The 57,671-nt window shown below is 68.2% G+C and carries 47 protein-coding genes, 1 tRNA gene and 1 pseudogene (2 of these 49 cut by a window edge); 27 read left to right on the top strand and 22 right to left on the bottom strand.

The genetic code is table 11. The features are described from left to right. From AB0M14_RS00515 to AB0M14_RS00505, 3 genes are all read right to left on the bottom strand, one after another. On the bottom strand, positions 1–1,101 hold the 5' portion of the coding sequence (locus AB0M14_RS00515) for a hypothetical protein (RefSeq protein WP_364986498.1). Its footprint begins 738 nt before the window's first position; the window shows 1,101 of its 1,839 coding nt (coding positions 1–1,101); it begins with the start codon at positions 1,099–1,101; the stop codon falls past the left edge of the window. A gap of 214 nt (positions 1,102–1,315) precedes the next feature. Next, positions 1,316–1,389: transfer RNA gene (locus tag AB0M14_RS00510), tRNA-Met, on the bottom strand. 65 nt (positions 1,390–1,454) lie between these two features. Continuing rightward, positions 1,455–2,984 (bottom strand): aldehyde dehydrogenase family protein, encoded by a 1,530-nt coding sequence (locus AB0M14_RS00505; protein ID WP_364986494.1) that lies wholly within the window; start codon positions 2,982–2,984, stop codon positions 1,455–1,457. Between the two features lie 79 nt (positions 2,985–3,063). Between AB0M14_RS00505 and AB0M14_RS00500 the strand changes: the two genes are divergently transcribed. From AB0M14_RS00500 to AB0M14_RS00490, 3 genes are all read left to right on the top strand, one after another. Then, on the top strand, positions 3,064–3,516 hold the full coding sequence (locus AB0M14_RS00500; RefSeq protein ID WP_194817557.1) for an Lrp/AsnC family transcriptional regulator: 453 nt from the start codon (positions 3,064–3,066) through the stop codon (positions 3,514–3,516). Between the two features lie 64 nt (positions 3,517–3,580). Continuing rightward, on the top strand, positions 3,581–4,912 hold the full coding sequence (gene lat / locus AB0M14_RS00495) for an L-lysine 6-transaminase (RefSeq protein WP_364986489.1): 1,332 nt from the start codon (positions 3,581–3,583) through the stop codon (positions 4,910–4,912). A gap of 147 nt (positions 4,913–5,059) precedes the next feature. Beyond that, complete coding sequence (locus tag AB0M14_RS00490) at positions 5,060–6,211, top strand: YncE family protein (protein WP_364986486.1); 1,152 nt, start codon at positions 5,060–5,062, stop codon at positions 6,209–6,211. 1 nt (position 6,212) lies between these two features. Here the strand turns inward: AB0M14_RS00490 and AB0M14_RS00485 are convergent, their stop codons facing one another. Continuing rightward, positions 6,213–6,551, bottom strand: coding sequence for a hypothetical protein (locus AB0M14_RS00485; protein ID WP_364986482.1), 339 nt, complete (start codon positions 6,549–6,551; stop codon positions 6,213–6,215). Positions 6,552–6,719: 168 nt separating this feature from the next. On the opposite strand from AB0M14_RS00485, the gene AB0M14_RS00480 reads away from it, so the two are divergent. Continuing rightward, a complete protein-coding gene (locus AB0M14_RS00480; protein WP_364986479.1) occupies positions 6,720–8,216 on the top strand; it encodes a protein kinase in 1,497 nt (498 codons plus the stop codon). A gap of 116 nt (positions 8,217–8,332) precedes the next feature. Next, the gene (locus tag AB0M14_RS00475; RefSeq protein ID WP_364986474.1) at positions 8,333–10,297 is read left to right on the top strand and encodes a serine/threonine-protein kinase; all 1,965 of its coding nucleotides are present in this window, start codon (positions 8,333–8,335) and stop codon (positions 10,295–10,297) included. A 180-nt stretch (positions 10,298–10,477) separates the two neighbouring features. Here AB0M14_RS00475 and AB0M14_RS00470 read toward each other — a convergent pair whose 3' ends face one another. The 3 genes from AB0M14_RS00470 to AB0M14_RS00460 form a co-directional block, all read right to left on the bottom strand. After that, a complete protein-coding gene (locus tag AB0M14_RS00470; RefSeq protein WP_364986471.1) occupies positions 10,478–11,404 on the bottom strand; it encodes a patatin family protein in 927 nt (308 codons plus the stop codon). Between the two features lie 251 nt (positions 11,405–11,655). Further along, positions 11,656–13,452 (bottom strand): acetyl/propionyl/methylcrotonyl-CoA carboxylase subunit alpha, encoded by a 1,797-nt coding sequence (locus tag AB0M14_RS00465; RefSeq protein ID WP_364986468.1) that lies wholly within the window; start codon positions 13,450–13,452, stop codon positions 11,656–11,658. Between the two features lie 124 nt (positions 13,453–13,576). Next, positions 13,577–14,491 carry a sulfurtransferase gene (locus AB0M14_RS00460; RefSeq protein WP_364986464.1) on the bottom strand — a complete coding sequence of 305 codons (915 nt, stop codon included), beginning with the start codon at positions 14,489–14,491 and terminating at the stop codon, positions 13,577–13,579. Positions 14,492–14,657: 166 nt separating this feature from the next. Between AB0M14_RS00460 and AB0M14_RS00455 the strand changes: the two genes are divergently transcribed. Then, positions 14,658–15,434, top strand: coding sequence for a transcriptional regulator (locus AB0M14_RS00455; RefSeq protein ID WP_364986461.1), 777 nt, complete (start codon positions 14,658–14,660; stop codon positions 15,432–15,434). Here the strand turns inward: AB0M14_RS00455 and AB0M14_RS00450 are convergent. The 3 genes from AB0M14_RS00450 to AB0M14_RS00440 form a co-directional block, all read right to left on the bottom strand. After that, complete coding sequence (locus AB0M14_RS00450) at positions 15,360–16,016, bottom strand: nucleoside triphosphate pyrophosphatase (RefSeq protein ID WP_364986458.1); 657 nt, start codon at positions 16,014–16,016, stop codon at positions 15,360–15,362. The two genes, AB0M14_RS00455 and AB0M14_RS00450, sit on opposite strands and share 75 nt — an antisense overlap. Continuing rightward, entirely contained in the window at positions 16,013–16,327 is a 315-nt protein-coding gene (locus tag AB0M14_RS00445) for an acyl-CoA carboxylase subunit epsilon (protein ID WP_364986455.1), read from the bottom strand. Before AB0M14_RS00445 ends, AB0M14_RS00450 begins: the two co-directional genes overlap by 4 nt. 79 nt (positions 16,328–16,406) lie before the next feature. Further along, on the bottom strand, positions 16,407–18,047 hold the full coding sequence (locus AB0M14_RS00440; protein ID WP_364986452.1) for an acyl-CoA carboxylase subunit beta: 1,641 nt from the start codon (positions 18,045–18,047) through the stop codon (positions 16,407–16,409). A 176-nt stretch (positions 18,048–18,223) separates the two neighbouring features. Here AB0M14_RS00440 and AB0M14_RS00435 point away from each other — a divergent pair, with 176 nt between their 5' ends. Next, entirely contained in the window at positions 18,224–19,039 is an 816-nt protein-coding gene (locus AB0M14_RS00435) for a biotin--[acetyl-CoA-carboxylase] ligase (protein WP_364986449.1), read from the top strand. Here AB0M14_RS00435 and AB0M14_RS00430 read toward each other — a convergent pair. Next, on the bottom strand, positions 19,036–19,989 hold the full coding sequence (locus AB0M14_RS00430) for an acyl-ACP desaturase (protein WP_364986446.1): 954 nt from the start codon (positions 19,987–19,989) through the stop codon (positions 19,036–19,038). The two genes, AB0M14_RS00435 and AB0M14_RS00430, sit on opposite strands and share 4 nt — an antisense overlap. A gap of 167 nt (positions 19,990–20,156) precedes the next feature. Between AB0M14_RS00430 and AB0M14_RS00425 the strand changes: the two genes are divergently transcribed. From AB0M14_RS00425 to AB0M14_RS00415, 3 genes are read left to right on the top strand one after another with little or no spacing between them, the layout of a single operon-like run. Further along, positions 20,157–20,681 (top strand): PH domain-containing protein, encoded by a 525-nt coding sequence (locus AB0M14_RS00425; RefSeq protein ID WP_364986443.1) that lies wholly within the window; start codon positions 20,157–20,159, stop codon positions 20,679–20,681. A gap of 9 nt (positions 20,682–20,690) precedes the next feature. Then, positions 20,691–21,368 (top strand): response regulator transcription factor, encoded by a 678-nt coding sequence (locus AB0M14_RS00420; protein WP_209883599.1) that lies wholly within the window; start codon positions 20,691–20,693, stop codon positions 21,366–21,368. A 58-nt stretch (positions 21,369–21,426) separates the two neighbouring features. Next, positions 21,427–22,776, top strand: a complete 1,350-nt coding sequence (locus AB0M14_RS00415; protein WP_364986439.1) for a HAMP domain-containing sensor histidine kinase — start codon at positions 21,427–21,429, stop codon at positions 22,774–22,776. Here the strand turns inward: AB0M14_RS00415 and AB0M14_RS00410 are convergent. After that, positions 22,773–23,321 (bottom strand): GtrA family protein, encoded by a 549-nt coding sequence (locus AB0M14_RS00410; RefSeq protein ID WP_364986436.1) that lies wholly within the window; start codon positions 23,319–23,321, stop codon positions 22,773–22,775. The two genes, AB0M14_RS00415 and AB0M14_RS00410, sit on opposite strands and share 4 nt — an antisense overlap. A gap of 90 nt (positions 23,322–23,411) precedes the next feature. Here AB0M14_RS00410 and AB0M14_RS00405 point away from each other — a divergent pair, with 90 nt between their 5' ends. Next, positions 23,412–24,584: a 5-(carboxyamino)imidazole ribonucleotide synthase gene (locus tag AB0M14_RS00405; protein ID WP_364991164.1), complete on the top strand. Its 1,173-nt coding sequence runs from the start codon at positions 23,412–23,414 to the stop codon at positions 24,582–24,584. Further along, positions 24,581–25,087 carry a 5-(carboxyamino)imidazole ribonucleotide mutase gene (purE, locus tag AB0M14_RS00400; RefSeq protein ID WP_364986434.1) on the top strand — a complete coding sequence of 169 codons (507 nt, stop codon included), beginning with the start codon at positions 24,581–24,583 and terminating at the stop codon, positions 25,085–25,087. Before AB0M14_RS00405 ends, purE begins: the two co-directional genes overlap by 4 nt. A gap of 70 nt (positions 25,088–25,157) precedes the next feature. Here the strand turns inward: purE and AB0M14_RS00395 are convergent. Then, a pseudogene (locus AB0M14_RS00395) lies at positions 25,158–25,292 on the bottom strand (excisionase family DNA-binding protein); the annotation flags it as partial. A 38-nt stretch (positions 25,293–25,330) separates the two neighbouring features. Between AB0M14_RS00395 and AB0M14_RS00390 the strand changes: the two are divergent. The 4 genes from AB0M14_RS00390 (at position 25,331) to AB0M14_RS00375 (ending at position 40,856) form a co-directional block, all read left to right on the top strand. Continuing rightward, positions 25,331–26,023, top strand: coding sequence for a TetR family transcriptional regulator (locus AB0M14_RS00390; protein WP_364986431.1), 693 nt, complete (start codon positions 25,331–25,333; stop codon positions 26,021–26,023). A gap of 127 nt (positions 26,024–26,150) precedes the next feature. Then, complete coding sequence (locus AB0M14_RS00385) at positions 26,151–27,311, top strand: acyl-CoA dehydrogenase family protein (RefSeq protein WP_364986427.1); 1,161 nt, start codon at positions 26,151–26,153, stop codon at positions 27,309–27,311. A gap of 406 nt (positions 27,312–27,717) precedes the next feature. Beyond that, the gene (locus AB0M14_RS00380) at positions 27,718–28,467 is read left to right on the top strand and encodes a DUF6875 domain-containing protein (RefSeq protein WP_364986424.1); all 750 of its coding nucleotides are present in this window, start codon (positions 27,718–27,720) and stop codon (positions 28,465–28,467) included. 17 nt (positions 28,468–28,484) lie between these two features. After that, positions 28,485–40,856 carry an amino acid adenylation domain-containing protein gene (locus tag AB0M14_RS00375; RefSeq protein WP_364986421.1) on the top strand — a complete coding sequence of 4,124 codons (12,372 nt, stop codon included), beginning with the start codon at positions 28,485–28,487 and terminating at the stop codon, positions 40,854–40,856. Here AB0M14_RS00375 and AB0M14_RS00370 read toward each other — a convergent pair. Together AB0M14_RS00370 and AB0M14_RS00365 are read right to left on the bottom strand one after the other, a co-directional pair. Next, entirely contained in the window at positions 40,853–41,137 is a 285-nt protein-coding gene (locus AB0M14_RS00370; protein WP_364986418.1) for a GNAT family N-acetyltransferase, read from the bottom strand. The two genes, AB0M14_RS00375 and AB0M14_RS00370, sit on opposite strands and share 4 nt — an antisense overlap. A 46-nt stretch (positions 41,138–41,183) precedes the next feature. After that, complete coding sequence (locus tag AB0M14_RS00365) at positions 41,184–42,542, bottom strand: FAD-linked oxidase C-terminal domain-containing protein (protein ID WP_364986414.1); 1,359 nt, start codon at positions 42,540–42,542, stop codon at positions 41,184–41,186. Between the two features lie 207 nt (positions 42,543–42,749). Here AB0M14_RS00365 and AB0M14_RS00360 point away from each other — a divergent pair, with 207 nt between their 5' ends. Next, entirely contained in the window at positions 42,750–43,055 is a 306-nt protein-coding gene (locus AB0M14_RS00360; RefSeq protein WP_364986411.1) for a hypothetical protein, read from the top strand. 56 nt (positions 43,056–43,111) lie between these two features. Then, positions 43,112–43,579 (top strand): GtrA family protein, encoded by a 468-nt coding sequence (locus AB0M14_RS00355; protein ID WP_364986408.1) that lies wholly within the window; start codon positions 43,112–43,114, stop codon positions 43,577–43,579. Here AB0M14_RS00355 and AB0M14_RS00350 read toward each other — a convergent pair. The 3 genes from AB0M14_RS00350 to AB0M14_RS00340 are packed head-to-tail and all read right to left on the bottom strand — an operon-like array spanning position 43,576 to position 45,505. Further along, positions 43,576–44,214: a Type 1 glutamine amidotransferase-like domain-containing protein gene (locus AB0M14_RS00350; RefSeq protein ID WP_364986404.1), complete on the bottom strand. Its 639-nt coding sequence runs from the start codon at positions 44,212–44,214 to the stop codon at positions 43,576–43,578. The two genes, AB0M14_RS00355 and AB0M14_RS00350, sit on opposite strands and share 4 nt — an antisense overlap. After that, entirely contained in the window at positions 44,214–45,044 is an 831-nt protein-coding gene (locus AB0M14_RS00345; RefSeq protein WP_364986401.1) for a maleylpyruvate isomerase family mycothiol-dependent enzyme, read from the bottom strand. The genes AB0M14_RS00350 and AB0M14_RS00345 overlap by 1 nt, the downstream gene beginning before the upstream one ends. Next, on the bottom strand, positions 45,041–45,505 hold the full coding sequence (locus AB0M14_RS00340; RefSeq protein ID WP_364986397.1) for an HIT family protein: 465 nt from the start codon (positions 45,503–45,505) through the stop codon (positions 45,041–45,043). The genes AB0M14_RS00345 and AB0M14_RS00340 overlap by 4 nt, the downstream gene beginning before the upstream one ends. 406 nt (positions 45,506–45,911) lie before the next feature. Here AB0M14_RS00340 and AB0M14_RS00335 point away from each other — a divergent pair, with 406 nt between their 5' ends. The 4 genes from AB0M14_RS00335 (at position 45,912) to AB0M14_RS00320 (ending at position 49,432) form a co-directional block, all read left to right on the top strand. After that, a complete protein-coding gene (locus AB0M14_RS00335) occupies positions 45,912–47,030 on the top strand; it encodes a Re/Si-specific NAD(P)(+) transhydrogenase subunit alpha (RefSeq protein WP_364986394.1) in 1,119 nt (372 codons plus the stop codon). Next, positions 47,030–47,347 (top strand): NAD(P) transhydrogenase subunit alpha, encoded by a 318-nt coding sequence (locus AB0M14_RS00330; RefSeq protein ID WP_194817588.1) that lies wholly within the window; start codon positions 47,030–47,032, stop codon positions 47,345–47,347. Before AB0M14_RS00335 ends, AB0M14_RS00330 begins: the two co-directional genes overlap by 1 nt. Positions 47,348–47,349: 2 nt before the next feature. Continuing rightward, on the top strand, positions 47,350–48,768 hold the full coding sequence (locus AB0M14_RS00325) for an NAD(P)(+) transhydrogenase (Re/Si-specific) subunit beta (protein WP_364986390.1): 1,419 nt from the start codon (positions 47,350–47,352) through the stop codon (positions 48,766–48,768). Between the two features lie 64 nt (positions 48,769–48,832). Further along, positions 48,833–49,432, top strand: coding sequence for a hypothetical protein (locus tag AB0M14_RS00320; RefSeq protein ID WP_364986387.1), 600 nt, complete (start codon positions 48,833–48,835; stop codon positions 49,430–49,432). An 8-nt stretch (positions 49,433–49,440) separates the two neighbouring features. Here the strand turns inward: AB0M14_RS00320 and AB0M14_RS00315 are convergent, their stop codons facing one another. After that, positions 49,441–50,658, bottom strand: coding sequence for an MFS transporter (locus AB0M14_RS00315; protein ID WP_364986384.1), 1,218 nt, complete (start codon positions 50,656–50,658; stop codon positions 49,441–49,443). Between the two features lie 243 nt (positions 50,659–50,901). Continuing rightward, positions 50,902–51,759 (bottom strand): NAD(P)H-binding protein, encoded by an 858-nt coding sequence (locus tag AB0M14_RS00310; RefSeq protein ID WP_364986381.1) that lies wholly within the window; start codon positions 51,757–51,759, stop codon positions 50,902–50,904. Between the two features lie 81 nt (positions 51,760–51,840). Between AB0M14_RS00310 and AB0M14_RS00305 the strand changes: the two genes are divergently transcribed. Both AB0M14_RS00305 and AB0M14_RS00300 read left to right on the top strand, forming a co-directional pair. Further along, the gene (locus tag AB0M14_RS00305; protein ID WP_364986378.1) at positions 51,841–52,836 is read left to right on the top strand and encodes an AraC family transcriptional regulator; all 996 of its coding nucleotides are present in this window, start codon (positions 51,841–51,843) and stop codon (positions 52,834–52,836) included. Positions 52,837–52,862: 26 nt separating this feature from the next. After that, positions 52,863–53,261, top strand: a complete 399-nt coding sequence (locus AB0M14_RS00300) for a thioesterase family protein (protein ID WP_364991160.1) — start codon at positions 52,863–52,865, stop codon at positions 53,259–53,261. Here the strand turns inward: AB0M14_RS00300 and AB0M14_RS00295 are convergent. Further along, entirely contained in the window at positions 53,258–54,061 is an 804-nt protein-coding gene (locus AB0M14_RS00295) for an SDR family oxidoreductase (protein ID WP_364986373.1), read from the bottom strand. The genes AB0M14_RS00300 and AB0M14_RS00295 overlap by 4 nt on opposite strands. A 27-nt stretch (positions 54,062–54,088) precedes the next feature. Next, the gene (locus AB0M14_RS00290) at positions 54,089–54,595 is read right to left on the bottom strand and encodes an Lrp/AsnC family transcriptional regulator (RefSeq protein ID WP_364986370.1); all 507 of its coding nucleotides are present in this window, start codon (positions 54,593–54,595) and stop codon (positions 54,089–54,091) included. A gap of 144 nt (positions 54,596–54,739) precedes the next feature. Here AB0M14_RS00290 and pdhA point away from each other — a divergent pair, with 144 nt between their 5' ends. The 3 genes in view from pdhA to AB0M14_RS00275 are tightly spaced (at most 12 nt apart) and all read left to right on the top strand, a layout consistent with a single transcriptional unit that may run on beyond the window. Continuing rightward, entirely contained in the window at positions 54,740–55,849 is a 1,110-nt protein-coding gene (gene pdhA, locus AB0M14_RS00285) for a pyruvate dehydrogenase (acetyl-transferring) E1 component subunit alpha (RefSeq protein WP_364986367.1), read from the top strand. Continuing rightward, positions 55,846–56,820 (top strand): alpha-ketoacid dehydrogenase subunit beta, encoded by a 975-nt coding sequence (locus tag AB0M14_RS00280; protein ID WP_364986363.1) that lies wholly within the window; start codon positions 55,846–55,848, stop codon positions 56,818–56,820. The genes pdhA and AB0M14_RS00280 overlap by 4 nt, the downstream gene beginning before the upstream one ends. Before the next feature lie 12 nt (positions 56,821–56,832). Then, positions 56,833–57,671, top strand: the 5' portion of a protein-coding gene (locus AB0M14_RS00275; RefSeq protein ID WP_364986360.1) for a dihydrolipoamide acetyltransferase family protein. It continues 475 nt past the right edge of the window; 839 of the gene's 1,314 nt are visible here — the first part of the coding sequence; its start codon is at positions 56,833–56,835; its stop codon lies beyond the right edge, outside the window.

Below are 57,671 nucleotides of genomic sequence, written 5' to 3'. Positions count from 1 at the left end.
CCCGGTGAACAGATCCAGATAGTCCTTGCCGTAGAACAGGCGCATCCACGGTTCGGTCCGTAGATCGGCCGGGACGAGGGTCTTCAGATCACTTTCCGCGTCGGGCCGCTGATCCGCGGCCATGGCCGCCAGCTGGTAGGCGTTCATGATCTCGCTGGCCGCCACCACGGGCAGCTGGGCCACGCTCAGGCCGTTCTTGAGCAGCAGATCGACGCCGTCGCGGACCGCGCCGCCGACCGCCGACATGAACATGTCCAGCGCCGGAACCCCGGCGAAACCCGCGGGATCGGTCATGGCGAAACCGTCCAGCGGCACGCTGCCGCCGCCGCACAGGCTGTAGCCGGCATCGTCGAGGGTGGCCGGATCGCGGTCGAAGTCCCAAGCCATCATGGGCCCGACCAGGAACGCGCCCAGCGAATGCCCGCCGCAGAAGCTCTTGTGCCGGTCACCGGCATCGGGCAGCAGGTATTCGATCGCCACCCGCCAGTCGTCCATGGCCAGGGCCAGACCGTATTCGCCGAGGTAGTCCAGATCCTGGGGGGTTTGATAGCGGTAGGACTTGCCATCGATCGGCTTGTTGCCGAAGTAGTAATCGGCCGCGACCCGGTAGTCGTCCGCCTGGTCCGCGGCGTCCCAGCCGGTACGGTCCTCGGCGCAGTTCGCGCGCCGGTCCAGCGCGATGTACTCCACGAACTTGCCGTTCGCCGCGGCCTTGCGAACCACCTGCGGCGCTTGCGGATTCAGGTTCGCCGCACCGGAGAAGGTGCCGGGCTGCATGGACAGCACGGCATCGGCGTCCGAGGACTTCTCCGGACCCTGCTTGGCGCGATACCGCACGAACGAAATCCAGTCGCACGCTTCGGGATGCGCCATCGTGGAATAGGGACTCGGGTAGTGCAGGCGCACGTAGGTCGCCTCGACGTCGTCGCCCAGGCCCGGATCACCGGTGATCGGGGCGACCGTCGACCGGTCCGGGAGTCCGGGCACCGCCGGTGCGGCCACCGATTCCGGCACCGTCAATCCGGTAACGACCAGTATCGCGCTGACCGCCAGGGGAATTCCCAGGGACAGGCCCAACCTGATACGACTGCTCAGCGTCATCATGCTCCGTTCGCCTCGATGAGATGACGAAAGGGGCGATTGCGCTGACCTCAACGTCGGCGATAGCACACCACTCAGGTAGCTGTGGTCACCATTGGCAGATGGTAGAAAGCGCGCGTCTGAGACAGTGCATATGCCTGATAGTCCAGGTCAACGACACCCGCGCAACACCAAAACGGCCCGGAACAAGAATGTTCCAGGCCGTTTCGGGTAGTAGCGGGGACAGGATTTGAACCTGCGACCTCTGGGTTATGAGCCCAGCGAGCTACCGAGCTGCTCCACCCCGCGTTGGGTATTCACAACCTTACACACGGGGTGGGGTGAGTGCCTAATCGGCTGGTCGGGAGGGGTTTTCAGCCGAACTGGATGCCTTGGGCGAGGGGCAGGTCGGCGGAGTAGTTGATGGTGTTGGTGGCTCGGCGCATGTAGGCCTTCCAGGAGTCCGAGCCGGATTCGCGGCCGCCGCCGGTTTGTTTCTCGCCGCCGAAAGCGCCGCCGATCTCCGCGCCGGAGGTGCCGATATTGACGTTGGCGATGCCGCAGTCGGAGCCGTCGGCGGCCAGGAAGCGTTCCGCCTCGCGCTGGTCACTGGTGAAGATGGCGGACGAAAGCCCTTGCGGGACACCGTTGTGCAGGTCGATGGCGTGGGCGAGGTCCTGGTAGGTGAGGACGTAGAGGATGGGGGCGAAGGTTTCCTCGCGCACCACCGCGGTCTGGGCGGGCATCCGGACGACGGCCGGGCGGACATAGAACGCGTCGGCGCCGAATTCGTCGACGCGGTCACCGCCGCAGATCAATTCGCCGCCGTCGGCCAGGGCGCGGTCGAGCGCGGCGCGCATCCCGTCGTAGGACCGCTGGTTGATCAGCGGGCCGACGAGCACACCGTCGTCCAGCGGATTGCCCACGCGTAGTTGGTCGTACGCCTTCGCGATGCGATCCAGCAGCGGGCCCGCCACGTCGGCGTGCACGATCAGCCGGCGCAGCGTGGTGCAGCGCTGTCCGGCCGTGCCCGCGGCGGAGAACACGATGCCGCGCGCCGCGAGCTCCAGATCGGCCGTCGGGGTGACGATCGCCGCATTGTTGCCACCGAGCTCGAGCAGGCACCGGCCGAAGCGCGCGGCCACCCGCGGCGCGACGATCTGGCCCATCCGCACCGAGCCGGTCGCGCTCACCAGCGCCACCCGCTCGTCGTCGACCAGCCGGGACCCCACCTCGGCGCCGCCCTGAATCAGCTGGTGCACTTCGGGATCCGCGCCGACGTCGGCGGCGGCCCGGCGCAGCAGGCTGTGACAGGCGAGCGCGGTGAGCGGAGTGGTCTCCGAGGGCTTCCACACCACGGTGTCGCCACAGACCAGGGCCAGCGCGGTGTTCCAGGCCCAGACCGCGACCGGGAAGTTGAACGCCGAGATCACGCCGACCACCCCGAGCGGATGCCAAGTTTCCAGCAGCCGGTGGCCCGGCCGCTCCGAGGGCATCGTGTAGCCGTAGAGCTGACGCGACAAACCGATGGCGAACTCGCAGATGTCGATCATTTCCTGCACTTCGCCGACGGCTTCGGGCCCGATCTTGCCCGCCTCCAGCGTGACCAGCTCGCCGAGCTCGGTCTTGTGCTCACCGAGCAGCTCGGCGAGCCGGCGCACCAGCGCCGCCCGCACCGGCGCGGGGACCGTGCGCCAGGACTGAAAAGCGTTGGCGGCGCGGCTGATCGCGGCGTCGACGGCGGGCAGGGTATCGGCCGGCAGCGTCAGCAGCGTGCCGCCGGTGATCGGCGTGCGCGCGGACAACTCTCCGGGTGCGGGGATGTCGGCGCCGAATCCGCGCAGCAGCGTCGCCGCGCGCTCGGTCAATTCCTTGGTGAGCTGATCACCAATGGTGTTTGTCATCGTTTGCTCCGCTGTAGCCTTCTGTCGCGCAGTCGTCTTTTCGTGCCCCGAGTCGCGTCCGCCGGGTTAGCCTTCCCTGATGGCGGATACACCGGCAAGACCCGTACTCGATGACACTGATCGACTGCTGATTCGTGAACTGATGGCCGATGGCCGGGCCACCCTGTCGAACCTGGCCGAGAAGGCCAGTCTGTCGGTGTCCGCGGTGCAGTCGCGGGTGCGACGGCTGGAGGCGCGCGGAGTGATTCGCGGTTACAGCGCGCATGTGGATCCGGAAGCATTGGGCCAGCTGCTCTCGGCATTTGTCGCGATCACTCCTCTCGACCCGTCGCAGCCCGATGACGCGCCTGCCGTCCTGCAACATATCCCGGGGATCGAGGCATGCCACTCCGTCGCGGGCGACGAGAGTTACGTGTTGCTGGTGCGGGTGGCCTCACCGCGGCACTTGGAGCAACTGCTGCAGGAGATCAGAGCGACCGCCAACGTCAGAACCCGAAGCACCATCATTCTGCAGACATTCTACGACAGATAGCCGTTTACGGTAATTAATCCGAAATGTTGTAGATCCTGATGGATTTTTTACGTACGCTACCGGTGTGACCCTCGAACTGGAGCGAACCCGAGGTGCGGTCACCCCCGCCACCCGGGTACATGAGATCTTGTCGGCGCACATCCTCGCCGACGGCTTCGACCTGGTGCTCGACCTGGCGAATTCGCGCGGCTGCCGCCTCGTCGACGAACGCGACGGCACCACCTACCTGGACATGTTCGGCTTCTTCGCCTCGAACGCGCTCGGCATGAACCATCCGGCCCTGGCCGGCGATGCCGAGTTCCGCGCCGAACTGACCACCGCCGCGCTCAACAAGCCGAGCAACTCCGACATCTACACCGTCGAAATGGCCCGCTTCGTGGACACTTTCGCGCGCGTGCTGGGTGATCCGCGGCTACCGCATCTGTTCTTCATCGACGGCGGCGGCCTGGCGGTGGAGAACGCGCTCAAGATCGCCTTCGACTGGAAGAGCCGGCACAACGAAAGTCACGGCCGCTCAGCCGAACTGGGCACCAAGGTGCTGCACCTGACCGGCGCCTTCCATGGGCGCACCGGCTACACCATGTCGCTGACCAACACCGACCCGGTGAAGACGGCGCGCTTCCCGAAATTCGACTGGCCGCGCATCGACACCCCGTACCTGACTGACGGTCGCGAGGTGGAACTGGCCGAGTCGCACGCCTTGGAGCAGGCGCGGCGCGCGTTCACCGAGCACCCGCACGACATCGCGTGTTTCATCGCGGAACCGATCCAGGGCGAGGGCGGCGACCGGCACATGCGGCCGGAGTTCCTGCGGGCGATCCAGGAGCTCTGCCACGCCAACGACGCGCTGTTCATTCTCGACGAGGTGCAGACCGGAGTCGGGATGACCGGATCCACCTGGGCCTACCAGCAATTGGGGCTGGAACCCGATGTCGTCGCGTTCGGCAAGAAGACCCAGGTGTGCGGTGTGATGGCCGGTGGGCGCGTCGACGAGGTGGCCGACAACGTGTTCGCGGTCAGCTCGCGGCTCAACTCGACCTGGGGCGGCAACCTCACCGATATGGTGCGGGTGCGGCGGATTCTCGAAGTGCTGGAGCAGGATCGGCTGATCGAGCGGTCCCGGGAGCTCGGCGCGCATCTGCTGGCGCGGCTGGAAGAGCTGGCGGCGGCGCACCCGCGGGTCACCGAGCCGCGTGGGCGCGGGCTGATGTGCGCGATCACGCTGGCGTCGGCGGAGTTGCGCGACGAGATGCTGACCGTGCTGCGCGAACGGGAACACCTGCTGATCCTCGGGACCGGTGAGCGCGGTGTCCGGTTCCGGCCGCCGCTGACGGTGAGCGTGGCCGAGCTGGATGCCGCGGTGGACGCGCTCGATCGGGTGCTGACCGCTCTCTAGTAGGCAATTGCCTGAGATTTGCCCGGAATGGCGGAGTCCGAAACTCGGACTCCGCCATTACGCTTCGCATCCATGTCGTCTCGTCCTCACTGCGCCCCGGTCCGGGCGCCGCGCGTGAACCGACGTAGTGCAACTTCGATCCTCTGCGTGCTGGCAGCGCTGGCCGCCGCTACTGGCTGCGGCGGCGCCTCCGGCTCCACCTCCGAGGCCACGCGCTCGGCGGTAGCTACCAGCACCGCGGCGCCCGCGCACATCGCCAATCTGCTGCCGGGCATGCCGCCGCCGCTCTCACCCACCGACGTGTACGCCGCCAACCGGGAACTGCATCCGTCGGTGGCCGGCCACCGGACGCTGGTCTACGTGCCCAATAGCGAATCGCACACCGTGTCGGTCATCGACCCGGCGACCTTCCAGGTCATCGACACCTTCGCCGCGGGCGGCACCGAACCACAGCACGTGGTGCCCGCCTACGACATGCAAACGCTGTACGTCACCAACGATCTGCCGCTCGGCAGCGGCAGCCTGCTGCCGATCGACCCGCGCACCGGCACACCGGGCGAGGCGTTCCCGGTCCGCGACCCCTACAACATGTACTACACACCCGACGGCCAGTACGCGCTCGTCGTCGCCGAGGCCGACAAGTCGCTGGACTTCTACGACCCGCGGACCTGGGAGAAGAAGCACGCCGTCGCCGTCCCGGACTGCGCCGGCGTCGACCACATGGACTTCACCGCCGACGGCCGCTTCGCCCTGGCCAGCTGCGAATTCATCGGCCGCATGCTGGTTCTCGACGTCGCCAACCGCACGGTGGTCAAGACCATCGACCTGCCGAGCCGTTCCGACAAACCGCAAGATGTGAAGCTCTCGCCGGACGGTCTGACCTTTTTCGTCGCCGATATGGTTGCCAACGGCCTCTACACCTTCGACGCCCTCACCTTCGAGAGCAAGGGCTTCATCCCCACCGGCCACGGCGCCCACGGCCTCTACGTCACCCGCGACTCCAAGCAGATGCTGATCACCAACCGCCACGAAGGCAGCATCTCCGTCTGGGATTTCGCCCGCAACGAACTCGTGCACAAATGGTTCATCCCTGGCGGCGGCAGCCCGGACATGGGCAATATCTCCGCCGACGGCAAGGTCTTCTGGGTCGCCGGCCGCCACCACGGCGAGGTCTACGCCATCGACATCGCCAACTGGAACCTGCTGGCCCGCATCCCCGTCGGCGCGGGCCCGCACGGCCTCACCATCTGGCCCCAGCCCGGCCGCTACTCCACCGGGCACACCGGCGTCATGCGCTAGCTCACGCGATCCGCAGGCTGAGCGCGCCCTCGGCGAATCGCCGGACGGTGGTGAGCCCGGCTTCGAGCGCGTCCTGGTAACCCTCGCGGGCCCACCCGGTGAGTTCGGCTTCGCCGTCGGCGGTGGGGGTGACGCCTATCTCAGCGACCATTTCGGCGGTGGTGGGTTCGCAGACGGCCCAGGAGTAGTGGATCTCCTTGTCCCACTGCGCGGTCCGGCGGCTGACGTAGTCGGGGTCGGTGATGCCGCCGGCGGCGAGGGCGGGGCGGTCGTCGATGCGTTCGTCGGCGCGCAGGGCGCGCAGATACCAGCTGCCGGCGTTGATCTCGATGGGTTCCATCAGTTGTCGTCCTCGCTCATAGGAAAAGGCTAACGCCCCGCCGCCGCGTCCAGGTCCGCGAAACCGCCGATACGCGCGAATCGGGGATGGGAAGATTACTGACGGGAAGCGTGGAATGTGAGCGAGCGGGTAGCTCCGCCCTGAGAGGTCTGCGCGAGGAGTTCTGCCATGGGGGACATGTCCTTCGGCCCGTACCTGTTGCGGCGACCGCTCGGCCGGGGCGGGACCGGGCAGGTGTGGCTCGCGCACGACACCGGGACCGAGCGGTTGGTCGCGCTGAAAATCCTTGCGCCGGAACTGAGCTGGGACGAGATGTACCGGCAGCGCTTCGAGCGGGAGGCGCACGCGGCCGCGGCGCTCCGCAACCCGCACGTGGTGCCGATCCACCGATTCGGCGAAATCGACGATCGGCTCTACATCGATATGCAGCTGATCGAGGGCGCGGACGTGGCGGCGCTGCTGGCCTGCGATGGGCCGATGACGCCCGGCATGGCCGTCGAGTTGATCACCCAGACCGCGGCGGCGCTGGACGCCGCGCACCGCACCGGACTGGTGCATCGCGACGTCAAACCCTCCAACATCGTCGTCGACCGGGACGGATTCACCTACCTCATCGACTTCGGCACCGCGCACCGGTCCGGGCAGACCGCCATCACCGGCACCGGCCGGGTCATCGGCACCCTGGCCTATCTCGCGCCGGAGCGCTTCACCGGCAGCGCCGACGCTCGCTGCGATGTTTATGCGCTGGCCTGTGTCCTCTACGAATGTCTCACCGCGCGAAGACCTTTCGGAGACACCGATCCGGCTCAGCAACTGCACGCGCATCTGTCGGCAGCGCCACCGCGGGCCTCGGATCGGAATCCCGCCACCCCCGAGGCGCTGGATGCGGTCATCGCCTGTGGCATGGCGAAGGAGCCGGACGAAAGATACGACAGCGCAGGGGAACTGGCGCGGGCCGCGCAAGCGGCGGTGGGCGCGACCTCGAGGCAGACGACCGCGCAACTGGCGGCGGCCGTCGCGCCGTTTCTGACGGCGCGGGCCGCCGACGCGCAGCTGTGCTGGCCCGATCCGATCACACCGGCGACCGATGTGCACGTGCCCGCCGAGCTGTCCTCGACGCCGCAGCATCCGACCGAGCCCACCGAGCGGCCGGAACCGCCTCGCCCCCTCACCGGACGTGAGCGGTTGCTGGCCGGCGTGGCGGTTGTGCTGCTCGCGGTCGTGTGCGCCGTGGTCTGGGCCTCCGATCGATCCAGTGGCGGCGCCGAAACTATCGCGGCGACAACGACATCCGAGACACAGGCGACGCGAGTGCCGGCGCCGGTCGGTTCCGCGCCCGCCGTCGCTCCGCCCGCCACTCGCACCGCGGCGCGGCCGCCGCCCGCCGTCGCGCTGCCGACGACGGTGGCCCCGCAGCCGCGGTCGACCGCGCCGGTGGTGCCGGTCGTCGGTCAGCCGTGCGACCCCGCCTTCGACAACAAGGGCGCCTCCGCCGAGGGAATCACCCTGTCCTGCACCGAGATCGGCGGCCAGATCGCGATCTGGTCGCCGGTGCTGACGCCGGTCGAGCAGACGAAACCGGACAACAGCGGTCACGGCAACGGAAATGGCAACGGCAACAGCGGCCACGGGAACGGGAACGGCAAACCCAAACCGAACAGATGAGCGTCGGGCAGGTCACAGGTATTCGTGCTATTCGTTGTGACCTCCCGGGGTTAGGCTCCGAAGAAGGCCGGGCGGGCCGTCGGACCGGCTGCATCGAGCACGGGGAGGTGTGGCGCATGGGCGCTGTTCGATTCGGCCCGTATCGGCTGGAACGGCTGCTCGGCAAGGGCGGTATGGGGGAGGTCTGGCTCGCCGCCACCAGCACCGGTACCAAGGTCGCACTCAAACTCCTTGCCGCCGAGCACGCCCGGGACGCCACCTATCGCCTGCGTTTCGAGCGCGAGGCCGAACTGGCGACGGCGCTGCGTGATCCGCACATCGTGCCGATCCACGCCCACGGTGCGATCGACGGCCGCCTGTTCATCGAGATGGCCTACGTCGACGGCGCCGACCTGGCCGGTCGGCTGGCCGGTGGTGCGCTCCCGGTGCACACCGCGGTCGACATCGTCGGCCAGATCGCCGGTGCGCTGGACACCGCGCACGGTCAGGGGCTGGTGCACCGCGACATCAAGCCGTCCAACATCCTGGTGCGCCCGGATGGCTTCGGCTACCTCATCGACTTCGGCTTGGCGCGCAGCCTGGGCGCGACCGGCGTCACCGCCAGCGGCATGGCCATCGGCACCCTGGCCTACATGGCGCCCGAGCGCTTCACGAGCACTTCCTGCGATTCCCGCGCCGACGTGTACTCCCTGGCCTGCGTCCTCTACGAATGCCTCACCGGCACCCGTCCGTTCGGCGACACCGACCCCGCCCAGCAGATGCACGCCCACCTGATGGCCGAGCCACCCCGCGCCGCCCTCCGCAACCCGGCGATCCCGTCAGCTCTGGATACGGTCATCGCCACGGGCATGGCCAAGAACCCCGCCGATCGATACGCCAGCGCAGGCGAATTCGCCGCCGCCGCCACCGCGGCGCTCACCCCGAACCCCGGCCCGGGCCCGCACCCGACGAAAGTCCTCCCAGCCCCCGGCCTTCCCCCAACCAAACTGGAACCCATACACCGTTCCCCGATCCAACCCCCCGCCACACCGACCCCGAGCGCCCCGTCGTCCACAAAGGCACTCGCGGCTTCCAGCCCCACGCCGCCGACCGGTGCCGAACCAGCCCAACTGGCAGCGCTCGAGTCCGGCCACGGTCGACGGTGGTACCTGCGACGCCGAGCTGCCGCGCCGCAGCCCGCGCAGCCGAACGGTTCCGTGCAGCCAGTGGGCGATTCCGCACAATCGGTCCGATCCGCAGGGTGGGGTCGTTCCCGGCAGCCTGTCCAATCTGCTGCGCCGGCTCGTTCTCGGCCGATGATCCAGTCCGCGGCATCGGCCAGGCCCGCACGGTCTGCGGCGTCCGCTCGCGCGCCACACCTGCTTCAGCCCGTGCCGTTGGTTCGGCTGGCGCCGGGGAGCCGGGCCTCGCAGCCGGTCCGTCCGGCAGGACGCAGGCGCGGGCAAGTGTGGCCGTCGCGCGGGCCGGGCTATTCGGCGCCGGCTCGGCGTCCCGCTCGTCGTCGCAAGGGCGGTGTGGTCCGCAAGACGATTGGTGCGCTTGTCGTCATCTTCCTTGCGCCGTTCGCTTTCGCCGCGGGCTGTTTCGCGTTGATCGCCAGTTCCAACGGCTCGGGCGGCGGTGCGACCGTGGCCAACCCGCCGTCGATTTCCGAACCGACCCCCGAACCGGACCCGGACCCCCAGCCTGAGATCGCTCCCGCCGGTTCGGCAGTGCGGGACGGCAAGTTCGAATTCGCCGTCACCAACATCGAATCCGGGGTTCCGAAGATCGGCTCGCAGAAAGCCACCGGATCGTTCCAGGTCGTCACCATGACGGTCCGCAACATCTCCGACGAAGGGAAATGGTTCACCCCCGCAGGCCAAAAGCTGGCCGACGACAACGGAAACCAGGTCTACCCGCACCTACTCGCGACCGTGCTGCATGGCGCCAACAACCTGCACCGCAATACAGTCAAACTCGCCCCAGGGGAGTCTGCGACCATCCGCTTGGTATTCGATGTCCCGAACACCATGACCCCAAGCCGCTTGAGACTGCAGGATTCCCCCTTCTCCGGCGGCGTCTCGGTCGCCATCGCCTAGGCACCGTGTCGAATTGACCGCGGGCAGCTCGTTCGTGGTCGCACAGCCGGGTTGTCACCACACAGCGGTGATCGCGCGGGTGCAGTCACCCTCAGGGCTGTGACCAGCTCCGCCGCAGCGCTGGCCGCGCTGGCAGACCGGAGTCGTTGTCCAGTACAGGCGGCATAGGCATGGGGGCGGTCAGGCTGCGCGGACGGTCTCGCTGAGGGCGTCGAGGACGGCGTGGCGGCCGATTTCCAGGGCCGCGGTGAGGAGGTCGGTGTCGCGGGAGGCGCTGGCGACTGTGGGGGAGCCGAGGGGTGGGTGGATTTGCAGGGCCGCGGGGCCGAGATCGGCGAGGAATTCGTCTTCGAGGGTCTGCTGATCGGGTCTGGTCATCCAGGCGCGGTAGGCGCCTGGCGCGCGTAGTCGAAGGTAGTTGCCGCCGACGAATTGGTGCAGGAACGGCTCGGGCGGGCGGAATTCGTCGACGCGGCGTGTGCGCAGGACCAGGGCGTGGGTCGCGCCGTCGCGCACCGCGATCCGGATCGGGACGGACTCGGCGATGCCGCCGTCGAGGTAGTGCGCCTCGCCCAGCGGGACCGGGGGACCGGCCAGGATCGGGAGTCCGGCGGAGGCGCGCAGGGCGGTCTGCAGCGAGACCTTGTCGTCGATGAAGGGGTGCAGGTCCACCGCGAGACCGCTGTGGATATCGGTGGCGATGGGATGGAAGGTGGTGGGGTTGGCCAGGACCGCCGGGAAATCCATCGGCTCGATCCCGTCGTAGACCTGCTCGACCAGCCAGTTCAGGTCGAACGCGGGCCGCCCGCGCAGCATCCGGGCCGAATCGACGGTGCGCCGCAGGATCGCGGGATCGGTCCAGGTCCGCATGCCCGGCACCACACGACCGGACAGGAACCACGCGCCGTTCAGCGCACCCGCGGAGGTGCCGTACACGGCGTCGAAGATGCCACCGAGCCCGAGCTCTTCCAGCGCGACAACCATGCCCCCGGCATAGACCCCGCGACTACCGCCGCCCTCGATGACGAGCACCAGCCGGTTCCCGTCGGCACGACTACCCGAGGCACTGCGTCCGCGGATCACCTCGGCAACATTGGAGCTGGTCACCGGACCACCATACGACAGGGGCCGTGCCCGCTCCTGGGCCTGGGCCACCTGCGGCACCCAGAGTTGGGGATACCTTCATGTCCCACGCCACGCCACAACCCGCACGTTTACCTCGGGGTTTTCGCGCGCAGTGAGACGAACAGACATCCTCTCGAGCGACCCGACCCGACAGCACGGAACGCGACGCGACGGGACGGAAACGCGAAGCGGGCGTGGACTCTCGTCCACGCCCGCCCTCGTAATGCTGTGTGCTACTTGATCTCCGCCAGCACGGTGCCCTGGGTGATGGCGGCGCCCGCCTCGACCGACAGGCCGGTGACCACGCCCGCCTTGTGCGCGTTGACCGGGTTCTCCATCTTCATGGCCTCGAGCACCACGATGAGGTCGCCGGCCTCGACGGACTGGCCCTCTTCGACGGCGACCTTGACCACGGTGCCCTGCATGGGCGCGGTGACCGCGTCGCCGGAGGCCGCACCGCCGCCGGCGCCGCCACGGGTGCGCGGCTTGGGCTTCTTGCGGGTCACGCCGGCGCCGTTGCCGCCGGCGCCGCCACCGACGGTGAAGTTACCGGGCAGCGACACCTCGACGCGACGCCCGCCGACCTCGACGACGACCTTCTGCCGGGGCAGATCCTCGTCCTCGTCCGCGGCGACCGCACCCGGGGTGAACGGCTCGACGTTGTTGACCCACTCGGTTTCGATCCACTTGGTGTAGACGTCGAACTTCTCGCCGTCGCCCACGAACGCGGGATCCTCGACGATGGCCCGGTGGAACGGGATGACCGTGGCGAGGCCGTCGACCTCGAACTCGGCCAGGGCGCGGCGGGCGCGCTGCAGCGCCTGGTCGCGGTTCTCGCCGGTGACGATCAGCTTGGCCAGCATGGAGTCGAACTGGCCGCCGATGACGCTGCCCTGCACCACGCCGGAGTCCACGCGCACGCCGGGGCCGGTCGGCTCGCGGTACACCGCGACCGGGCCGGGGGCGGGCAGGAAGCCGCGGCCGGCGTCCTCACCGTTGATGCGGAACTCGAAGGAGTGGCCGCGCGGGGCCGGATCTTCCTTGATGGAGAGCTCGTGGCCTTCGGCGATGCGGAACTGCTGGCGCACCAGGTCGATGCCGGCGGTCTCCTCGGTGACCGGGTGCTCGACCTGCAGGCGGGTGTTCACCTCGAGGAAGGACACGGTCTCGCCCTGCACCAGGTACTCGACCGTGCCGGCGCCGTAGTAGCCGGCTTCCTTGCAGATGGCCTTGGCGGAGGCGTGGATCTTGGCGCGCACCTCGTCGGAGAGGAACGGCGCGGGAGCTTCCTCGACGAGCTTCTGGAAGCGGCGCTGCAGCGAGCAGTCGCGGGTGCCCGCGACCACGACGTTGCCGTGCTTGTCGGCGATGACCTGCGCCTCGACGTGGCGGGCCTTGTCCAAGTACTGCTCGACGAAGCACTCGCCACGGCCGAAGGCGGCGATCGCCTCGCGGGTGGCGGACTCGAACAGCTCGGGGATCTCCTCGATGGTGTGCGCGACCTTCATGCCGCGGCCACCGCCACCGAAGGCGGCCTTGATCGCGACCGGCACGCCGTACTGCTCGGCGAACTCGACCACTTCCTGAGCGTTCTTGACCGGGTCCTTGGTGCCCGCGGCCATCGGCGCGCTGGCGCGCTCGGCGATGTGGCGGGCGGTGACCTTGTCACCGAGATCGCGGATGGACTGCGGGGAGGGCCCGATCCAGATCAGCCCGGCGTCGAGGACAGCCTGGGCGAACTCGGCGTTCTCGGACAGGAATCCGTAGCCGGGGTGGATGGCGTCGGCGCCGGACTTGGCGGCGGCCTCGAGGATCTTGTCGAAAACGAGGTACGACTCGGCCGAGGTCTGGCCGCCCAGGGCGAAGGCTTCATCGGCGAGCTTCACGAAGGGGGCATCGGCGTCCGGTTCCGCGTAGACCGCGACGCTGCCGATTCCGGCGTCCTTGGCCGCCCGGATCACGCGCACGGCGATCTCGCCTCGGTTAGCTACGAGGACCTTCGTGATCCGCGCGCTGGCATGGCTGGGCACTGAAGCCTCCTGGTTTGCAATCTGTACGTCTCGGGCGAGTGTAGGCAGTCTGCCAATAGATGCTGCACTCGGATAGCCCTACTCGACAGTAGGTCGCACATCACACCTGGCCACCCTATGTGAGCTAGCGCCGCTTGGCGGTTGCTTTGGTCCCCGCCGGAACTTCGCCGGGTTCAGTGCCTTTGGCAATCGGCATCCGCACCGAATTTCCCCATTCGGCCCAGGACCCGTCGTAGTTGCGCACGGCGCCGAAACCCAGCAGATAGGTCAGCACGAACCAGCTCAGGCTGGAGCGTTCGCCGATGCGGCTGTAGACAATGAGGTCGTCGGAATCGGTGAGCTCGGCGTAGATCTCGTCGAGTTCGGCGCGGGACCGGAAGCGGCCGCCGGCCCCGATGGCCCGGGTCCATTCGACATTGCGCGCGGTGGGGATATGGCCGCCGCGCAAGGCCGACGCCTCCGGGCTGTCCGGCTTCGGCGCGACCTCGCCCGCGTATTCCTCGGGGGCGCGCACGTCGACCAGCGGCTTGCCCAAATGTGCCAGCACGTCGTCGCGGAAGGCGCGCGCGGTGCTGTCGTCACGGCGCACCTCGGGGTAGTCGCTGCGCACCGGGTAGGTCACATCGAAGGTGGTGTCGCGTTCCTCGGACAGCCAGGCCGCGCGGCCGCCGTCGAGCAAGCGCACGTCCTCGTGGCCGAACAGTGTGAACAGCCAGAGCGTGTGCGCCGCCTGCGCGTTGTCCCGATCGCCGTAGAGCACCACGGTATCGTCGCGCTGGATTCCCTTGGCGCGCATGAGCTCGGTGAAGCGGTCGCCGTCGATGTAGTCGCGGGTGACCGGATCGCTCAGATCGCCGCGCCAGTCGATCTTGATGGCGCCGGGAACGTGACCGATGTCATAGAGCAGGACGTCTTCGTTCGACTCGATGATCTTGAGCCCCGGCGCGCCGATGTTTGCCGACAGCCACTCTGTGGTTACTAGTCGGTGAGGATGTGCGTACGTTGCGAAGGCGGGCGCTGGATCCGGGACGACGGGCACGATGAGGGTCCTTCATGCGAGGTAGACGGTGGTTTCTGCGTTTCGTGCTGCATAACGATGGTAAGTGTGCTGACTAGGTGAATCTCGTTCCAGATCACAAATCGGCTGAATGGGCGAATAAATCGCACCCACATCCGATAAAGTCTCCCGGGAGGAGGGGTGAGCTATGTCCGATTCGTGGCCGCGACGGCGACTGCTCGCGATCCTACGTGGCGCCAGCGAGCCTCTCGATGCCCAGGAACTGGCCAGAATCACCGGACAGCACGTCACGACGGTCCGTTTCCACCTCGATGTGCTCACCAAGGAATCCCTGGTGCGCCAGTTCCAGCAACCGCCACGCGGCCGCGGCCGCCCGCGCATCGGCTACAGCGCCGTGCAGCGGTCGGTGGGGTATCAGGAGCTGGCCCAGGTGCTCGCCGACCAGCTGGGCAACGATCCGCGCCGCCGCTCCGAGGCGGCGATCACCGCGGGCCGCGCCTGGGGCGCCAAACTCGACGCGGGCGATCATCCGGTGGAAAACCTCGAGGACGCCAAAGACGTCACCATGACGCTGCTCTCGGAACTCGGCTTCGCCCCGGAACGCGACGCGGCCACCGAAACCGAGGAGCAGGTGCAGATCCGTATGACGGCCTGCCCGCTGCGCGAGCTGGCACGCACCCACTCCGAGGTGGTCTGCGGCGTGCATCTGGGGTTGATCGAGGAAGTGCTGGACCGCAACGGCGGCCGGGGCGCGATCACCGCCCGGCTGCATCCGTTCGTGGAACCGGAACTGTGTGTGGCCCGGTTGGAGATGCAGGCCCGCCGGGATGCCACTCCGGTCGCGGTCGGAGCCGACACGACCGCCGAGGAGCCGACGCTGGCGACGCCGTCAGCGGGACGAGTGGCCCCACAGCTGCGCAACGCCGACCCCAACGTCGCCAAGCAGTCGGCGCAGCAGTGGTAAACCGATCCCGATGACGCTGGACGGATCGCCTTCGATCCGGTCCACGAACCAGCCGCCCATCCCGTCGAGGGTGAACGCCCCGGCGACCTGCAGCGGTTCGCCGGTGGCGATGTAGGCGTCCAGTTCTTCGGGGTCCGGCTTCGCGAAATGCACTGTGGTGGAACTGCAATCGACCGCCGAGGCGGTGATCGCGCCGTCCTGGATCCGCAGCACGCAGTGCCCGGTCAGCAGATCGGCGCTGCGGCCGGCCATGTCGGCCCAGCGGGCCCGCGCCACCTCGGGGGTGTGCGGTTTGCCTTGCAGGACGCCGTCCACCAGCAGCATCGAATCGCAGCCGACGACAACACAATCGGCGGGCAGATCGGGTGCGGCGGCGACTGATTCGGCCTTCGCGCGAGCCAGCTCGACGACGACTACGTCAGGAGCGGAATCCGCCGGGAGGGCGGCTTGCAGAGCGTCCTCGTCGACGTCGGAGACCCGCACCACCGGATCGATGCCCGCCGAACGGAGCACTTCCCGGCGGGCGGGGGACGCGGACCCGAGGACGAGTACCACGGGGTGGGTGAGCTCGGGCTCGCTCAACGCAGGTGTGACAGTTGCGGATAGGCGTACGGGGAGAACGGAGATGTCCCGCGGTGCAGCAGGGTGGGGCGACCCCACATGTCCTGTGGCCCGGTGCCGGCCGCCGCGCTGCCGCCGCCGGCGGCCGCGGTCAGCACACAGACCAGCGCCGCGAGTTCGGCGTCGGTCGGCGAACCCTTGACGACTCGGAACAGCGACTGGGCGGTCGCGCCCGGGGCCGCCGCCTCGGCGGTGACCTCGGCCTGCATGTCCTCGACTGTGAGATCCAACTCGACGGCGGTCAATACATCTTCTTCTGCCACGGTCGTCACAGTGCCAGATCCTCTCTGTTGCGCTTCACGGCGTATCCCGAAATTCCCAGTGTGCGGCTTCGCGGGAATTATCGCTCGATCAGAGCGGGATGTTGCCGTGCTTCTTCGGCGGCAGGGTCACCATCTTGCGTTCCAGCAACCGCAGCGCCGACACGATCTGGCCGCGCGTGTGCGAGGGCGGGATGACCGCGTCGACGTAGCCACGCTCAGCGGCCACGTACGGATTCACCAAGGTGTCCTCGTACTCATTCTGCAGCTCGAGCCGCAGCGCGTCGACGTCATTGCCGCTCTTGGCGGCTTCCTGCAACTGCTTGCGGTACACGAACCCGACCGCGCCGGAGGCGCCCATGACGGCGATCTGCGCGGTGGGCCAGGCCAGGTTGACGTCGGCGCCCATGTGCTTGGAGCCCATCACGTCGTAGGCGCCGCCGTAGGCCTTGCGGGTGATGATCGTGATTTTGCCCACAGTGGCCTCGCCGTAGGCGTAGAGCAGCTTGGCGCCGCGCCGGATGATGCCGTTGTATTCCTGGCCGGTGCCGGGCAGGAAGCCGGGCACGTCGACCAGGGTGATGATCGGAATGTTGAAGGCGTCGCAGGTGCGCACGAAGCGCGCGGCCTTCTCCGAGGCGTCGATGTCGAGGCAGCCCGCGAACTGGGTGGGCTGGTTGGCGACGATGCCGACGCTGCGGCCGTCGACCCGGCCGAAGCCGACGATGATGTTCATCGCGCGCTCGGCCTGCACCTCGAGGAACTCGTCGTCGTCGAGCAGCCGGCGGATGACCTCGTGCATGTCATAGGGCTGGTTCGGCGAGTCCGGGATGATCGTGTCGAGCTCGCGGTCCTCGTCGGTCAGCGAATCCTCGATGGCCCCGGTGATCGGGTCGGTGGCCGGGAAGCGCGGGGCCTCGGCGCGGTTGTTGCTCGGCAGGTAGGACAGCAGATCCTTGACGTAGTCCAGGGCGTCCTGCTCGCCGGAGGCGACGTAGTGCGCCACACCGGATTTGGTCATGTGGGTGTGCGCGCCGCCCAGGTCTTCCATGGTGACGTCTTCGCCGGTGACGGTCTTGATCACGTCCGGGCCGGTGACGAACATCTGCGAGGTGCCATCGACCATGACGACGAAGTCGGTGAGCGCCGGAGAGTAGACGTGCCCGCCCGCGGCCGGGCCCATGATCAGCGAGATCTGCGGGATCACGCCGGAGGCCTGGATATTGCGGTGGAAGATCTCGCCGTACAGGCCGAGCGAGACGACGCCCTCCTGGATGCGCGCGCCGGCGCCCTCGTTGATGCCGACGAGCGGACGGCCGGTCTTGAGCGCCAGGTCCATCACCTTGACGATCTTCTCGCCGTAGACCTCGCCGAGCGAGCCGCCGAAGACGGTGACGTCCTGGGAGAAGATGCAGACGTCGCGGCCGTCGATGGTGCCGTAGCCGGTGACCACGCCGTCGCCGAGCGGACGGTTGCTCTCCAGGCCGAAGTTCACGCTGCGGTGCCGGGCCAGGGCGTCGAGTTCGACGAAGGAACCGTCGTCGAGCAGGGCCAGGATGCGTTCGCGGGCGGTCATCTTGCCCTTGGCGTGCACCTTGTCGACTGCGGCCTCACCCATCGGGTGCTGGGCTTCTTCCAGACGATTCCGCAGGTCAGCCAGCTTCCCAGCGGTGGTGTGGATATCGGGGGCATCCGCCGGATCTTGCGCGGACTGCTGCTGGACACTCGTCATGGCTCCGGAGTGTAACCAGTGACAGTCGCCCTCACTAACTGAGTGGGGCTTACCCGTGAGTATAAAAAGCGCAGCTAGATCATGTTCTGGGCCTATGAATAACGGAAAGTTCCTGGTCGTCCGGCACGTGCCTCGGCTGCGCCGCCGCGCGGCCGGCACCGAGTAGCGTTCTCGTTGTGCAGACGCCTTCCGTTGACCGCCCGCCCCTGGATGTCGAGCAGCTGCGGCGCGCGGTCGCCGAGACGCCCGAGTTGTCCTTCTTCTCTCAGATCCAGGTGGTGGAGTCGACGGGGTCGACCAACGCCGACCTGATCGCCCGGGCCGGCGAACCGGATATCGACCAGGCGGTACTGCTCGCGGAAGCGCAGCAGGCCGGGCGCGGACGGCACGCGCGCACCTGGGTCAGCCCGCCGCGGGCCCAGATCTCGATGTCGGTGCTGGTGCGGTTGCGCGGGATCGCCCCCGAGGTGCTCGGCTGGCTGCCCCTGCTGACCGGTGTCGCGGTGGTGGACGCGCTGCGCTCGACCGCGGGTGTGGACGCGAACCTGAAGTGGCCCAACGATGTGCTGATCGGCGGCCGCAAAGTCGCGGGCATCCTCGCCGAGGTGGCCTCGGGCGGCGGGGAACCCGCGGTGGTGGTCGGCACCGGCATCAACGTGAGCCTCACCGAGTCCGAACTGCCGGTGCCGCACGCGACTTCACTGTTGCTGGCGGGGGCGAAGGAGATCGATCGCACCGTGCTGGTGCGGTCGCTGCTCACCGAATTCGCCCGCCGCTTCGATGCTTGGCGCGCCGCCGACTGGGACACCACCGGCCTGATCGACGCCTACCGCGAGCGCTGCGCCACCATCGGTAAGGAGGTGCGCGCCGAACTGCCGGGCGGTGAGGTACTGACCGACGTCGCCACCGGCGTCGACGACCACGGCCGCCTGCTGATCGGCGACCGGGCCGTCTCGGCGGGCGACGTCACCCACCTGCGCGCCGAGTATTAGGAGACGGGCAGCAGGCCCCGGGCCGCCTCGCGCGCCAGCATGCGGTCGCGCTGTTCCTCGAACTTGACCACGTCCTTCTCCAGCTTCTCCAGATAGACCCCGAGCCGGTCGCGCGCCATCTCCCCGCGCGCGCCGAAGTCGTTGCGCTCGAAGACGTTCCACTTCTTCAGCACCGGCTGTACCACTTCCTCGAGATGCTGGCGCAGGTCGTAGATGCCGTGCTTGGCCATCAGCGCGCCGTTGCGGCGGAAATTGGGCATGCCGTAGCCCGGCATCACGAAGTTCTCGAGAATGATGGTGATCGCCTCCATGGCCTGGTCGGGCACCAGATCCAGGCCGGCGCCGCACAGGTTGCGGTAGAAGATCATGTGCAGGTTCTCGTCGGCGGCGATGCGCTGCAGCATGCGGTCGGCGACGGGATCGTCACAGACCCGGCCGGTGTTGCGGTGGCTGACCCGGGTGGCCAGTTCCTGGAAGGTGACGTAGGCGACGTTGAGCAGGAATCCGCCCCAATTCTCCGGGGAGTGCACGCCATTGGTCATGTGCACCATGCGGTCGTTCTCCAGCGCGACCGGGTCCACGCCGCGGGTGACCACCAGGTAGTCGCGAATGACGATGCCGTGCCGGTTCTCCTCGGCGGTCCAGCGGCCGACCCAGGTGCGCCAGGCGCCGCCGTTGTCGAAGGCTTCGGAGATGATCCGGTGGTAGGAGGGCAGATTGTCCTCGGTGAGCAGGTTCGTGATCATGGACGCCTTGGCGACCTCGCTCAGCTGGGATTGCTCAGGGTCCCAATCGTTTCCGCCCATCGCGGCGAAGTTGCGGCCCTCGTCCCACGGGACGTAGTCGTGCGGATGCCAGTCCTTGGTCATCGACAGGTGCCGGTTCAAGTTCTCCTCGGCCACCGGTTCGAGTTCGGTGAGGATTTCCAGCTGGGTCAGGTCCCTGGTCACACACGCCTCCACGGTCGTTGTCGAGCATGGTTTTACGAGCAGGACAGAACTGAGAAAGTGCAAAGCTTGCCGACGCGAATGAGATCGACCCGCGCAAGCTGACGATTGTGCAGCACGCCGAGGTCGGTGTCAGGCATTCTGGCATCTTCGAGCGGTAGGGTTCGACCATGGGTTCCCCTGAGGAGGCGCTGGCACCGGATGAGCAGCTCATCCTGCACCGGCATCCGCATTGGAAGATGCTGTTCTGGCCCATCGTGACGCTGGTTCTCGCCACCGCGGTCGCCGGATTCGTTGGGGGACTTGCCTCCCGCAAGGTGGAAGGGTCCGCGCGCACGGTGGCGCTGCTGGTGATCCTGGTGCTGTGGATCGCGATTCTCGGCTGGCGCAGTATCGCGCCGATGCTGGCCTGGAAGTCGACGCACTTCATCGTGACCGACCGCCGCGTGCTGGTGCGGCAGGGGGTGCTCGCGCATTCCGGCATCGATATCCCGATGAGCCGGATCTCGAGCGTGCAGTTCAGGCACGGCCTGTTCGACCGGCTGCTGGGCACCGGCACCTTGATCATCGGGTCCTCGTCGGAGGAGCCGCTCGAGTTCGACGACATCCCGCAGGTGCAGCAGGTGCACAATCTCCTCTATCACCAGGTCTTCGATGAGGAGCGCCACAACGGCGCGGCGCATCGGGGACCGTAACCTATTCCCATGACCGCCGTACTACTGGCCGAGGACGACGAGGCCATCGCTGCACCGCTTTCCCGGGCGCTGGGACGTGAGGGGTACTCGGTCACCGTCGAGAGTTTCGGTCCCGCCGTGCTGCAGCGTGCCCTGGAGGGCGGCCACGACCTGCTCATCCTGGATCTCGGGTTGCCCGGTATGGACGGGCTCGAGGTGTGCCGCCAGGTCCGGGCGCGCGGCGCCGACCTGGCCGTGCTGATGCTCACCGCCCGCACCGACGAGGTGGACTTCGTGGTCGGGCTGGACGCGGGCGCCGACGATTACGTGGGCAAGCCCTTCCGGCTCGCCGAACTGCTGGCCCGGGTGCGAGCCCTGTTGCGCCGCAGCGGAATCGGCGACGAGGCGGTCGAGGTCGGCGGGATCCGGCTGGAGCCGGCCGCGCGCCGGGTGCTGGTCAACGGCGTCGAAATCGGCTTGGCGAACAAGGAATACGAACTGCTCAAGGTGCTCATCGACCGGGCCGGGCAGGTGGTGCCGCGCGAGACCATCCTGCGCGAGGTGTGGGGCGACGCGGAACTGCGCGGCTCCAAGACCCTGGACATGCACATGTCGTGGCTACGCCGCAAGATCGGCGACGAGGGACCGATGGCGGAGCGCCGCATCGTCACCGTGCGCGGTGTCGGTTTCCGGCTGAACACCGCATGACCGGGTCGAGCGCGGAGGCGGGAGCGCTCCCGGTCATGCCGAATGGGCGCTGACTGACGTGCGCCGCCGGATCCTGCGGTCCATGCTCACCGTGCTGACCATCACCACGGTGGTGCTCGGCGTGCCGCTGACCTATACGGCGTGGCTGTGGGTGGAGGACATCACCCGCACCGATCTGCGCGGCCGGCTGGACCGGATCGCGGTGGAGGTGATCGCCCAGGAGCAGGCCGACGGCTTGGTGCGTGGCGGCCTCGACATCCGCACGGTGCGCCCGCTGGTGCCCAAGGACGGCAAGCTCACCATCGTCTATCCGACACCGCAGGACAGCGCCTCGCGCATCGATATCGGCGTCGACGAGGTGGCGGACCCGCTGATGGAGTCGCTGGCGATGGGCACCTCGGGGTCGCTGCGGCTGGAGGTGCCGAGCAGCCCGATGCACGTCAAGCAGCGGCAGGCGGTCGCGGCGGTGGCGCTGGCGGTGCTGGCCTCGCTGGGCGCGGCGGTGGCGGTCGCGGTGGTGACCGCGCGCCGGGTGGCCGACCCGCTACGCGATGTGGCGGCGCGCGCCGCGCGACTGGCGATGGGCGATTTCCGGCCCGATCCGCGCCGGCACGGCATCGCCGAACTCGATCGCGTCTCCGACGTGCTGGACTCGGCGACCGTGGAGATCGCCGGGCGGTTGCAGCGCGAGCACGCGCTGGTCGCCGACGTCTCGCATCAACTGCGGTCCCGGCTCACCGCGGTGCGGTTGCGGTTGGACGAGTTGTCCACGCATACCGATCCGGAGGTCGTGCACGAGGCCGAGGAGGCGATGGCGCAGGTCGATCGGCTCACCGAGGCGATCGACGATCTGGTGCGCGCCTCCCGGGACGAGGACGCCGCGGACCGCGATCCGATCCCGGTGATGGACGAACTGCGCGGGGTGGTCGCGGAGTGGCGGCATCCGTTCAGCGACGCGGGCCGCACGCTGGTGCTCACCGGCGACAAGACGCTGACCGCGCCGATCACCGCGCAACGGCTGCGCGAGGCGGTCGCGGTGCTGGTCGACAATGCCCTGATGCACGGCGGCGGCACCTGCACGGTGTCGGTGCGCACGGTCCGGCCTTCGGTGCTGGCGGGGGACGTGGTCGACGGGGCGGGCAAGCGCGGCAGCTCGCGCGAGCCGCTGGTGTGCGTGGAGGTCGCCGACGAGGGCGAGGGCGTGCGCGACGAGCTCGCGCCGCACATCTTCGATCGTGGTTTCTCGGCCGGTGGTTCGACCGGTGTGGGCCTGGCGCTGGCGCGCGCGCTCATCGAGGCCGACGGCGGGCGGCTGGAGTTGCAGCGGCGGCGTCCGGCCCTGTTCGCGGTGTTCCTGGGCGCCTCGGTGCCGCGGATCTCGAACGCGGTGATTCCGGAACCGCGTTAGCTGTGGCCGAGCTGCTCTTCCTCGAAGAGGAACTCGTCCTCGAATTCCTCCACGAGTTGATTCATCTCGTCGGGGAAGACCCAGCGCCGCATGGCCCAGAACCGGAACGCCATCTGCAGCAGATTGCCGATGATGAACGCGCTGATGAAGTCGGCGATGTTCTCGACCATCAGGCTGACATCGGGGACGCGCAGGTCGAAGACGTAACTGGAGACCCACAGCGGGAGGAAGCTGAGCACCACGCCGACGCCGCTGACGGCGAAGAACAGGAAGGCTTCGTGATGGCGTTCGCGGCCGCCCCGATTCCGGAACGACCATTCCCGGTTCAGGATGTAGGACGCGATGACGGCGATGACGCCGGAAATGATCTTGGCGGTGACCGGCTTCTCGGTCAGCACCGTCAGCTTCAAAAAGTAGAAGATGCCGCTGTCGATGACGAAAGTGATGCCTCCGACGATGGCGAACTTGATCAGCTCGTGGTGGCGGAAAGCGATCTCCGCCAGGGGTCTGGGGAGAACGTTGACCACGCCGTCGACGAATGACACAAGGATCGAGTGTACCGGTAGCGATCATTCGTCCCCTACATGACAAGATTGCAAGACGTGACCCCCGCACGATTCTCCGATCAGTCCGCTATGCCCACCGTGACCATGGTCGGTGGCGGTCAGCTCGCGCGGATGACGCACCAGGCCGCGATCGCGCTCGGCCAGCGGCTACGGGTGCTCGCCGAGCGTCCCGAGGATCCGGCCGCCCAGGTCAGCCCCGAGGTCGTGCTCGGCAGCCACACCGATCTCGCCGCGCTGCGCAAGGCGGCGACCGGTTCGCACGCGCTGACCTTCGATCACGAAGGCGTCCCGACCGAGCTGCTCGAAGCGCTGGTCGCCGAAGGCGTGAACGTGCAGCCGCCGCCGTCCGCGCTGGTGTTCGCGCAGGACAAGCTGGCGATGCGGGTCAAGTTGTCCGGGCTGGGTCTGCCGGTGCCCGCGTTCACCGAGGTGACCTCGGTGGCCGACGCGGTGGGCTTCGGTGACGCGCACGGCTGGCCGTTCGTGCTGAAGGCGGTGCGCGGCGGCTACGACGGACGCGGGGTGTGGATGCCCGGGGACGCCGCGGAGACCGAGACCCTCGTCACCGAGCAGCTCACGCGCGGGGTGCAGCTGCTGGCCGAGGCGAAGGTGGACCTGAAGCGGGAGCTGTCGGCGATGGTGGCGCGCTCGCCCTTCGGTCAGGCCGCGACCTGGCCGGTCGTCGAAACCGTGCAGCGCAACGGCCAGTGCGCCGTCGTGATCGCGCCCGCCCCGGACCTGCCCGAGGCCAAGGAGACGCAGGCCGAACTGCTGGCGCTGAACCTGGCGAAGGAACTCGGCGTCGTCGGCGCGATGGCCGTGGAGCTCTTCGAGACCCACGACGGCGAACTCCTGGTGAACGAGCTGGCCATGCGCCCGCACAACTCCGGCCACTGGGGCATGGACGGCGCCCGCACCGGCCAGTTCGAACAGCATCTGCGCGCGGTCCTGGACTATCCGCTGGGGGACACCAGCCCGCTGGCGCCGGTTACCGTGATGGCCAACATCCTCGGCGCGCCCGAGGCCCCGGCGATGTCGATGGACGAGCGCCTGCATCACCTGTTCGCGCGACTGCCGCAGGCGAAGGTGCACATGTACGGCAAGAGTGAGCGCCCCGACCGCAAGATCGGGCATATCAACGTGCTCGGCGACGATGTCGCGGTGGTGCGTGAGCAGGCAGAGCGTGCGGCGCACTGGATGTCGCACGCGGTTTGGACCGACGGATGGGACCCGCATTCATGACGAACCTCGGACCGCAAGTTGGCCTGATCATGGGCAGCGACTCGGACTGGCCCACGATGGAAGCCGCCGCGGAAGCCTTGGCGGAGTTCGGCATTCGCTTCGAGGTCGGCGTCGTCTCCGCGCACCGCACCCCGCAGCGCATGCTCGACTACGCCCGCGAAGCGGCCGGTCGCGGCATCCAGGTGATCATCGCGGGCGCGGGCGGCGCCGCCCACCTCCCGGGCATGGTCGCCTCGGCCACCCCGCTCCCGGTCATCGGCGTCCCCGTCCCCTTGAAATACCTCGACGGCATGGACTCCCTGCTGTCCATCGTCCAAATGCCCGCCGGCGTCCCCGTCGCCACCGTCTCCATCGGCGGCGCCCGCAACGCGGGCCTGCTCGCCGTCCGCATCCTCGCCGCCCACGACCCCGAACTCCGTTCCCGCATGGAGCAATTCCAGGCCGGCCTGGAGAAAATGGTCCTCGAAAAGGACCAAGCCCTGCGCACCAAACTCCTGGGCTAGCGACTCCGCGCTTGGCGTAGGTCAGTTCGTCTGCCGCCTCTCTGCTCTCCACCTCGACTCGAGCCATGTAGTTCTGCAGGTCGGTGTAGCGCACACGGCGGTGCCTTCCGACGAGTCGGAAAGGGATCTTTCCGGCCTCCAGCAGGCCGATCACGTAGGGGCGCGACACGATGAGCATGTCGGCGGCCTGCGGGGTGCGTTTGATGATTCTGGGTTGCTTGCGTGGCTCGATACGGTTGTCCCGTGGCGAATGACGAGGTGCGAGGTAGGGGTGGGGAGGACGCCGCGCGGTTTCGGCTGGCGGTGGTGGATCAGGCGTTGCGGTTGTTCGCGGAGAAGGGGTATGAGGCGACGACTGTTGATGAGATCGCGGAGGCGGCGGGGATCAGTCGGCGCACGTTCTTCCGGCAGTTCCGGTCGAAGGAGGACGTGATCTTCGCCGATCACGAGTCGCAGTTGACTCGTGCGGCGGCGGATTTGGCGGCGGCGGAAGGGGATCCGTGGGACGCGGTGTGTGCGGCCGTGGTGGGGGTGTTCGAGCGGTTCACGCAGTGGCGCGAGATCGCGGCGCGGCGGTATCAGGTGGTGCGGCGGGTGCCGGCGCTGCGGGAGCGCGAGATCGTGACGGTTTTCCGGTACGAGCGGTTGTTCACCGATTTTCTGCGGGAGCGATTGCCCGAGTCGCCGGATCTGGCGCGGGTGCAGTTCACGGCGGCGGTGACGGCGACGCACAACTATCTGCTGCGGCGGATGGTGCGTGGCGAGTCGGACGCGGGCGCCGCGGATCTGCGGGTCGAGCTGGCGGCCATTCCGCGCGGGCCCGGGGCGGCGCGCACCGCCGACGAACTGGTGGTCGCGGTATTTCCGCGGGACATGCCGTCGCGGCAGGTAGCCGATCTGGTGGCGCGCAAGCTGAGTACGCTGGACTCCGATTAAACGTGTGAACTGACACTCAGTGCCACGAAATATCTGCATGTAGCTCCAAAGTAAAGGCGTATACTCGAATCCAATGTGGCACTCAGTGCCGACATCAGAGTCACGACACAGCCAGGAGTGTGCCCCCATGGCGGGAAACCCGGATTTCGATCTCTTCAAGCTCGAGGACTTCCACGACGAACTGCGCGGGGCCATCCGCGGGCTGGCGGAGAAGGAAATCGCCCCGCACGCTAAGGATGTGGACGGCAACTCTCGCTTCCCGCAGGAGGCGCTCACCGCGCTGAACGCCGCCGGCTTCAACGCCGTGCACGTGCCCGAGGCCTACGGCGGCCAGGGTGCCGACTCGGTCGCCACCTGCATCGTGATCGAAGAGGTCGCCCGCGTCTGTGGTTCCTCCTCGCTGATCCCCGCGGTCAACAAGCTCGGCACCATGGGCCTGATCCTGAACGGCTCCGAGGAGCTCAAGGCGAAGGTGCTCGCCGACATCGTCGAGGGCAAGATGGCCTCCTACGCGCTGTCCGAGCGTGAGGCCGGCTCCGACGCCGCCTCCATGCGCACCCGCGCCAAGCAGGACGGCGAGGACTGGATCCTGAACGGCTCCAAGTGCTGGATCACCAACGGCGGCAAGTCCGATTGGTACACCGTCATGGCCGTCTCCGACGCCGACAAGGGCGCCAACGGCATCTCCGCGTTCATGGTGCACAAGGACGACGAGGGCTTCGTCGTCGGCCCGCTCGAGCACAAGCTGGGCATCAAGGGCTCCCCGACCGCCGAGCTGTACTTCGAGAACTGCAAGATCCCGGGCGACCGCATCATCGGCGAGCCGGGCACCGGTTTCAAGACCGCGCTGCAGACCCTGGACCACACCCGCCCGACCATCGGCGCGCAGGCCGTCGGCATCGCCCAGGGCGCCCTGGACGCCGCGATCGCCTACACCAAGGATCGCAAGCAGTTCGGCAAGACCATCGCCAGCTTCCAGAACACCGAGTTCATGCTGGCCGACATGGCCATGAAGATCGAGGCCGCGCGCCTGATGGTCTACACCTCGGCCGCCCGCGCCGAGCGCGGCGAGAAGAACCTGGGCTTCATCTCCGCCGCCGCCAAGTGCTTCGCCTCCGACGTCGCCATGGAGGTCACCACGAACGCGGTGCAGCTGTTCGGCGGCGCCGGCTACACCACCGACTTCCCGGTGGAGCGGATGATGCGCGACGCCAAGATCACCCAGATCTACGAGGGCACCAACCAGATCCAGCGCGTCGTCATGTCGCGCGCGCTGCTGCGCGGCTGAGCAATCGGCTTTCCGGCCGGGTGGTTCGAGGCGATTTCGTCTCGGGCCACCCGGTTTCTTTGTTGCCGGGTCCTGAACGTTGCTGGAGCGCAATAATTCCGACGCCTACAAGTTCTTTGTTCGTGTCCTCCGAAAGTGGGTTTCGGGGCATGCGGACAATGGTTTACCGGCTCGGTAACGTGCAGCTACCCATGCGGGGTTGGGGAATGTGCGGGCAGCTGAACTTTGCCCGGAGATAGGCCATGACCTGGCCCTTCTATGTACTTCGGGAAAACTCGGCCGTGCGTTACGCGCTCGCGGCAGTGAATTTGCGAATCCGCTGCCCCCAGAATTCGGGACTCGAATATGGGTGTAAATAGGCGCCAGAAGGGTGGATACTCGACTTCATAACGTGACGAGGTGAAGCATGACCAAGATCGTTATCGGACCGCGGTCGGGGATGAATTGGATCCCGCTGTCCATGAACGAAATACCGCCATTCACGAGAGCGACGGTAGAAATTCTGCGCGGGTGGGCCGAAGATCATTTGACCGAACACTCGCCCGCGCTGGGACGCGACGGTCCGGTGTGTCCCTATGTCGGCCCGTCGATTCGGCGCGACCTGATGTGGATCGGCCGCATCCCGGGAGCGCGACCCCGGCCCGCGGACGTCCGCCTGGTGCTCTCGGACGCGCTGGAACTGTTCCCCGAGCTGCCGCCCGTCGAGGGCGGGGCCGCGGTGCTGCGCACGCTGATCACCGCGCTGCCCGAGCTGCGCGACTACGCGCTCATCGACGATCTGCACGCGGAGCTCAAGACCGAGTTCGTCGCGCGCGGCTTCATGCTCGGCCAGTTCTATCCCGGCTGTGACCAACCCGGACTGTGGAACAAGGACTTCCATCCGCTGGACTCGCCGATCCCGATGCTGGTGGTGCGGACCATGATGACCACCGACTTCCCGTTCCTGCTGGCGCGGCCGGAATGGATGACGGCGTATGTGAAGAAGTTCGCGCCCAGCCTGCCCGCGCATGTCCGGCACGCGGTGGTCAGCCGCCTGACCGCGCCGGGCCCGGATGTGCAGGCTTACGAGCTGCGACCCGAGCCGGAGCCGGTACCCGCCGCGCACGGCCGGACCAATGGCAAGCCGGTCCCCGCGGGACCGCGGCACCATCATTGACTTTCGGGGGATTCGTTATGTCGCACGGGCTTTCGACCGAGTTTCCGCTCACGCCCGCGCAGCTGGGGATGTGGTATGCCCAGCAGCTGGATCCGGGAGTGCCGCTGTACGAGGCGCAGTACATAGAGATGCGCGGCCAGCTGGATGTCGGGGCGCTGACCCGCGCGGCCCGGCGCGCCGCACGCGAATTCGGTTCCGGGATTCTGCGGCTCGCCGAAAATGATTCGGGCCCTTATCAAGTCACGGATGAGCGGCTGGAACCGGAGGTGGCGTACCTGGACGTGGGATCCGCCGCCGACCCGGACGCGGAGGCGCTGCGGTGGATGCGCGCCGATGTGGCGGCGCCCATCGATCTGCTCGCCGATCGGCTCGGCCGGACCGCGGTGATCCGAGTCGGACCAGAACGGGCGCTGTGGTATTCGCGGATCCATCACATCGCGCTGGACGGGTTCGGTTCGGCGACCATGCTCTATCGCGTCGCGGAGCTGTACAACGCGGAGCTGGCCGGTGTCGACCCGAAACCCGCTGTGGCGGCTGGCCTTTACGAGCTGTACCAGGATGAACTGCGCTACCGGGAGTCGAGCCGGTTCGACGCCGATGCCGCGTACTGGGCCGAGCGGATCGACGGCATGCCGCCGCGGTGCAGCCTGGTCGAGGCCGCCGCACCCGCGCACGCGCTCGGGCGGCAGCAGCGAATGATGTTGCCCGAGCAAATGTCCGCGCTGATCGATGCCGCCGCCGACAGTTTCGGGGTGGGTGCGCCGGCGTTGGTGATGGCCGCGCTGGCGGTCTACTACGGCCGGCTGACCGGATTGCCCGAGGTGGTGCTGAGTTTGCCGGTGTCCGGTCGAACGACGGCGATCTCGCGCCGCTCCGGCGGCATGCTCGCCAACGTCGTGCCGCTGCGCGTCGAGGTCACCGAGCGCCGCACGATCGCGGAGGTCATCGACGCGATCCGACTGGAAGTGTCGGGAGCGTTGCGGCACCAGCGCTTCCGGCACGAGGAGATCCGCGGGACCTCCGACGACGATCACCTGGGTGGCCGCGGTTTCCTCGGTCCGGTGGTGAACATCATGCTGTTCCCGGCGCGGGTCGACTTCGCCGGCATCGAAACGAACCTGCACGTCCTGACCTCGGGACCGATCGAGGACCTGTTCGTCAACCTGTACCAGCACGGCGCGGGCAGCCCGATCCACGTCGACTTCACCGCCAACCCCGACCTGTACGACGCGGGTTCCCTGGCTCGGCACCACCGCCGGTTCCTGCGGACCTTCGAAGCTCTGCTCACCGCGCCGGCAGACACTCCCGTCGGCGGACTCGACTGCTTCCTGGACGATGAACGGCACCTGCTGAACGGTCTGCACGGTGCTGCCGCCGCGCCGCCGCAACTCCTGCCCGATCTGCTCGACGCGGGCATGCGGGCGGCGGGCCCGGACGCGGTCGCGGTGTGCGGCCGTCATGGCCAACTCACCTACCGGGAGTTGGATGAGGCGGCAAATCGCCTCGCCCGCACGCTGATCGACAAGGGCGCGGGACCGGAGAGCGCTGTTCTGGTCGCGCTGCCCCGGTCGACGGAGTCGGTGATCGCCTTCTGGGCGGTAGCGCGTTCCGGCGCGGCCTATGTCCCGCTCGGGACCGGCAACCCACCGGAGCGGGTAGCGCGCATCGCCGTGGAATGCGGAGCGCACCTGGGAATTACGAAGTCCTCGCTACGCGACGCGCTCACCGATGCGGTCGACTGGATCGTGCGCGATTCCCTGGCGGAAACCAGGACCACGCTGCATGTGGATGCGAATCACGAAGCGGCGAACGATGTTCGGGGGGATTGCGGTCAACGACCAGGCAGTGCCGGGTCGCGGCGATCCCGGGTGGACTGTCCTGCCTATATCGTCTTCACCTCCGGATCGACCGGTGTCCCGAAGGGCGTGGTCGTTCCGCATACCGGGCTGGCCGGGCTGGTCGCCGCCGTGCGGGATACCTACCGGGCGCAGCCCGGATCGCGGGTGTTGCATTGCCTGAATCCAGCCTTCGATGCCTCGCTGCTCGAACTGCTGGTGGCGTTCACCGCGGGGGCAACGCTGGTGATCGGGGACGGCGAGGTGATGGCCGGGGCCGAGCTGGCGACAGTCATCCGGGAATCCGGGATCACGCAGTTGTGTTCGACGCCCGCCGTGCTCGCCACCCTTCCGGACGACGCCTTGATCGACGTGCGCGCGGTGTCGACCGGTGGTGAAGCCTGCCCGCCAGAGATAGTGGAACGCTTCGGAACCGGCCGCCGTCTGGTGAACTCCTATGGCCCGTCCGAAGCCACCGTCGCCGCCACCTTCACCGAACCGCTTGCGGTCGAACAGGATTCGGGTATCGGCGCACCGGTGCCGGGTGCCGGCCTGATGGTGCTCGATCGGCGGCTGCGGCCGGTTCCGATCGGGACGCCGGGCGAACTGTATCTCTCGGGTTCCGGCCTGGCCCGCGGCTACACCGGGCGCGTGGGAACGACCGCCGCGCGATTCGTGGCAAACCCCTTCGGCCCACCCGGCACCCGGATGTATCGTACGGGCGATCTCGTCCAGTGGCGCTCCGTGCAGGACGCGGCTCGAGCAGGCGCGCATCGCAGCGAGCCAATCGCGGAGGCCAGGGACCCGGGGACTCGAGACGGTGTGCCACCTGTCGTGTTGGACTATCTGGGGCGCACCGACTTTCAGCTCAAAGTGCGTGGGATGCGAGTGGAGCCCGGGGAAGTGGATGCGGTGCTGGACGCGCATCCTGAGGTGGAGATCGCGGTGACTGTTCCGCGTTCCGGTGGTCAGGGTCGCGCGGTGCTGGCTTCCTATGTGGTTCTCGCGCATCGGGGGCGTAGGGCACAGGTGCAAGTCGCGGCGTTGCGGAAGTTCTGTGCGAGCAGGCTGCCGAGCCATATGGTGCCCGCGACGATCACGCTCCTCGACGCGCTGCCGTTGACCGGCAACGGCAAGGTGAATCGGGCCGCACTGCCGGAACCCGTACTCGATTCGCACGAATCCGACTCCAGCACAACAGAGTCCGCGCACAAGCTGGGGGAGCTGTTCGCCGCGGTGCTCGAGGTGCCGGACGTGGGGCCCGAATCGTCGTTCTTCGCGCTCGGTGGCGATTCGATCCTGTCGATTCAGCTGGTGGCGCGGGCGCGGGAAGCTGGCTTGGTGTTCTCGGCCCGGGACGTGTTCGAACACCAGACGCCCGCCGCGCTGGCCGAGATCGCCACGGAATCGACTGGCCCGCAGACCCTGCCGGAGCGGGGCGATGCCGCGCCGATGCCGCAACGGGGTGACGTCGGGTCGGTGCCACAGTTGTGGTGGGAGCCGCAGGGGGAAGCATTGCGGGGGAGGTTGCGGGAACGGTATCCGAACATCGAGGAGGTGTGGCCGCTAACACCGCTACAGCGGGGGCTGCTGTTCCACGCACAGCTGAACGCCGGTAGGGCCGATGACTATTCGGTGCAAGCGGTGTTCGAGTTCGAAGGCCCGGTCGACATCGAACGACTGGTCGCCGCGGCCACGGAACTGACGCGACGGCATCAGGCGCTACGCACCGCATTCGTGGCCGATGCGGACGCACCTGTGCAGGTGGTTCTCGCGGATGTCGAATTACCCTGGCGCACAATTGATGCCACTCGCGGCGACGTCGCTGACCTGGCGGCGGAGGAGCTGGCTCGACCGTTCGATCCGGCGCACGCGCCGCTGATCCGATTCCTCTGCCTCCGCTGCGCACCGCAGGATGTGCGGCTGGTCGTCACCAATCATCACCTAGTGCTGGACGGCTGGTCGATGCCGCTGCTGTTCGGGGAGTTCTTGGCCCTGTACCAAACACAAGGGGACAGCACCGGTTTCGCGACCCCCGTGCCCTTGCGTGGATATCTGGACTGGCTTTCCTACAAGGACGACGCTGCGGCGCTGGCGAACTGGCGTGCGGCGCTGGACGGACTACCCGCACCGACCGTGGTAACCGCCGCCCGCGAGCAGATCCCCGAGTCCTCCGGCCCGGCCAAACGGGAGCTCGCGATCTCGCTACCCGAGTCCACCGCGACCGCTCTGTCCCACTGGACCAGCACCCTGGGCGTCACCGTGAACACGGTGATCCAAACCGCATGGGCATTGCTGCTCACCGAACTGACGGGCCACACCGACCTCGTCTTCGGCACGACCGTATCGGGCCGCCCCGCAGATCTACCGGGAGCCGAGCACATGATCGGAATGCTGGTCAACACCATCCCCGTCCGCATCACCCTGGCCCCCGAGGAGACCGTCGGCGCCCTGCTCTCCCGGGTGCAGCGGGAGCAGGCCGCCCTGATCGAGCAGCACACCGTGGGCTTGAGCGAAATCCAGGCAGCAGCAGGGTTGGGGCCACTATTCGACACAACCCTGGTCGTCGAGTCCTACCCCTTGGACCTACCCGCACTGCTCAACGCCGCCGACCGAGTAGCCCTGCGCGTCAAGAACTTCCGCAGCCGAAACGGCACCCACTACCCCCTGTCCTTGGAGGCGAAGGTCCACGACGGCCTCGCTATGGTGCTCACCTGCTCGGCACGATACTTCGATGCGACCGAGGCAAGCGCACTCGCCGCTCGCCTCACCCGCCTGCTCACCCGAATCGCCGAGGATCCGGCACAACGCGTAGTGGCAGTACGCGGCGTGGACCAGGCCACCGTTCTGCGTACAAGAACAGAACCAATCCGCCTCCTACCCGACCTGCTGACCGGCGGGGTTCGCCACGGTGCGACCGCCATCGTGGCGACGACAGATGAGCTGGTCAGCGTCGACCGCGCTGATAGCGGCTCCGGGATTCGCCGCGGAGGGGCTGCGAGCGTAGGGAGAACAGACGAACTGGGGTATTCCGATCGCGGTAGCGGTCCCGAACTGCTGACTGGTGGGACCGACGCCGGTGGGGCGGTCGCCGCAGGGGGTACGAGCGGACTCGATCAGGCCGATGGCGGTGATGGTTCTGATGTGCCGGTCGGCGAGATTCGTCATTGTGGGGCCGCCACGAAGCGGGCAGCGGTCGCCGCTGCGGGGGACGCGGGCGAGGTTGGGTATGTCGAACTCGACGAGCGTTCGAACAGGCTGGCTCGGTTGTTGATCGGTGCCGGCGCGGGGCCGGAAACGGCAGTGCTGCTGGCGCTTCCGCGCTCTTGCGAGTGGCTTGTGGCGGCGTGGGCGATCGCGAAATCCGGAGCGGCGTTCGTTCCGGTCGATGTGGATTATCCGGCTGCGAGGGTGGCCGCTATCGCATCGGATTGTGTTGCGCACCTGGGTATTACCGGGAGTCGGTATCGCGATCATTTGCCGGACAAGGTCTCCTGGCTGGCGATCGATGATTCCGATTCGGCGCAGGTGGCGGGGACGCCGATCACCGACGCTGATCGTATTCGTGCACTGCGAGCGGGCAATCCGGCGTATGTGGTCTACACCTCCGGCTCCACCGGGGCGCCCAAAGGCGTGGTGATCACCCACGCGGGGTTGAGCGGTCTTGTCGCGGGGGTTTCGGCGAAGGTGCGGGCTCGGCCCGGCGACCGTGTCTTGCTGTGCATGAACCCGAATTTCGATGCGGCCATCATGGTCTGGCTGTCCAGCTTCGCCGCTGGGGCGACTGTAGTGGTCGCACCGCATGAGGTGAACGCGGGTGCTGAGCTGGCCGCGCTGATCGCGGCTTCCGGTGCCACTCACGTCTTCTCGACTCCCGCCGTCTTGGCGACGTTGCCCGCCGCGGCGCTGGCCGGTGTGCGGGTGTTGATCACCGGCGGGGAGGCGTGCCCGCCGGAGCTCACCGCGCGGCTCGGTGGCGGGCGGGTGCTGCTGAACTCCTACGGTCCCGCGGAGACCACGGTGGCTGCGACCTTTACGGGGGCGCTCACCGCGGGTGAGCCGGCGACGCTTGGTTCGCCGATGCCGGGGATGGGGCTGGCGGTTCTGGATTCGTGGCTGCGGCCGGTACCCACCGGGGTCCCGGGGGAGCTGTATCTAATGGGACCCGGGTTGTCACGCGGCTACATCGGGCGGGCGGTGCTGACCGGAGAACGGTTCGTGGCCAACCCCTTCGGTGCGCCCGGCGACCGCATGTACCGGACCGGAGACCTGGTGCGGAAGCTGTCGCACTCCCGGCTGGAGTATCTGGGCCGCAACGATTCTCAGGTGAAGCTGCACGGAATCCGGGTGGAGCCTGGCGAAATCGACGCAGTTCTGCGCTCCTGCCCCCGGGTTGCGCTCGCGGTCACGGTGCCGCGTCCGGGCCCCAGCGGTGATCGGGTGCTCGACACCTACGCGGTTGCGTCGGACGGCGCAGAGCTCACCGCCGCGTTCCTGCGTGACTATCTGACGCACCGCCTGCCCCGGCATCTGATCCCCGCGACGCTGACCGTCCTCGACGCATTGCCGCTGACGGGCAACGGAAAAGTCGACGTGCGTGCCCTGCCGGAACCTGATCCCGAATCCGCCGACTATGTCACCCCGGTCGGTCTGGAACGGGTGGTAGCCGATGTATTCGGCGGAGTCTTGGAGCGTACCGATATCGGCGCGGCCGACGACTTCTTCCTCCTCGGCGGCGATTCCCTGTCCGCCACCCGGGCAGCCTCGCGACTAGGCGCGGCATTGAAGATCGACGTGCCGGTGCGCGTTCTGTTCGAGGCTCCCACGGTTCATGAATTGGCCGCTCGAGCACAAGCTCTCATCGGTACCGGGGCGAGCACGTCCGCCGGACCGCGTTCGGGCTCCAGACCGGAACTCGTGCCGCTGTCCCCGGCCCAGCAGCGCATGTGGTTCGTCAACCAGTACGACCCTGAGTCGGGCGGCTACAACATCCCGATTGTGCTGCGGCTCAACGGGATACTGGACCTGCCGAGTTTGCGCGCGGCCGTAGGAGACGTCCTCGAACGGCACGAGTCCTTGCGCACGGTCTACCCCGCACGGGATGGGGTCGGATACCAGGTCGTGGTTCAGGTCGAAGATGCTTGGGAATCCGGCGAACTCACCGCGCAACCGATTTCCGCGAGTCAGCTTCCAGCGGCGGTATCGAACTGTATCGGCGGTGGATTCGATGTCACCGCCGCCGTACCGCTACGGCTGCGCCTGTTCGAAGTCCGCAGCGGCGAAAAGAAGGTTGGCCACATCAACTACCTGCTCGTCCTGGTTGTCCACCACATCAGCGCCGACGGTTTCTCCATGGGTCCGCTTGCCCGGGATGTCATGACGGCTTACGCGGCGAGGCGGCAGGCCCATGCCCCCGATTGGTCGCCGCTCCCAGCGCAGTACGCGGATTACACACTGTGGCAACGAGATCGGCTGGGTACCGCCGAGGATCCGGATTCGCTGCTGTCCCGCCAGCTCACCTACTGGACCGAGACCCTCGACGGCCTCCCCGACCAGCTCGCGCTACCCACCGACCACCACCGCCCCGCCACCGCCACACTGCGCGCGGGAACCGTGTTCAGCCGCATCGACGCCGCTCTGGTCACCGAACTCGACGCACTCGCCCGCGCGCACCAGTCCTCACAGTTCATGGTGCTGCACTGCGCACTCGCGGCCCTGTTCGCGCGGCTGAGCGGCAGCACCGATATCGCGATCGGCACCCCGATCGCCGGTCGCGGCGCCGCCGAACTCGACGATGTGATCGGCATGTTCGTCAACACCGTGGTGCTGCGTACGGAAGTCCTTGCCGAACAGTCGTTTACGGACCTGCTCGCGCAGGTGCGCCGCACCGATCTGGACGCGTTCGCTCACTCCGACATCCCCTTCGAGCACCTGGTCGACGTGCTGGAGCCGGTCCGTTCAGCGGCCCGGCATCCCCTGATCCAGGTGATGCTGGTGTTCCAGAACCTAGCGCCGGTGCAGTTCACGCTGCCCGAGCTCACGGTCGAACCGCTGGCCTCGGACCAGCAGTCCATCCGATTCGATCTCAGCATCACCGTGAACGAGGACGAGGACGGCCTGTCGGTCAGATTCGGTTACGCCACCGACCTTTTCGAACCCGCTACCGTCGCGCGTTTCGCCGACCGCTGGCTGCGACTGCTGCGTGCGGTGGCTACCGATCCCGATGTGCCCGTGGGCGATATCGATCTGCTCGGTCCGAGCGAGCTGGCCGAGGTGCTCGCGCCCGCGGCGCCGCTCGCGGCTGCGCCCGTGGTCCTTCCGGACCTGCTCGCCGCCGCCGTCACCGCGAACCCGGAGGGCATCGCCGTCATCGACGGCGCGGCCGAGCTGACCTACCGTGATCTCGATGCCCGCTCGAATCAACTGGCCAGAAACCTGCTTCGGGCCGGTGCGGGTCCGGAAACCATGGTCGCGGTGGCTCTGCACAGGTCATCGGACGCCGTGCTCGCCGTCTGGTCGATCGCGAAGACGGGCGCGGCGTTCGTGCCCGTCGACCCGGCCTACCCGAGCGAGCGCATTCAGCAGATTCTCGGTGACTCGGGTGCCGTCCTCGGAATTTCGGCGGTGGCAACGGTCGTGCCGCGCGCCGAGGGGACGTCCTGGCTCGTGCTGGACGATCCGGCGACAGTCGAGACGCTCGCCGCGACAGCGGCGGACCCGATCGCCGCATCCGAGCTGAACAGCCCGCTGCGCGTGGAAAATCCCGCGTACCTGATCTTCACCTCGGGGTCGACCGGCACGCCTAAAGGCGTCGTAGTCACCCACGCCGGACTGGCGAATATCGCTGCTCTGCAACGTGACCGGCTCGGGAGCGGTCCGGGCTCCCGCTTCCTGGCCTTGGCCGCGCCGAGCTTCGACGCCTCGGTGCTCGACCTGCTGCTGGTCATCGGCGCGGCCGGAACCTGCGTAGTCGCAGGCCAAACCGCCTTCGGTGGAACCGAACTCGCGGAAACCCTGGTAAGCCGGCGCATCGCGCACCTCTCGCTGACTCCGTCGGCCCTGGCATCGGTCGATGCCGAACTGCCCGCAGCCGGCGCGGCGCTGCGCACCATCATTACGGGCGGCGAGCCCTGCCCGCCCGAACTGGTCGCACGATGGGCGCCGAATCGCCTGTTCTTCAACGACTACGGCCCGAGCGAGACCACGATCTGGGCCACCGGCAGCGCTCCGCTGCACCCGGGCGCCGAGGTGACCATCGGCCGCCCGATCGCGGGGATGCGCGCGCGGGTCCTCGACGATCGGTTGCACCCGGTGCCCGCCGGTGTCGCGGGTGAGCTGTATCTCGGCGGCCCGGCGCTGGCCCGCGGCTACCACGGCCGCACCGGTCAGACCTCGGCACGCTTCGTCGCGGACCCGTACGGCCCGGCGGGGGAGCGGATGTATCGCACCGGCGATCTGGTCCGCGCCCGCGGGGGCGACCTGGAATACCTCGGCCGCACCGACTTGCAGGTCAAACTGCGCGGGTTGCGCATCGAGCTGGGGGAGATCGAATCCGCGCTGCTGGCACAGCCTTCGGTGCATCAGGCGGCGGTCGGCGTGCACACCGACCCGTCCGTCGGTGAGTTGCTCGTCGGCTACGTGGTCCCGTGCCAGGACGCCGACTTCCGTGCCGACACGGTGAGAGCGGCGCTAGCCCAGCGACTTCCGTCCTACATGGTCCCCGCCGCGATCATCACCCTGAACGCGCTGCCGCGCACCGGTACCGGCAAACTCGACCGCCGCGCGCTGCCCGCGCCGGACATCCACTCCGGCCGCTACCGCCCGCCCGGCACCCCGGCCGAACACGTCATCGCCGATACCTTCGGTGAACTCCTCGGCGTCTCCCGCGTCGGCCTCGACGACAATTTCTTTGCCCTGGGCGGCAATTCGCTGATCGCGACCCGCATCGTGGCCCGGCTGGGCGCGGTGCTCAACACCCGGATCCCGGTCCGCACCGTCTTCGACGCGCCGACCGTCGCCGAACTCGCACAGGCCGTGCGCGACGCGACCGCCCCGCCCGGACCGCGACCGGGTCCGCGCAAGCGCCCGGAGCATGTGCCGCTGTCGGCGGCCCAGCGCCGGATGTGGTTCCTCAACCGCTACGACCCCGGTTCACCCGCCCACAATGTGCCGATCGTGCTCGAACTGCGCGGCGAGCTGGATCCCGCGGTGCTGCGGTCCGCTCTGATGGATGTGGTCGCCCGGCACGAGACGCTGCGCACGGTCTACCCGGTGGACGCCCTCGGCGAGCCGTATCAAGACGTCCGTCCGCTGGCCGAAGCGATTGTCCCGGTGCATGTTTCGGATGTCGACCCGGCTGATCAGCAGACGGTCATCGCGCGGTTGACGGCCCCCGGCTTCGACCTGACCACCGACCTGCCGATGCGCGTGCACTTGCTGCGGGCCGGCCCCCGGCGCGCGATCCTGGTGGTCGTCATGCACCACATCTCCTCGGACGGTTGGTCCCTCGCACCGCTGTCGCGTGATGTGATGGTCGCCGTCGGCGCCCGCCGTGCCGGAATCGCACCGCAATTCACGCCGCTGCCACTGCAATACGCGGATTACGCGCTGTGGCAGGACGAACTGCTCGGCGCCGAGGCGGATCCCGCCAGCGTCGCCCATCGGCAGCTCGAATTCTGGCGCGCGGCCCTCGACGGCATTCCGGAGGTGTCCGCGCTGCCGAGCGACCATCCGCGCCCCGCCGTCCGAGCCCAGCAAGCCGGGCTGATCGAGTTCGGGGTAGGGGTGGCCACCCAGCTCCAGATCCGGCGGATCGCCCGCTGGTACGGGGTGAGCCCGTTCATGGTGGTGCACGCCGTGCTCGCGGTCCTGCTGGCCCGGCTCTCCGGCGCACCAGAGGTGACGATCGGTTCGGTCATCGCCGGTCGCGGCGATGGCGAACTCGACGACCTGGTCGGCATGTTCGTCAATACGCTCGTGCTGCGCAGCCGCGTCGCACCGCGATCCACCTTCGAAACACTCTTGGCCGCAACGAAAGACGCCGACCTGGACGCCTTCGGCAACGCCGACCTGCCGTTCGAACGACTGGTGGAGGTGCTCGCGCCCGCCCGATCCACCGCCCAGCACCCGCTGTTCCAGGTGGTGCTGGTCTTCCAGAACTTCGAGTGGGTGCGGCTCGATCTGCCCGGCTTCGAGGTCGAGACCGTCAAAACCGGTGCGGTGGGCGCGAAGTTCGATCTGGAGTGGATGCTGGCCGAGGAGACCGCCGCCGACGGCGCGCCCGCCGGGATCACCGGCAGCCTCACCTACGCCCGCGATCTGTTCGAGCCCGCGACGGCGGAGACGCTGACCCGCAGGTTCGTCGAGTTGCTCGAAACATTGACCGCGAACCCGAGTCTGGTCCTCGACGACCTCGATGTCACCGCGCCGCCCGGCACCGTCGTCTACCCCGCACCGCCGGCCACGCCGCGCCGCACCGATCTTCCCTACCGGCCGCCGGTGACCGACGCCGAGCGCGCCGTCGTCGCGGCCTTCGAATCGGTGCTCGGCGCGGAACGGGTCGGCCTCGACGACAACTTCTTCGAACTGGGCGGCACGTCCATGGTCGCCACCCGGCTGGTCACCGAAATCCGTGCGCGCCTGGATTTCTCGATGCCCGTGCAGTGGATGTTCGGCGACCCCACGCCCGGCGCGCTGGCCCAGCGCCTCACCTCCGGGCTCGACGGCCCGGACGCGCTCGCGACGATTCTCCCGCTGCGCCCGCACGGCACCGGCCCGGCGCTGTTCTGCGTCCATCCCGCCATCGGATTGGCTTGGGGCTACGCCGGTTTGCTGCGGTTCCTCGACCCGGGCTATCCGGTCTACGGCGTGCAGTCACCCGGCATTCGCGGCCCGGAACCCGACGAGCCGCTGATGCGGAGAGTCCGCCGGTACGCCGACGAAATCCAGCGCACCCAGCCGAGCGGCCCTTACCGCCTGCTCGGTTATTCGGCGGGCGGCCCGCTCGCGCACGCCGTCGCCGTCGAACTCCAGCATCGCGGCGCATCCGTCCCGGTCCTGATCATCCTCGACGCCCGCGCGGACGCCGAACCCGAAACGGCCCAGCAGCTACCCCCGCCCGAAGCGCTGCTCGTCGAATTCGGCGGGATCGACCCCGCCGCACTGGATTTCGACCCCGACGCGGCCCCCGGCCCGGATCTTCCGCCGGCCGACCTCGGTCCGCTGGCCGCCCGCGCCGCCGATCTCCTGCACGAAACCGGCGGCACCTTCGCGGGCTTGACCGCCGAGAACCTGCGAAGCCTCTACACCGACTACCGGAACCTGATCCGGCAAACCGCCACCTACCGCCCCGAACCCTTCGCGGGCGACCTGTTGTTCTGCAGCAGCACCGACGTCCGCCCGGACGTGCCGCCCAACCCCGAAACCTGGCGCCCCTACTGCACGGGCGCCGTCACCAACCACGACATCCCGTTCGAGCACAACAAACTCACGACCCCCGGCGCTTTCGCGGTGATCGGCCCGATCGTGTCGGCGTATCTGTGCGGCGGAGACTAGCCGACGAGGTCGGCGTACTCCTTGTGCTCGGCGATGTACTTCTCGACGTACCAGCAGGTCGGGATGACCGAGTAGCCCTTGTCGCGGGAGTCCGCGAGGGCGAACTCGACCACCTTCGCCGCCACGCCCTGGCCGCGGAACTCCGGGAAGGTCATGGTGTGGTGGAAGTCGCGAACCTTCGCGTCTTCCCGGTCGGCGTAGTCGGCGTACCCGGCGAGGGTGTCGTCGATGTAGATCTCGAAACGGGTGTCGGCGACATTGTGCTCGAGCCTGGTGGTCATGAGATGAGCGAACTCCTTCTCGGACGGATTTGTTCCGTGAGTCTAGTCAGAGGATGGATCCCGGATTGAGGATGCCTTGCGGGTCCAGGGCGTCCTTGATCCGACGGGTCAGATCCATCACATCCGGGCCGAGCTGATTCGGCAGCCAGGCCTTCTTCAGCCGGCCGACACCGTGTTCGCCGGTGATGGTGCCGCCGAGTTCGATGGCCAGATCCATGATCTCGCCGAAGGCCCGATGCGCTCGCGCCGTGTTGTCGGCGTCGGCGGGGTCGTGCACGATCAGCGGGTGCGTGTTGCCGTCGCCCGCGTGCGCGATCACCGAGACCAGCACGTCGTTGCGGGCGGCGATGGCGGCGATGCCGGTGATCAGGTCGCCGAGCCGGGGCAGCGGCACGCCGACGTCCTCGAGCAGCAGCGGGCCGATCTTCTCCACGGCGGGAATGGCGAAACGCCGTGCGGCGGTGAAGGCTTCGCCCTCCTCGGCATCGTCTGTGCTGAAAGCTTCGGTGGCTCCGGCCTTTTCACAGACCTCGAGCATGATCTGGGCCTCTCGGGCGGCGAACTCGCCGGGTGCGTCCGAGCGGGCCACCAGCAGTCCGGCGGCGTTGCGGTCCAAGCCCATTCGCATCTCGTCCTCGACCGCGTTGATCGCGACCGAGTCCATGAACTCGAGCATGGAGGGGCGCAAAGCGCCGGTGATCGCGAGGATCGCCTCGGTGGCCGCGGTCAGGGTAGGGAAGGTCGCGACGACGGTGCTCTGCGGCGGTTGCGCGGGCAGCAGGCGCAACGTCAGCTCGGTGATGATGCCGAGCGTGCCCTCGCTGCCGACGAACAGTTTGGTCAGCGACAGTCCGGCCGAGTCCTTCAACCGGGGCCCGCCGAGCCGCACCACCTTGCCGTCGGCCAGCACGACCTCCATGCCGAGCACGTAATCGGTGGTCACGCCGTACTTCACACAGCACAGTCCGCCCGCGTTGGTGGCCGCGTTGCCGCCGATGGAGCAGAACTCGAACGACGAGGGATCCGGCGGATACCACAGCCCGTGCTCGGCGACGGCCCGCTTCACCTCGGCGTTGAACAGGCCCGGCTGCACCACCGCGGTCCGGGTGACCGGGTCGACGGTGAGGTCGCGCATCAATTCGGTGGACAGCACGATCCCGTTGCTCAGCGCGGTCGACCCGCCCGAGAGCCCGGAGCCCGCCCCGCGCGGCACCACCGGCACGCCGTGCGCGCTCGCCCACCGCAGCGTGGCCGCCACGTCCTCGGTGGTGCGCGCCCGCACCACCGCGAGCGCGGTGCCCGCGTCCGGGTCCAGCGCCCGGTCCTGCCGATAAGAGGCGAGCAGATCGGGGTCGGTGAGAACGGTGCCGCCGGGCAGTTGTTCGATCAGATCACGCAGGTCCACGCCCTGAACGCTAGTCGCCTACGCGGAGGAATGGACTGTGGGCTTACCCAGAACCGCCGGGCCGGTTACGGTGGTGCCGGGATGCGTTGTGCGCGTGGCCCGGCGTGGTGCCGGGAACCGCGCGGCCGGAATCCGGGTACCAGGGGTCGGGGGACCACTGCGATCGAGTAGCGCGGCTGTCCGCCGCGACCGGGAGGGATCACCGTCATGCAGGCCGAATCGCCGAACTACCGCGAGCTGGTGGCAGCACTCTTCGCCGACGAGTTCGCCGAGGTCGAGGTGTCGGTATTGCGGCGCATCCACGCGGGGGACTTCGAGGAGTGGCTCACCGCACTGGACCGGTCCGGTCTGTTCGGCAAGGACGCGCTCGCCACCATCGCCGAGCAATGGCGCGCCGACCCGCGGCTCCTGCTGGACGCACTGCTCAGCACCTCCGGCGAGGTGGCCCGGCGGCGCTGGCTGACCGCGTGGTCGGCGCTGGACCGGCCGGAGCCGCTAGGGCAGATCGGCTGAATTCGGGTTTGCCCGCTGCTCACCTTCCCGTCATCTGAGGCTGGCAGCGTGGACTCGTGCTCGAACCGGCTACCACCGACAGCCTCGCGGACCGGTTCACCCGGGTTTGCGTCGCGGTCGTGGACCGGCTGCCGTGGGGCTTGAATCGTCTTGTCGCCCCGACCTTTCTGGGCTTCGCGGTGATCAACAGCTGCACCTTCGCGGTCGACCTGGCCTTGCTCACACTGTGCCGCAGCGGGTTCGGCCTGCCGCTGTGGCTGTCGATCACCATCGGGTACCTGTGCGCGTTCGGTTTGGCGTTCGTGCTGAATCGCACCTTCAATTTTCACTCGCACGCGCCGGTCGGGAAGCAGGCCGCGGTCTATGTGGTGGTCGTGGTCATCAACTATCTGGCGTTCATCCTCGGCGTGGGCACCGGGCTGACAGCGCTGGGTGTGGACTATCACCTGTCCCGGCTGCTGGCGGGCGCGTGTGAAGCGGTGTACATGTACTCGGCGCTGCGCTGGGTGGTGTTCCGCCGCTAGGACAGTAGTTCCAGACGGTCCCCGTCGACGACGACCACCGCGTCGTCGGTGAGCGGCCAGTGCGGAATGCCCGCGGCCCGATAGCCGGCGGCCAGCCGAGTGCCGAAATCGGCTGGATCGAGGGCCGAATCCACATGCGGGACGATCCGATGATCGACCAAACCCAGTCCGTCCCAGAGTGCTTCGATCCCGCAGGCGGTCTGGACCTCGGCCGGATCGTCACTGGATTCCAGCCCGTGCAGATCCGGCGTCAGCAGGCAGGCGCCCGCGCTGTAGCCCGCGTAGACCAGCGCGTCCTCGGCCAGCAACCGCGGCAGCACGACATCGGCGCCGCTGCGGGCGAATTGGGCGCGCAGCACGAAGGTATTGCCGCCGCGCACCCACAGCAGCGGAAACTCCCGCAGCGCCCGCTCCAGTTCCGCGGGCCGGGCGAGGAAGTCGCGCAGATCCAGCACCTCCGGCGCGTAACCGAGCTTGCGCAGCGGCACGAAATCGCTGGTGACCGCCGACTCCCAGGCATCCGGCCAGGCGTCGCAGGCGTTCGGAATCACCGCGACCCGTCCGGGCGTCCCGACCAGGGCGGCGAGCCGGTCGGCGTGCGCCCCGAATCGGTAACTCGCCAGGAACAGTCGCATCAGAGGGTGAAGGCCAGGCTGCGCACCAGCCGCTGCCCCAGCTCCTCGTCGCCGCTGATCGAGATGTCGTCCAGATGCTCCCCGGCGGTGGTCCGGCCGCCGCCCAGGCGCACGAAAAGCCTGGAGTCCAAGGTGATCACGACCGTCGGCGGCTCCTCGAAGGAGTCCACGTAACCGGCCCGTCCCGCGACCTGGACGCGCAGGGTGCGGGCCCGTGGCCCGGTCAACTCGAACTGGACCCGGGAACCCTCCGGCGCCTTGCCGAGCTTGCCGACCGCGCGGGGCACGGAGACGAGGAACTCCTCGAAGGCCAGGGCGCCCCGCTTGCCGCCCTCCTCGACGCTGACGCCGAGCGCGTCGGCCAGATCGAGTTCGTGCATCCAGCAGTCGAACAGCCGCACCCGCATGAACCGCGCGTAGGGCACCTGCCCGATCGGCGACTGCGTCGGCACGGTCCAGGCCTCGGTGCTCATTTCCGCCAGCGCCTTGCGCCGCCGGTCGGTGACCTCGCCGAAGAGTTCGAGCAGGCGCGCTCCGGCGAGCGGCCGCAGCCGATCGACCCAGATCTCGTTGAGCACCGCGATCTCGTTGCGCACATGCGGCAGCGTCCGGACATCGGTCTTGGGCCGCATCGGGTCGTGCTGCGGCGGTTGCTCGCCGAGCAGCCAGGATTCGGTGCCGGTCACGTGCGCGACCACGTCGAACACCGTCCAGCCGGGCAGCGGTGACGGTGCCCGCCAGCGGTCTTCGGGGAGCTCGGTGACCAGCGCGGCGATCGCGTCCCACTGCTGCGACAGCAGCGCGGTCAACTCGGCTCGATCCAGCGTCATGCCTGGGTTCCTTCCACGGGGTCGGTGTCTTCGGTTGCCAGCGCGGCGATTCCGTTCCGGATCGCGGTGGCGGTGCCCTCGGGGTCATGCGGGCGGCGCAGCAGCAACCCCTTGGCAAAACTCAGTTTGTCGCCGTTGCGGCGGGGGACCACGTGCAGGTGCACGTGCGCGACGGTCTGGAAGGCGGCTTTGCCGTCGTTCATCACCAGGTTCGCGCCGTCGGCGGCCAGGGTGCTGCGGCGCATGGCCAGCGCCAGCCGGTGACCGGCGCGGAAGACGCGCGCACCGGTGTCGGCGTCGAGGTCTTCGAGTTCGGCGGCGTGCGCCTTGGGGATGATCAGCGTATGCCCGCGGGCGATGGGCCGGATATCGAGGAACGCGCACAGGGTGTCGTCCTCGTAGACCTTGGTCGCGGGGGCGGTTCCCGCCACGATGCGACAGAAGACACAGTCGTCGTTCACACGCCGACCATACGGTGTACGAGCACGCGGGGAACAGCCCGAATCGGGCACTCGGCATGATGCACGTCACTTTCGGGCGCCGGCGCGGTCCGGTGACCTCGCTACACACCCGCAGGTAAGTAACTGTGCTTGACGTGCGGTCTTGTGGCGTTCACCTGGGCCGACGACCATCGAAACCGGCGCGGCCACACGGCACGGCGAGACCGGACGGTTTCGATGAGCGGTTTTCGGCCACGCTCGGTGACGGGCCTCTCAACTACCCTCACTGCAACCCGGGTACAGTTGCGAGGATTTGGACGAACTTACTCACAAGTAGCATCGTCCAGCCCTCGTTCGGCGGCGTAGTTGCCCACCAGCAACGCGTCGTGGGTAACGCTGAGCCAGTTCGAGTAAGGAAGTCTGACAAGTGGAGACAACGCAAAACGTCGGCGATTCGTCGCCGCGCGGAGCGCGTGTCGGAGTCGTTCGCGAAACCACCGCGGGCGAACGGCGTGTCGCATTGGTGCCCAAAATCATTCCGTCCCTGGTGAAACAGGGCGTGGAGGTCATCGTGGAGGCCGGCGCCGGACTCGGCGCGCTCATTCCCGACGACGCCTACGTCGCGGCCGGGGCGAGCATCGGCGATCCCTGGTCGGCCGAGGTGGTCGTCAAGGTGGCACCGCCCTCCGACGCCGAGGTGGCCAAGCTGTCCGACGGGCAGACGCTGATCGGGTTCCTCGCCCCGCGCAACGCCGAGAATCAGATCGGCGCGCTGAAAACCGCGGGTGTGCAAGCCTTCGCGGTCGAGGCGATCCCGCGTATCTCGCGCGCCCAGGTGATGGACGCGCTGTCCTCCCAGGCCAACGTCGCCGGCTACAAGGCCGTGCTGCTCGCGGCCTCGGAATCGACGCGCTTCTTCCCGATGCTGACCACTGCCGCGGGCACCGTGAAGCCCGCGACCGTGCTGGTGCTCGGCGTGGGTGTGGCCGGTCTGCAAGCGCTGGCCACGGCCAAGCGTCTCGGTGGTCGCACCACCGGCTACGACGTCCGCCCGGAGGTCGCCGATCAGGTGCGTTCGGTCGGCGCCCAGTGGCTCGACCTCGGCATCGATGCCGCCGGTGAGGGCGGCTACGCCCGCGAACTCACCGACGAGGAGAAGGCCAAGCAGCAGCAGGCTCTGGAAGACGCGATCAAGGGCTTCGACGTGGTGATCACCACCGCGCTGGTGCCCGGCCGTCCGGCTCCGCGCCTGGTCACCGCCGCGGCGGTGGAGGGCATGAAGCCCGGCAGCGTGATCGTCGACCTGGCCGGCGAGACCGGCGGCAACTGCGAGCTGACCGAGCCCGGCCAGACCGTGGTCAAGCACGAGGTCACCATCTGCTCGCCGCTGAACCTGCCCGCGACCATGCCCGAGCATGCCAGCGAGCTGTACTCGAAAAACATCGCGGCACTGCTGGAACTGATGTTGGTGGACGGCAAGCTCGTTCCCGACTTCGGTGACCAGGTGCTCGCGGATTCCTGCGTTACTCGTGAGGTGGACGCCTGATGTACACCGGACTTCTGGCCAATATCGCGATCCTGGTGCTGTCCGGGTTCGTGGGCTTCGCCGTCATCTCCAAGGTGCCCAACACCCTGCACACGCCGTTGATGTCGGGTACCAACGCCATTCACGGCATCGTCGTGCTCGGCGCACTGGTCACCCTGGGCAAGATGGAGGACCCCTCCATCGGCATCCAGATCATTCTGTTCGTGGCGCTGGTCTTCGGAACCCTGAACGTCATCGGTGGTTTCGTGGTGACCGACCGCATGCTGGCCATGTTCAAGGGTAAGAAGGCCGCCGCGGTCGAGAAGGCGGAGAAGTAGCCATGGATTATCTCGTCAATATTCTCTACATCATCGCCTTCGGCATGTTCATCTACGGTCTGATGGGCTTGACCGGCCCGAAGACCGCGGTGCGCGGCAACTGGATCGCCGCGGTCGGCATGTTCCTGGCGGTGGTCGCGACGCTGATCTCGGTGCGCGACACCAGCAATTGGATTTTGATCGTCGCGGGCCTGGTGGTCGGTGTCGCGCTGGGCGTACCGCCGGCGCAGCGCACCAAGATGACCGCGATGCCGCAGCTGGTCGCCGCGTTCAACGGCGTCGGCGGTGGCACGGTCGCGCTGATCGCGTGGGCCGAGTTCCTCGACACCACCGGCTTCTCCGCGTTCAAGCACGGCGAAGAGCCGACCGTGCACATCATCATCGGCTCGCTGTTCGCCGCGATCATCGGTTCGGTCTCGTTCTGGGGTTCGCTGATCGCCTTCGGCAAGCTGCAGGAGATCCTGCCCGGCTCCCCGATCGGTGTCGGCAGGCTGCAGCAGCCGCTGAACCTGCTGCTGCTCGTCGTCGCGGTGGGCGCCGCGGTGGTCATCGGCATCGGCGCCGCCGACGGTGGCGCGGCGTGGTGGTGGATGGTGCTGCTGCTCGTCGCGGCCGGCATTCTCGGCCTGATGGTGGTGCTGCCGATCGGCGGCGCGGACATGCCCGTGGTCATCTCGCTGCTCAACGCACTCACCGGATTGAGCGCCGCGGCGGCCGGTTTGGCGCTGAACAACACCGCCATGATCGTGGCGGGCATGATCGTCGGCGCGTCCGGCACCATCCTGACCAACCTGATGGCCAAGGCGATGAACCGGTCCATTCCGGCGATCGTGGCCGGTGGCTTCGGTGGCGGCGGGACCGCGCCCGGCGCGGCCGGCGGCGAGGCCAAGCAGGCCAAGGCCACCTCCGCGGCCGACGCCGCGATCCAGATGGCCTACGCCAACCAGGTCATCGTGGTGCCCGGCTACGGCATGGCCGTCGCCCAGGCCCAGCACGCGGTCAAGGAGATGGCGGCCCTGCTCGAGGCCAAGGGCGTCGAGGTCAAGTACGCCATCCACCCGGTCGCCGGTCGGATGCCCGGGCACATGAACGTGCTGCTGGCCGAGGCCGAGGTGTCCTATGACGCGATGAAGGAAATGGACGACATCAACGGCGAATTCGGCCGCACCGATGTCGCCCTGGTGATCGGCGCCAACGACGTCACCAACCCGGCCGCCCGCGAGGACGCCTCGTCCCCGATCTACGGCATGCCGGTGCTCGACGTCGACAAGGCCAAGTCGGTCATCGTGCTCAAGCGCTCGATGAACTCCGGCTTCGCCGGTATCGACAACCCACTGTTCTACGCCGACACCACCTCCATGCTGTTCGGTGACGCGAAGAAGTCCGTCGGTGCGGTCACCGAGGAACTGAAAGCGCTGTAGATCGTTTGTTTCGAGGCGGCCCTTCGCTTTCGAGCGTGGGGCCGCTCTCGTATGTTCCGGAGAGTTGCCCGAGAGACAGATGAGCACGCCGCCGAATTTCCCGTATCAAGGTCACTATCCGCCGCCCCCGCCGCCGGTCTTCCGGCCGCCCGCGCCGAGCGGCCGGGAGCGGGTCATGAGCTGGGTGATGGTGCTCGCACCGGCGGTCGTGCTCTTCCTCCTGGCGGGAGTGGTGTGGCTGGTGTTCGGGACCGTGCGGTCGGCCGAGGTCGGCCAATGCGGCACGCTGTCGGGCAGCAGCGCGGTCGCGGAATTCGAGATCGCGGACTGTGCGGACCCCGACGCCAACTACGTGGTGGCGGAAAAGTTCGACCAGCCCGATTCCGCTTGCGCGACAAAGGATTACACCAGCTACTACCGGGAAGGCTGGAAGGGTTACACGCTGTGCCTGCGCCTGAACGCCGCCGAGGGTGATTGTTTCTCCGGTGGCCCGGCGCGCGCGAGCACGAAGGTGGAGTGCGCCGGATCCGCCGACTTCAAGGTCGACAAGATCGTCCATGGCGTCGCCGCCACCTCGGCCTGCGGCCCCGTGGGATCCGACGAGAACACCTACCTCTACCCCGCGCCGGAGCCGCTGACCTTCTGTTTGGCCGCTCCGAAGTAGCCTGCGCCTCAGGCGGTCACCCTGGCTTTCGGCGGGGCCACCACGCCCGCTTTCCAGCTGCACAGCAGCAGGAGTAGCAGGGGAGCGGCGAGTGCGGTGGTGAGCGGGACCAGCGCGGTGAGCCAGCCGATGATGGCGGGACCCGCCAGCAGGCCCAGGTAGCCGAGGCTGAAGACGCGGGACATATCGGTGGCGGCCGTGCTGGAGCCGAGATTGCCTGCGGCGGTGAAGATCTGGGGGATGCCGCCGGAGAGGCCGATGCCGCACAGGGCCCAGCCGAGCAGGGTCAGGGGTACCCAGGGCGAGACGATGATCAGGCCGAGGCCGGCGGCGCAGATCAGGCTGCCGTATCGGACGACGGCCACGCGGCCGAAAGCGCCCGCGATGCGGTCGGTGGCGAAGCGGCCGGCGGTCATGGTGAAGGAGAAGGCCGCGAAAGCCAGTGCGGCGGTGGACTCGTCGGCGTCCAAGTGCTCGCGGACCTGCAAGGCGCTCCAGTCCGCGGCCGCGCCTTCGCAGAGCAGGAGCACGAACGCGATCAAAGCCAGCGCCATCACTTTCCGGGTGCGCTCCGGTACCCGGCGCCAGCCGGTCGGGCCTGGCTCGTCGTGCGGGGCGGGGACGGCGTCGGCGACCTCGGGGGTGGTCGAGGTGACATCGCGGAGCAGCAGCGGGACCAGCGCCGCGGTGAGCGCCAGGCAGCCGACCGCGGCCACGCCGAGTGTGAGGCGGACATCCCAGTCGGCCCGCTGGGCGGCGGCGCCGAGCACCGAGCCGAGGAAGCCGCCCCCGGAGAACAGCGCGTGGAAGGCCGACATGATCGGCCGGCCATAAGCCCGTTCGACGTGCACGGCCTGGGTGTTCATCGAGACGTCCAGCGCCCCGTTGCCGAAACCGAAGCAGGCCAGTGCGATGGCCAGCGCGACCGGCCCGGTGGCCAGGCCGGGGCCGATGACCGTCAAGGCGGTGATCGCGGCAGCCGCGCCGACCAGGGTGCGGCTGCCGAATCGATCCGCGAGCGGGCCCGCGATCCGCATCCCGATGATCCCCGCGCCCGCGAGCATCAGGATGAAGGTGCCCAGCGTGGATTTCGCGACGCCGGTCCGGTCGGTGATCACCGGAATGTGCACCACCCACAGCGCCAGGAGAAACCCGTTGAGCGCGAACACCGTGAACACCGCCACCCGCGCCCGCCGCATCGACCGGTCGACCATCGAATCCAGCATCACTCGACGGTACCGATCCGGGCCGGACGCCGCGGTGGAAGCGCCGGCCGGCGACCCGCCTGCGCAGCGCGGGATCGCCGGTTGTCTCCCGTGGAACCGGGTGCCAGGACGCCGTTGACCTGGCGGTCCGGGTGCGTGGTCGCGCCGTTGCGGCCACGTCCGCGGGAGGAACACTGTCTCTTACTTTCAACCGATGGGCGGGGTGGTGGTATTCCGGAATCCGTTGGCGCATTCGGGTTCTGCTCAGTGCACGCCGGCCTCCGCGACGGACCACACACCGCTGGCGGCGGTTTCGGCCGCGTAGGCGCGGAAGTCCTTGGGAGCGCGCCCGAGTGCGCGCTGCACGCCGTCCGCGGTGGCGGAGTTCCGGCCGTCCAGGATGGTGCCGAACAGGTAGTCCAGCAGGCTGACCGTGTCGGCGGGGACCTGGTATTCGGTCAGGCTCGCCACGAATTCCGTTCGGGTGATCGGGGTGAAGCCGATGTCGCGACCGGTGGCCTCGGCGATCTCGGCGGTGGCCTCGGCGAAGGTCAGGGCCCGGGGTCCGGTGAGTTCGTAGAGTTCCCGGCTGTGGCCCGCCTCGGTGAGGGCGGCGACCGCGACATCGGCGATATCGTCGGCATGCACGAACGGTTCCGGCACATCGCCGTTGGGGAGTGCGACATGGCCGCCGAGGATGTAATCGGTGAACGCGCCCTCGCTGAAGTTCTGGGCGAAGAAGCTGCAGCGGACGATGGTCCAGTCCAGGCCGGACTGCCGCACGATCTCCTCGCACTCCACGGCCTCGGGTTCGCCGCGGCCCGAAAGCAGCACGAGTTTGCGCACACCGCTGTTCTTCGCGGCGGTGGTGAAGGCCTGGATGACATCGGGCGCCCCGGGTACGGCGAGGTCGGGCTGGAAGGCGAGGTAGACGGTGTCGATGCCGGACAGTGCCGCGGACCAGGTGTCGCGGTCGGTCCAGTCGAAGGGGATTTCCGCTGTGCGGGAGCCGATCCGGATCTGGTGACCGGCCTGCTGGAGGCGGGCCGCCACGCGGGCGCCGGTCTTGCCGGTGCCGCCGGTGACGAGGATCTGGGGCTGGTTCGCGTCGTTGAATGTCATGGTTCAAGTACATCGGCGCGGGCCGAGACTCTACATAGTCGAGCCGCTCATGATCATGCGCGTGCGTCTAAGGTGGAGTGTGTGGATGCGCTAGCCAGCCTGCTCGAAGGGCCTCGCGCCCGAGGTGCGTTCGTCATGTGTTCGCTGCTGGATCCGCCGTGGTCGCTGCGGATCCAGGACGAAGCGCCGCTCACGGTGGTGTCGATGATCCGCGGCACCGCCTGGGTCGTGCCCGACGTGCCCAAGCGCGGGGCGAACAACGCTGCCGTGGGGCAGAATTCGACCAGCCCCCGTCAGCTCTCCGCCGGTGATGTGGCGATTTTCCGTGGGCCGCAGCCGTATACGTTCGCCGACGATCCGGCCACCGCGCCGCAGATCATCATCCATCCCGGCCAGGTCACCAAGACTCCCGACGGTGAGATTCTGTGCGAGACACTGAGTCTCGGCACCCGGCAGTGGGGGACCGACCCGGACGGCGCCACCATGATGGTCACCGGCACCTACGAGTCCGCGGGCGCGGCGAGTCAGCGCCTGCTGCGCGCGCTGCCGCCGATCATCGTGCTGCCGCACGGCGACTTCGACTCCCGGCTGCTCGATCTGCTCGCCGACGAAGCCACCAAGGACGAACCCGCGCAGAGCGCGGTCCTCGACCGCTTGCTCGACCTGGTCCTGATCGCCGCGCTGCGCGCCTGGTTCGCTCGCAACGACGCCCCCGCCTGGTATCACGCCTACAGCGACCCGTTGGTCGGCAAGGCCCTGCGCCTGCTCCAGCACAACCCCGCACACGGCTGGACCGTCGCCAGTCTGGCCGAGGCGGTCGGGGTGTCGCGCGCGGCGCTGGCCCGCCGTTTCACCGACCTGGTCGGCGAGCCGCCGATGGCGTTCCTCACCGAATGGCGGCTCGCCCTGGCCGCCGACCTGCTGCAGGAAACCGACGCCACCATCGAATCGATCGCGGGCAAGGTCGGGTACGGCAGCGCCTTCGCGCTCAGCGCCGCCTTCAAACGGCACTTCGGGGTGAGCCCGCGCGACCACCGGCAGGGGACGACACCGGCTGAGCTATCGTCGGCCGGGTGAACAAGCAGTATCCGGTCCTGTGGCCGATGCCGACGCGGTGGGCCGACAACGACCACTACGGCCACGTCAACAACGTGACGTACTACTCGTACTTCGACACCGCGGTCAACGCCTGGCTGATGCACGCCACCGGTACCGACATCCGGGAGCTGCCCGCCCTGGGCGTCGTCGCCCAGACCTCCTGCCAGTACCTCGGCTCCATCAGCTTTCCGGATCAGCTGCAGGTCGGACTGCGCATCTCCCGCCTCGGACGCTCCAGCATCACCTACGACCTGGCCATCTTCCGGGACGCGGACGGGACCCTGGAGCTCGCCGCCACCGGCGTTTTCGTGCACGTCTACGTGGACTCCGACACCCGCAAGCCGATCGAGATCCCCGAGGTCATCCGGACGGCCGCGGCGACGCTGGTCGTCGCGGACGACTAAACCTGCAGCGCCGCCTGAAAGCGGCGCATGCCTTCCAGCCAGCGGTCGTAGTCGGAACCCTTGTGGCGGTACATCTTCAGGACCTCAGGGTGCGGAAGGATGAGGAAGGTCTCGGCTTCCACACCCGCGACCACCACGTCCGCGACCTGCTCCGGAGTCAGTACGGCCCCCGCGGTTTTCACCGCTTTGATGGCGAGTTCCGCGGCTGCTGGGTTGTCGGGAATCAGATCGCCGTGCAGCAGGCGGGTGTCGACACCCATCGGGCAGACGCAGCTGACGCGAATGCCCTTGTCCCCGTAGGTGACCGACAGCCATTCGGCGAACCCGACGGCCGCGTGCTTGGTGACCGAGTATGGGGCGGAACCGATCTGCGTCAGCAGGCCCGCGGCCGATGCCGTGGCGATGAAGTACCCGCTGCCCCGTTCCAGCCAGCCCGGCGTCAGCAGCCGAGCGGCCCGGACGTGCGCGAGCACGTTGACTTCGAGTGCGGCCGACCACTGTTCGTCGGAGCTGTCCAACCCGGGACCACCGCCGATGCCCGCGTTCGCGAAATACAGGTCCACGGGCCCGAATTCGGACTGGGCGCGATCGATCAGGCGCTGGATCACCTGCTCGTCGGCCACATCACCGCCGACGGCCACGGCGTTCGCCCCGATCGATGCGGCGACCTGGGCGGATGCGTCCGAATCCAGATCGGCGAGCACCACCCGTGCGCCACCCTCGGCCAGCCGACGCGCCAATGCCGCGCCGATCCCCGCTCCGGCACCCGTAACTATCGCAACCTTGCCCGAAATATCCACCCGCGCACCTTAACGCCGACCGGGAGGTCAGGGGTTGTCGCGATTTCCGGCGGCGAGGCGATCCAGCAGCGGTGCGGTGCGCGGACCGACCAATTCCCGCATCACCAGCGCCATATTGGTCCGTTCCACGCCGGGGATCTTGAGGATCTGCCCGGCGATCCGGTACAGATCGTCGGCGTCGCGGGCCACCACGCGCACCGTGAGATCGGTCAGCCCGGTCATACCGCACACCTCGGTCACCTCCGGCACCTCGGCCAGCGCGTCCACTACCGCGTCGAGCTGATGCTGATCGACGACCACCGCCACGAACGCTGACAAGGGATAGCCGAGTGCGCGCGGGCGGACCCGTCGTTCGAAGCTGCCGAGCACCCCGCTCGCCTCCCAGCGCGCCAGCCGCGCCTGGACGGTGTTGCGGGACAGTCCCAGACGGGTGGCGAGCTCCACGCCGGTGGCGCGCGGGTTGGCCACGAGCTCGAGCAGCAGCCGCGCGTCGGTGGCGTCCAAGGTCGGGTCGGCGGGTTCTCTGCTGGACATATGCGCAGTATGACATCCCCTGCGCCGAATCTTTTGAGCATTCTGCTCAGAGCAATATTCACTACTTGCGCACTTCGCCCGACAGGGCATGCTGTGATTAAGAGCACACCACGCTCTGCGCCAGTTTGGTAGGAGGCGATCCCTATGCCAGAAAAGCTCGCGTATCCGGTCCAGTTGATCCAGCCCGACGGCCGCCGCGTTCTCGACCGGGAGCATGCCGCCCTGGTCGCCGACGTCGGTGCGGAGCAGTTGCGCGCGCTGTACCAGGACATGGTGGTCACCCGCCGCATCGATACCGAGGCAACCGCACTGCAACGGCAGGGCCAGCTGGGTTTGTGGCCTCCGCTGCTCGGCCAGGAAGCCGCCCAGGTCGGCTCCGCCCGTGCGCTGCACCCCGACGACTACGTGTTCTGCAGCTACCGCGAAGCCGCCGTCGCCTACTGCCGTGGCGTGCGTCCGGGCGAGCTGACCCGGCTGTGGCGCGGCGCGGCGCACCACTGCTGGGACCCGGACGTGGTGCGCATGACCAACCCGAACATCGTCGTCGGCGCACAGGGCCTGCACGCCACCGGTTATGCCTACGCCGCGCATTTGGACGGCGCCGAGATCGCGACCATCGCCTACTTCGGTGACGGCGCCACCAGTCAGGGCGATATCGCCGAGGCGCTGGGTTTCGCGTCCAGCTGGAGCGCGCCGGTGGTGTTCTTCTGCCAGAACAACGGCTGGGCGATCAGCGCGCCGGTGCGCGTGCAGAGTGCGACCCCGATCGTGCGGCGCGCCTACGGCTACGGGATCCCGGGCGCCCAGGTCGATGGCAATGACGTGCTCGCGGTGCTGGCGGTCACCCGGCAGGCGATCCAGCGGGCGCGTACCGGCGGCGGTCCGTCGTTCATCGAGGCCATGACCTACCGGATGGGCCCGCACACCACCGCCGACGACCCCACTCGCTACCGCGCCGCCGCCGAAACCGAGGAATGGCGGCGACGCGATCCGATCGACCGCCTGCGCCGACTGCTGGAGCGAGAAGACCTGTACGACAGCGACTTCGAGCGCTATGTAGCCGCTGAGGCGGCCGCGGTCGCGCATCAGGTCCGCACCGCCACCCTCGAGCTGCCCGATCCCGAGCCGATGGCGCTGTTCGACCACGTCTATGCCACCCCGCACCCGCTCATCACCGCGGAGCGGCGGGAGTATCAGGAGTATTTGACCGGGGACCCCGGGGAAGCACCTGTGCAAGAAGGAGTTCGCGCATGATCACCACCTTTGCCGCCGCGCTCAACGCCGGTCTGCGCAAAGCCCTGGAGGACGACCCGAAGGTCCTGCTGATGGGCGAGGACATCGGGCGCCTCGGCGGCGTGTTCCGGGTGACCGACACGCTGCAGAAGGACTTCGGCAACAATCGGGTGGTGGACACGCCGCTGGCCGAATCCGGCATCGTCGGAACGGCTTTCGGGATGGCACTGCGCGGCTACCGGCCGGTGTGCGAGATCCAGTTCGACGGTTTCGTCTACCCCGCGTTCGACCAGATCGTCTCCCAGGTTGCCAAGATCCACTACCGGACGAACGGGAAAGTCATAGCGCCCTTGACGATTCGCATCCCCTTCGGCGGCGGGATCGGTTCGGTCGAACACCATTCCGAATCGCCGGAAGCGTATTTCACGCACACCGCCGGGCTCCGGGTGGTCGCACCGAGCAATCCCGCCGACGCGTATCACCTTGTCCGCCAGGCGATCATGCTGGACGACCCGGTGATCTTCTTCGAGCCGAAGCGCCGCTACTGGGACAAGGCCGACGTCGACTTCCGGGCCGAGCCGGAGCTGCCGATGGATCGGGCGCGCGTGTGCACGACTGGTACCGACGCCACCGTCGTCGCCTACGGCGGTACCGTCGCCACTGCGCTGACTTCGGCGAAAATCGCTGCCGAAGAGGGGCATTCGCTGGAAGTGATCGATCTGCGCAGCCTCTCGCCGATCGATTTCGACACCATCGAGGAATCCGTCGCCAAGACCGGGCGACTCGTCGTGGTACATGAAGCCCCGGTATTCGGCGGCCTCGGCGCCGAGATCGCGGCCCGGATCACCGAGCGCTGCTTCTATCACCTGGAAGCCCCCGTGCTGCGCGTCGGCGGCTTCGACATCCCCTACCCCCCGGCTAAGCTCGAAAAACACCACCTGCCCGACCCCGACCGCATTCTCGCCGCGGTCGATCGATCGCTCGCCGCCTGAGAGGTGTCCTCTGTGCCCGACGACAACGTCCTGGAATTCCGGCTACCTGACCTCGGTGAAGGCCTCACCGACGCGGAATTACAGTCCTGGGCGGTGGCGGTCGGCGACACCGTCGAGCTGAACCAGACCATCGCCGAGGTGGAGACCGCCAAGGCGGTGGTGGCGCTGCCGTCCCCGTTCGCCGGCGTGGTCGTCGAACTGCTGGCCGAGCCGGGGGACACCGTCGAGGTCGGCGCGCCGCTGATCCGGGTGCGCAGTGACCAGGCGCAGCCCGCGGCGAGCGGCGAGAACGGGCGCACCTCGGTGCTGGTCGGGTACGGGCCGGAGGGTGAGCCGGTGTCGCGCCGGCGCAGGCGCGCCCCGGGGCCGCCTGCTGAGCCGGACTCGCTGAGCGCGCGCGCCGCGGCCACTCCCGCCGCCCGCAAGCTCGCCAAGGAACTAGGCATCGACCTCTGGTATCTGGCCGGTTCCGGTCCTGAGGGTGCGGTCACTGTCGAGGACGTGCGCAGCGCCGTGCCGGTCACGCAACCGCGAAAGTCTGCCGCGCACACCGGAGATGGCGAAGCTCAGGGCGCTGATTCCCGATCGGGCGGGCGGCAGCACGGCGGCCTCATCCGGCCGCCGGACCGCGAGGAGCGCACCCCGATCAGCGGCGTGCGCAAACGGACCGCCGCCGCCATGGTGGCCAGCGCCCGGACCATTCCGCAGGCCAGCACCTTCGTCACCGTCGACTGCACCGCGTCGATGGAACTGCTCGATCACCTGCGCACCACCAAGGCCTTCACCGGCCTGACGCTGACCCCGCTCACGCTGGTCGCCAAGGCTGTCCTGGTGGCGATCACCGATTTCCC

It is taken from the genome of Nocardia sp. NPDC051832 (assembly GCF_040681285.1).
Classification (GTDB): Bacteria; Actinomycetota; Actinomycetes; order Mycobacteriales; family Mycobacteriaceae; genus Nocardia.
The sequence above is the reverse complement of the archived record's forward strand: the minus strand, read 5'-3'. Positions and strand labels throughout refer to the sequence as shown.

Bases quoted from the DNA above. Each gene is read 5' to 3' on its own strand.
- AB0M14_RS00505 (WP_364986494.1), bottom strand. From the start codon at position 2,984: ATGACAAACACCATTGGTGATCAGCTCACCAAGGAATTGACCGAGCGC.
- AB0M14_RS00500 (WP_194817557.1), top strand. From the start codon at position 3,064: ATGGCGGATACACCGGCAAGACCCGTACTCGATGACACTGATCGACTG.
- AB0M14_RS00485 (WP_364986482.1), bottom strand. From the start codon at position 6,551: ATGGAACCCATCGAGATCAACGCCGGCAGCTGGTATCTGCGCGCCCTG.
- AB0M14_RS00480 (WP_364986479.1), top strand. From the start codon at position 6,720: ATGGGGGACATGTCCTTCGGCCCGTACCTGTTGCGGCGACCGCTCGGC.
- AB0M14_RS00475 (WP_364986474.1), top strand. From the start codon at position 8,333: ATGGGCGCTGTTCGATTCGGCCCGTATCGGCTGGAACGGCTGCTCGGC.
- AB0M14_RS00455 (WP_364986461.1), top strand. From the start codon at position 14,658: ATGTCCGATTCGTGGCCGCGACGGCGACTGCTCGCGATCCTACGTGGC.
- AB0M14_RS00440 (WP_364986452.1), bottom strand. From the start codon at position 18,047: ATGACGAGTGTCCAGCAGCAGTCCGCGCAAGATCCGGCGGATGCCCCC.
- AB0M14_RS00425 (WP_364986443.1), top strand. From the start codon at position 20,157: ATGGGTTCCCCTGAGGAGGCGCTGGCACCGGATGAGCAGCTCATCCTG.
- AB0M14_RS00420 (WP_209883599.1), top strand. From the start codon at position 20,691: ATGACCGCCGTACTACTGGCCGAGGACGACGAGGCCATCGCTGCACCG.
- AB0M14_RS00405 (WP_364991164.1), top strand. From the start codon at position 23,412: ATGCCCACCGTGACCATGGTCGGTGGCGGTCAGCTCGCGCGGATGACG.
- purE (WP_364986434.1), top strand. From the start codon at position 24,581: ATGACGAACCTCGGACCGCAAGTTGGCCTGATCATGGGCAGCGACTCG.
- AB0M14_RS00385 (WP_364986427.1), top strand. From the start codon at position 26,151: ATGGCGGGAAACCCGGATTTCGATCTCTTCAAGCTCGAGGACTTCCAC.
- AB0M14_RS00380 (WP_364986424.1), top strand. From the start codon at position 27,718: ATGACCAAGATCGTTATCGGACCGCGGTCGGGGATGAATTGGATCCCG.
- AB0M14_RS00375 (WP_364986421.1), top strand. From the start codon at position 28,485: ATGTCGCACGGGCTTTCGACCGAGTTTCCGCTCACGCCCGCGCAGCTG.
- AB0M14_RS00370 (WP_364986418.1), bottom strand. From the start codon at position 41,137: ATGACCACCAGGCTCGAGCACAATGTCGCCGACACCCGTTTCGAGATC.
- AB0M14_RS00360 (WP_364986411.1), top strand. From the start codon at position 42,750: ATGCAGGCCGAATCGCCGAACTACCGCGAGCTGGTGGCAGCACTCTTC.
- AB0M14_RS00350 (WP_364986404.1), bottom strand. From the start codon at position 44,214: ATGCGACTGTTCCTGGCGAGTTACCGATTCGGGGCGCACGCCGACCGG.
- AB0M14_RS00345 (WP_364986401.1), bottom strand. From the start codon at position 45,044: ATGACGCTGGATCGAGCCGAGTTGACCGCGCTGCTGTCGCAGCAGTGG.
- AB0M14_RS00330 (WP_194817588.1), top strand. From the start codon at position 47,030: ATGTACACCGGACTTCTGGCCAATATCGCGATCCTGGTGCTGTCCGGG.
- AB0M14_RS00325 (WP_364986390.1), top strand. From the start codon at position 47,350: ATGGATTATCTCGTCAATATTCTCTACATCATCGCCTTCGGCATGTTC.
- AB0M14_RS00315 (WP_364986384.1), bottom strand. From the start codon at position 50,658: ATGCTGGATTCGATGGTCGACCGGTCGATGCGGCGGGCGCGGGTGGCG.
- AB0M14_RS00310 (WP_364986381.1), bottom strand. From the start codon at position 51,759: ATGACATTCAACGACGCGAACCAGCCCCAGATCCTCGTCACCGGCGGC.
- AB0M14_RS00300 (WP_364991160.1), top strand. From the start codon at position 52,863: ATGCCGACGCGGTGGGCCGACAACGACCACTACGGCCACGTCAACAAC.
- AB0M14_RS00290 (WP_364986370.1), bottom strand. From the start codon at position 54,595: ATGTCCAGCAGAGAACCCGCCGACCCGACCTTGGACGCCACCGACGCG.
- pdhA (WP_364986367.1), top strand. From the start codon at position 54,740: ATGCCAGAAAAGCTCGCGTATCCGGTCCAGTTGATCCAGCCCGACGGC.
- AB0M14_RS00280 (WP_364986363.1), top strand. From the start codon at position 55,846: ATGATCACCACCTTTGCCGCCGCGCTCAACGCCGGTCTGCGCAAAGCC.